Origin of the sequence: Xanthobacter dioxanivorans, assembly GCF_016807805.1 — a bacterium.
In the GTDB taxonomy this organism is placed as follows: Bacteria; Pseudomonadota; Alphaproteobacteria; order Rhizobiales; family Xanthobacteraceae; genus Xanthobacter; species Xanthobacter dioxanivorans.
Genome location: NZ_CP063362.1, coordinates 4993784 through 5051454, shown reverse-complemented (window position 1 = coordinate 5051454; position 57671 = coordinate 4993784). Strand labels below are relative to the sequence as shown.

At 64.4% G+C, this 57671-nt stretch carries 45 protein-coding genes, 1 tRNA gene and 1 pseudogene (1 of these 47 cut by a window edge); 29 read left to right on the top strand and 18 right to left on the bottom strand.

Annotation, left to right across the window (positions count from 1 at the left end; all coding sequences use genetic code 11):
• Positions 1-1038: the 3' portion of a mannose-1-phosphate guanylyltransferase/mannose-6-phosphate isomerase gene (locus EZH22_RS23470; RefSeq protein WP_203192811.1), read on the top strand. It extends 375 nt beyond the left edge of the window; only the last 1038 of its 1413 coding nucleotides appear in the window; its start codon lies beyond the left edge, outside the window; it ends in the stop codon at positions 1036-1038.
• Between the two features lie 305 nt (positions 1039-1343).
• Positions 1344-1646 carry a hypothetical protein gene (locus tag EZH22_RS23465; RefSeq protein ID WP_203192810.1) on the top strand — a complete coding sequence of 101 codons (303 nt, stop codon included), beginning with the start codon at positions 1344-1346 and terminating at the stop codon, positions 1644-1646.
• A gap of 269 nt (positions 1647-1915) precedes the next feature.
• On the opposite strand, the gene EZH22_RS23460 is transcribed toward EZH22_RS23465, so the two are convergent.
• Positions 1916-3718, bottom strand: coding sequence for an ABC transporter ATP-binding protein (locus tag EZH22_RS23460; RefSeq protein WP_203192809.1), 1803 nt, complete (start codon positions 3716-3718; stop codon positions 1916-1918).
• A gap of 354 nt (positions 3719-4072) precedes the next feature.
• Between EZH22_RS23460 and EZH22_RS23455 the strand changes: the two genes are divergently transcribed.
• Positions 4073-4951: a PRC-barrel domain-containing protein gene (locus EZH22_RS23455; RefSeq protein ID WP_203192808.1), complete on the top strand. Its 879-nt coding sequence runs from the start codon at positions 4073-4075 to the stop codon at positions 4949-4951.
• Positions 4952-4980: 29 nt separating this feature from the next.
• Complete coding sequence (locus tag EZH22_RS23450; RefSeq protein ID WP_203192807.1) at positions 4981-6279, top strand: MFS transporter; 1299 nt, start codon at positions 4981-4983, stop codon at positions 6277-6279.
• 63 nt (positions 6280-6342) lie between these two features.
• Here the strand turns inward: EZH22_RS23450 and EZH22_RS23445 are convergent, their stop codons facing one another.
• Entirely contained in the window at positions 6343-7044 is a 702-nt protein-coding gene (locus EZH22_RS23445; protein ID WP_231711112.1) for a GntR family transcriptional regulator, read from the bottom strand.
• Between the two features lie 97 nt (positions 7045-7141).
• Here EZH22_RS23445 and EZH22_RS23440 point away from each other — a divergent pair, with 97 nt between their 5' ends.
• The 6 genes from EZH22_RS23440 to EZH22_RS23415 all read left to right on the top strand — a co-directional run bounded on the left by EZH22_RS23440 (position 7142) and on the right by EZH22_RS23415 (position 14394).
• Positions 7142-8107 (top strand): Bug family tripartite tricarboxylate transporter substrate binding protein, encoded by a 966-nt coding sequence (locus EZH22_RS23440; RefSeq protein ID WP_203192805.1) that lies wholly within the window; start codon positions 7142-7144, stop codon positions 8105-8107.
• A gap of 167 nt (positions 8108-8274) precedes the next feature.
• Positions 8275-9417 (top strand): mandelate racemase/muconate lactonizing enzyme family protein, encoded by a 1143-nt coding sequence (locus EZH22_RS23435; protein WP_203192804.1) that lies wholly within the window; start codon positions 8275-8277, stop codon positions 9415-9417.
• Positions 9418-9420: 3 nt separating this feature from the next.
• Entirely contained in the window at positions 9421-10323 is a 903-nt protein-coding gene (locus EZH22_RS23430) for a fumarylacetoacetate hydrolase family protein (protein WP_203192803.1), read from the top strand.
• On the top strand, positions 10313-11281 hold the full coding sequence (locus EZH22_RS23425; protein ID WP_203192802.1) for a hydroxyacid dehydrogenase: 969 nt from the start codon (positions 10313-10315) through the stop codon (positions 11279-11281). The genes EZH22_RS23430 and EZH22_RS23425 overlap by 11 nt, the downstream gene beginning before the upstream one ends.
• A 40-nt stretch (positions 11282-11321) precedes the next feature.
• Positions 11322-12461, top strand: a complete 1140-nt coding sequence (locus EZH22_RS23420; protein ID WP_203192801.1) for a mandelate racemase/muconate lactonizing enzyme family protein — start codon at positions 11322-11324, stop codon at positions 12459-12461.
• A gap of 580 nt (positions 12462-13041) precedes the next feature.
• Entirely contained in the window at positions 13042-14394 is a 1353-nt protein-coding gene (locus tag EZH22_RS23415) for a site-specific integrase (RefSeq protein ID WP_203192800.1), read from the top strand.
• 1408 nt (positions 14395-15802) lie between these two features.
• Here EZH22_RS23415 and EZH22_RS23410 read toward each other — a convergent pair.
• The 8 genes from EZH22_RS23410 to EZH22_RS23375 all read right to left on the bottom strand — a co-directional run bounded on the left by EZH22_RS23410 (position 15803) and on the right by EZH22_RS23375 (position 22907).
• Positions 15803-17404 (bottom strand): hypothetical protein, encoded by a 1602-nt coding sequence (locus EZH22_RS23410; RefSeq protein WP_203192799.1) that lies wholly within the window; start codon positions 17402-17404, stop codon positions 15803-15805.
• A 126-nt stretch (positions 17405-17530) separates the two neighbouring features.
• The gene (locus tag EZH22_RS23405; RefSeq protein WP_203192798.1) at positions 17531-19585 is read right to left on the bottom strand and encodes a phage tail tape measure protein; all 2055 of its coding nucleotides are present in this window, start codon (positions 19583-19585) and stop codon (positions 17531-17533) included.
• Between the two features lie 121 nt (positions 19586-19706).
• Entirely contained in the window at positions 19707-20030 is a 324-nt protein-coding gene (locus EZH22_RS23400; protein WP_203192797.1) for a phage tail assembly protein, read from the bottom strand.
• A 48-nt stretch (positions 20031-20078) separates the two neighbouring features.
• Positions 20079-21203 carry a hypothetical protein gene (locus EZH22_RS23395; protein ID WP_203192796.1) on the bottom strand — a complete coding sequence of 375 codons (1125 nt, stop codon included), beginning with the start codon at positions 21201-21203 and terminating at the stop codon, positions 20079-20081.
• Complete coding sequence (locus tag EZH22_RS23390) at positions 21200-21457, bottom strand: helix-turn-helix domain-containing protein (protein ID WP_203192795.1); 258 nt, start codon at positions 21455-21457, stop codon at positions 21200-21202. The genes EZH22_RS23395 and EZH22_RS23390 overlap by 4 nt, the downstream gene beginning before the upstream one ends.
• Before the next feature lie 114 nt (positions 21458-21571).
• Positions 21572-22294, bottom strand: coding sequence for a hypothetical protein (locus tag EZH22_RS23385; protein ID WP_203192794.1), 723 nt, complete (start codon positions 22292-22294; stop codon positions 21572-21574).
• A complete protein-coding gene (locus tag EZH22_RS23380) occupies positions 22291-22623 on the bottom strand; it encodes a type II toxin-antitoxin system HicB family antitoxin (protein ID WP_203192793.1) in 333 nt (110 codons plus the stop codon). The genes EZH22_RS23385 and EZH22_RS23380 overlap by 4 nt, the downstream gene beginning before the upstream one ends.
• An 11-nt stretch (positions 22624-22634) precedes the next feature.
• Positions 22635-22907 carry a transcriptional regulator gene (locus EZH22_RS23375; protein WP_203192792.1) on the bottom strand — a complete coding sequence of 91 codons (273 nt, stop codon included), beginning with the start codon at positions 22905-22907 and terminating at the stop codon, positions 22635-22637.
• A gap of 104 nt (positions 22908-23011) precedes the next feature.
• On the opposite strand from EZH22_RS23375, the gene EZH22_RS23370 reads away from it, so the two are divergent.
• The 7 genes from EZH22_RS23370 to EZH22_RS23340 all read left to right on the top strand — a co-directional run bounded on the left by EZH22_RS23370 (position 23012) and on the right by EZH22_RS23340 (position 30972).
• Complete coding sequence (locus EZH22_RS23370) at positions 23012-23395, top strand: hypothetical protein (protein WP_203192791.1); 384 nt, start codon at positions 23012-23014, stop codon at positions 23393-23395.
• 17 nt (positions 23396-23412) lie between these two features.
• On the top strand, positions 23413-23946 hold the full coding sequence (locus EZH22_RS23365; protein WP_203192790.1) for a hypothetical protein: 534 nt from the start codon (positions 23413-23415) through the stop codon (positions 23944-23946).
• Between the two features lie 18 nt (positions 23947-23964).
• Positions 23965-24240, top strand: a complete 276-nt coding sequence (locus tag EZH22_RS23360) for a hypothetical protein (protein ID WP_203192789.1) — start codon at positions 23965-23967, stop codon at positions 24238-24240.
• Positions 24241-24320: 80 nt separating this feature from the next.
• Positions 24321-25256 (top strand): hypothetical protein, encoded by a 936-nt coding sequence (locus tag EZH22_RS23355; RefSeq protein WP_203192788.1) that lies wholly within the window; start codon positions 24321-24323, stop codon positions 25254-25256.
• Entirely contained in the window at positions 25253-25654 is a 402-nt protein-coding gene (locus tag EZH22_RS23350; protein ID WP_203192787.1) for a hypothetical protein, read from the top strand. The genes EZH22_RS23355 and EZH22_RS23350 overlap by 4 nt, the downstream gene beginning before the upstream one ends.
• 596 nt (positions 25655-26250) lie before the next feature.
• On the top strand, positions 26251-26847 hold the full coding sequence (locus tag EZH22_RS23345) for a recombinase family protein (RefSeq protein WP_203192786.1): 597 nt from the start codon (positions 26251-26253) through the stop codon (positions 26845-26847).
• A 168-nt stretch (positions 26848-27015) separates the two neighbouring features.
• Positions 27016-30972 (top strand): nSTAND3 domain-containing NTPase, encoded by a 3957-nt coding sequence (locus EZH22_RS23340; protein ID WP_203192785.1) that lies wholly within the window; start codon positions 27016-27018, stop codon positions 30970-30972.
• A gap of 324 nt (positions 30973-31296) precedes the next feature.
• Here the strand turns inward: EZH22_RS23340 and EZH22_RS23335 are convergent.
• The 3 genes from EZH22_RS23335 to EZH22_RS23325 form a co-directional block, all read right to left on the bottom strand.
• Positions 31297-31373: transfer RNA gene (locus EZH22_RS23335), tRNA-His, on the bottom strand.
• 176 nt (positions 31374-31549) lie between these two features.
• Positions 31550-31750: a hypothetical protein gene (locus tag EZH22_RS23330; protein ID WP_203192784.1), complete on the bottom strand. Its 201-nt coding sequence runs from the start codon at positions 31748-31750 to the stop codon at positions 31550-31552.
• 49 nt (positions 31751-31799) lie between these two features.
• Entirely contained in the window at positions 31800-32759 is a 960-nt protein-coding gene (locus EZH22_RS23325) for a PDR/VanB family oxidoreductase (protein WP_203192783.1), read from the bottom strand.
• Positions 32760-33326: 567 nt separating this feature from the next.
• On the opposite strand from EZH22_RS23325, the gene EZH22_RS23320 reads away from it, so the two are divergent.
• The 3 genes from EZH22_RS23320 to EZH22_RS23310 all read left to right on the top strand — a co-directional run bounded on the left by EZH22_RS23320 (position 33327) and on the right by EZH22_RS23310 (position 37972).
• Positions 33327-35573 carry a polysaccharide biosynthesis tyrosine autokinase gene (locus EZH22_RS23320; protein ID WP_203192782.1) on the top strand — a complete coding sequence of 749 codons (2247 nt, stop codon included), beginning with the start codon at positions 33327-33329 and terminating at the stop codon, positions 35571-35573.
• On the top strand, positions 35557-36429 hold the full coding sequence (locus EZH22_RS23315) for a hypothetical protein (protein WP_203192781.1): 873 nt from the start codon (positions 35557-35559) through the stop codon (positions 36427-36429). Before EZH22_RS23320 ends, EZH22_RS23315 begins: the two co-directional genes overlap by 17 nt.
• Positions 36430-36499: 70 nt before the next feature.
• Positions 36500-37972, top strand: coding sequence for an O-antigen ligase family protein (locus tag EZH22_RS23310; protein ID WP_203192780.1), 1473 nt, complete (start codon positions 36500-36502; stop codon positions 37970-37972).
• Positions 37973-38019: 47 nt separating this feature from the next.
• On the opposite strand, the gene EZH22_RS32965 is transcribed toward EZH22_RS23310, so the two are convergent.
• The gene (locus EZH22_RS32965; protein WP_203192779.1) at positions 38020-38199 is read right to left on the bottom strand and encodes a hypothetical protein; all 180 of its coding nucleotides are present in this window, start codon (positions 38197-38199) and stop codon (positions 38020-38022) included.
• A gap of 81 nt (positions 38200-38280) precedes the next feature.
• Positions 38281-39594, bottom strand: a complete 1314-nt coding sequence (locus tag EZH22_RS23300) for a UDP-glucose dehydrogenase family protein (RefSeq protein ID WP_203192778.1) — start codon at positions 39592-39594, stop codon at positions 38281-38283.
• 1275 nt (positions 39595-40869) lie between these two features.
• Here EZH22_RS23300 and gmd point away from each other — a divergent pair.
• Positions 40870-41952, top strand: coding sequence for a GDP-mannose 4,6-dehydratase (gene gmd, locus EZH22_RS23295; RefSeq protein ID WP_203192777.1), 1083 nt, complete (start codon positions 40870-40872; stop codon positions 41950-41952).
• A 1-nt stretch (position 41953) separates the two neighbouring features.
• Positions 41954-42593, top strand: a pseudogene (locus EZH22_RS23290) (GDP-L-fucose synthase family protein); the annotation flags it as partial.
• A gap of 71 nt (positions 42594-42664) precedes the next feature.
• Here EZH22_RS23290 and EZH22_RS23285 read toward each other — a convergent pair.
• Positions 42665-43764, bottom strand: a protein-coding gene (locus EZH22_RS23285) for an IS3 family transposase (RefSeq protein ID WP_203192769.1) whose coding sequence is annotated in 2 segments (ribosomal slippage) — positions 42665-43512 and positions 43512-43764 — 1101 coding nt in all. Because the reading frame shifts where the segments join, the coding sequence is not laid out codon by codon here.
• A 590-nt stretch (positions 43765-44354) separates the two neighbouring features.
• Here EZH22_RS23285 and EZH22_RS23280 point away from each other — a divergent pair.
• Both EZH22_RS23280 and EZH22_RS23275 read left to right on the top strand, forming a co-directional pair.
• The gene (locus tag EZH22_RS23280; protein ID WP_231711111.1) at positions 44355-45311 is read left to right on the top strand and encodes a glycosyltransferase family 4 protein; all 957 of its coding nucleotides are present in this window, start codon (positions 44355-44357) and stop codon (positions 45309-45311) included.
• A gap of 33 nt (positions 45312-45344) precedes the next feature.
• Positions 45345-45902, top strand: coding sequence for an acyltransferase (locus EZH22_RS23275; RefSeq protein ID WP_231711110.1), 558 nt, complete (start codon positions 45345-45347; stop codon positions 45900-45902).
• Between the two features lie 248 nt (positions 45903-46150).
• On the opposite strand, the gene EZH22_RS23270 is transcribed toward EZH22_RS23275, so the two are convergent.
• Both EZH22_RS23270 and EZH22_RS23265 read right to left on the bottom strand, forming a co-directional pair.
• A protein-coding gene (locus tag EZH22_RS23270; RefSeq protein ID WP_203192769.1) for an IS3 family transposase occupies positions 46151-47250 on the bottom strand; the annotation gives its coding sequence in 2 pieces (ribosomal slippage) (positions 46151-46998 and positions 46998-47250; 1101 coding nt in all).
• A 685-nt stretch (positions 47251-47935) separates the two neighbouring features.
• Positions 47936-49057, bottom strand: a complete 1122-nt coding sequence (locus tag EZH22_RS23265; RefSeq protein WP_203192775.1) for a glycosyltransferase family 4 protein — start codon at positions 49055-49057, stop codon at positions 47936-47938.
• A 673-nt stretch (positions 49058-49730) separates the two neighbouring features.
• Here EZH22_RS23265 and EZH22_RS23260 point away from each other — a divergent pair.
• The 5 genes from EZH22_RS23260 (at position 49731) to EZH22_RS23240 (ending at position 57091) form a co-directional block, all read left to right on the top strand.
• On the top strand, positions 49731-51143 hold the full coding sequence (locus EZH22_RS23260; RefSeq protein WP_203192774.1) for a mannose-1-phosphate guanylyltransferase/mannose-6-phosphate isomerase: 1413 nt from the start codon (positions 49731-49733) through the stop codon (positions 51141-51143).
• Between the two features lie 974 nt (positions 51144-52117).
• Positions 52118-52735, top strand: a complete 618-nt coding sequence (locus EZH22_RS23255) for an FkbM family methyltransferase (protein WP_203192773.1) — start codon at positions 52118-52120, stop codon at positions 52733-52735.
• 137 nt (positions 52736-52872) lie between these two features.
• Positions 52873-53972, top strand: a protein-coding gene (locus EZH22_RS23250; protein WP_203192769.1) for an IS3 family transposase whose coding sequence is annotated in 2 segments (ribosomal slippage) — positions 52873-53125 and positions 53125-53972 — 1101 coding nt in all. Because the reading frame shifts where the segments join, the coding sequence is not laid out codon by codon here.
• 427 nt (positions 53973-54399) lie between these two features.
• Positions 54400-55896: an O-antigen ligase family protein gene (locus EZH22_RS23245; protein WP_203192772.1), complete on the top strand. Its 1497-nt coding sequence runs from the start codon at positions 54400-54402 to the stop codon at positions 55894-55896.
• A 181-nt stretch (positions 55897-56077) separates the two neighbouring features.
• The gene (locus EZH22_RS23240; protein WP_203192771.1) at positions 56078-57091 is read left to right on the top strand and encodes an IS110 family RNA-guided transposase; all 1014 of its coding nucleotides are present in this window, start codon (positions 56078-56080) and stop codon (positions 57089-57091) included.
• Positions 57092-57671: the final 580 nt, after the last annotated feature.

Sequence of the window (57671 nt, the reverse complement as noted above, 5' to 3'; positions counted from 1 at the left end):
GCCGCGGTGACCATCGCCGCCAAGGCGGCGGCCCTCGGCCGCATCGTCACCTTCGGTATCGCCCCCGATTCCCCGCGCACCAGCTATGGCTACATCAATCCCGGCGCGGCGCTGGGCGGGGAGGGCGCGTTCGAGGTGGACTCCTTCGTCGAGAAGCCCGACGCGCCGACCGCGCAGCGCTATCTGGATGCCGGCTATCTCTGGAATTCCGGTAACTTCCTGTTCCCGGCGGAGCTCCTCATCTCGGAGGCGATGGCCTTCGAGCCGGAGCTGACCAGTAACGCGGTGGCCGCGCTGGAGCTTGCGGACGAGGATATCGGCTTCATCCGCCTCGATCCCAAGGCGTTCGAGGCGGCGCCGGCCAAGTCCATCGACTTCGCGGTGCTGGAGCACACGCGCAAGTCTGCCGTGGTGCGGGGCGACTTCTCCTGGTCCGATCTCGGGTCGTGGGATGCGGTGTACGAGGTCGGGGCGGCCGATGGCGACGGCAACGTGGTGCAGGGGCCGGTGGCGCTGCTCGACAGCTCGGGAAGCTATGTGCGTTCCGAGGGGCCGCTGGTGGCCTGCATCGGACTTGAGAATGTGTCGGTGGTCGCCACTTCCGATGCGGTTCTGGTGATGCCCACCGACCGCAGCCAGGACGTGAAGGACCTGGTCACCCAGCTCAAGAAATCCAACCGCCGCGAGGCCGACGTGCACCAGATCGTGCATCGGCCGTGGGGCACCTACGAGACGGTCTGCCTCGGCGACCGCTTCCAGGTGAAGAAGATCGTGGTGGAGCCGGGCGGCGTGCTCTCGCTGCAGAAGCACCATCATCGCGCCGAGCACTGGATCGTCGTGCGCGGCACGGCGGAGGTGACGCTCGCCGACCGCAAGTTCACCGTGCACGAGAACGAATCCACCTACATCCCCCTCGGCAACGTGCATCGCCTCGCCAATCCCGGCCGCATCCGTCTCGAACTCATCGAGGTGCAGACCGGCTCCTATCTGGGCGAGGACGACATCGTGCGCCTGGAGAACATCTACCAGCGTGCCTGACATGGCGGCGCCCCGCCGGACGCCATCCCGTCGGCGGTTTGGGCATGGTGCGGCCATCGAGCCTCGGGAAGCCTCAACCATGGGAACAAGACGTCCCGCGCCGCCTCCGCGGCGGCGGCGTTGCGCCTGTGCGGGCCTTGCTACGCACGCCGTCGGGGCACCGAGGCCGGGACCAGGCATCGCGGCCCGATCATACGAAGGTCTCTTCATCCCACCTGTATGCACTAGCCCACGAAATCGTTGGCTGATTTCGGTGGCGCCGCGCGTTTTCTATGTTCTCTCCACACCAGACATGGAGAACGAACATGAATACCCGCCTGAAGCTCCTGACCACTTTCGGCACGCTCGCCCTGGTCGGCATGGGGATCGTCGGCAACGCGTATGCCGACGAGACCGTGACCAAGGAGAACATGGAGCAGGAGCAGTTCTTCCAGAAATACGGCAACGAGACCTCGCCGGCCCTGTTCTTCAACGAGGCTGCGCCGGCGGTGCGCGTGCCGGCCGGACTGCGCAAGCTGCCCGCGTCCTCCAGCATCCCGACCTTTGTCGGTGCGCAGGACCCGCACTGGGGCGCGGCCCAGGATGCGACCGACGGGGCCGCCGATTGAGTTTCGCCTGTCCCGGGGACAGGTCGACCGACGCGGGCGACGGAGCGCATCTGCCGCCGCCCGCATGCCCGACCGGGCCCACATGGGCCGCGTGATGGCACTAGTCCCGCCGCGTCAACTGGGCCTTTGCCGCGGGGCGTACCGTCGGCCGATGCCGCGATCGGCTCCGTCGGGCGGCGCGTCCTCAGGACATCCCGATGGCGTGGACGCGATGCGTTAGCCCGGCTGCAACTCCGGCAGCGGTCGGGTAACACAGGCCCACGAGCGGTTCACACCTCCTGTTCCGACAGGCGGCTCATCTCGCGGTTGACCAGGTCGCGGTAGATGCCGGGTTCGCGCATCAGCCGGTGCGGCGGGCCGTCCTCCACCAGCTTGCCGCCGCGCAGCACCAGGATGCGGTCGAAGTTGCGCAAGGTGGACAGGCGGTGGGCGATGGTGATGACGGTACGCCCGGTCATCAGCCGTTCCAGCGCTTCCCGGATCGCCTCCTCGGCTTCGGTGTCGAGGGCGGAGGTCGCCTCGTCGAGGACGAGGATGGGCGCATTCTTGAGGAACGCGCGGGCGATGGCGATGCGCTGGCGCTGACCGCCGGAAAGCTTCACGCCCCGGTCACCCACCACGGTCTCGAGGCCCTGCGGCAGCTTCTCGATGAAGGGCAGGCAGCGGGCCCCGATGGCGGCCTCCCACACCTCGTCGTCGGTCGCGTGGGGCCGGCCGTAGCGGATGTTCTCCAGCAGCGTGCGGTTGAGCAGCGCGGTATCCTGCGGCACCACCGCGATGGTCTGGCGCAGGCTTTCCTCGGTGATGCGGGCGATGTCCTGGCCGTCGATCAGGATGCGACCGCCCTGCAGCCGGTAGAAGCGTTGCAGCAGCGCCACCAGCGTGGACTTGCCGCCGCCGGAGGGACCCACCAGCCCGACGCGCTGGCCGGGCTCGATCTCGGCCCCGAACCCGTCGAAGACCTGCCAGCCGTTCGGGTAGCGGAAGGAAATGTCCTCGAAGGTGACGCGGGCACCCGTGTGCACCAGGGCCGCCGCCTCGGGATGGTCGCGCAGCTCGTGCGGCGAGAGCAGGGTGGACAGCGCCTCGGACAGCCGGGCCATGTGCTGGGTCACGTCCACCAGCGCGACCGCGAGGTCGCGGGTGGCGCTCAGCACCGAAATGCCGAGGGTGCAGACGAGCACCACGTCGCCGGCGCTGGCCCGGCCGGTTTGCCACAGGCTGATGGCCCAGGCGAGGAGGGCGAGCGTCATCACCACCACCACCAGCGCATGCATCAGGCGCAGCTTCTCAAGGTAGAGGAGGCTGCGCCGGCGGGCCTTCATCTCCTCGGCGACGGTGGCGTCGAAGCGCCGGTGCTCGCGGCTGATGGCGCCGAATGCGCGCACCAAGGCCATGTTGCCCACCACGTCCACCATCTCGCCGTCCACGGCCGCCGCCCGATTGGCGAAGGCATGGTGCAGAGGCCGGCCGGTGGCGGCGATGCGGAACATGACGATCATCACCGCGCCGGCGATGCCCACCAGCACCAGGGCCATCTCGACGCTGACGATGGCAAGGAACACGATGGCGCCGGCGGTGGCGATGCAGGGCGGCATCACATTCCAGACGAACATGTTCTCGATCTGGAACACGGCGTTCGAGGTCGCCGTGACGCGGCTCGTCAGCACGCCGGGCAGGCGGTCGGAGAAATAGGCCGGAGCGTGGCCGGTGAGATGGCGGAAAAGGTCGGACCTGAGGTCGCCGGTGACGCTCACGAAGGCATGGGCCGCATTCCAGCTTGCCACGCGCCAGAGCAGGTTGTCGGCGGCGATGAAGGAAACCAGCACGGCGAAGGCGGCCCACGGGGCCGATCCGGCCGAGGACGACGCGGCGAGGGCATCGACCAGCAGTTTCACGCCATATTGCGTGCTGACGGAGAAGGCCACCGCTCCCAGCACCGCTGCCACGATGACCATGTGGCGCAGCCGGTGCCGGGCGACATAGCGGGCGAGGAAGGCGAGCGGCCGGTTGGCGTAATAGCTCAGGTCATCGGTCACCGCCGGCGCATGCTGCGGGTCGCCGCAGGGCATGGCGTCTCCGTCGGAGCGGCGGCGCCCTGAATATCCAGGCAGAGGCTGCGGTGCGGGGCATGGCCGCCCCTTCGGTTGCAGAGTGTACACATTCCCTCGTTCGGCTCGAGATGATGTGGATCTTGCAATCCAGGCGCACCAAGCGGGAACGCCGCTCGGGCCAGTTCGTTTCATCAGGACGGCAAATCGCTGCGCCGCGGAACGCCGCGGCGTCCGCTCCGGGCTGCGTATCCGCTTCGAAGCGGTGCGCACGAGCGCGCCCCTGGCGGTGGCGGGAAGCGAAGGACGCGTTTCGCCCATGGCCCGGATCAAGGTCGCCGGCGGCACGAAACCACGGCAAGCAGGAGGGCAGGCATGCTGATCCAGGCAAAGTCCACCGACCGGCACGTCCATGCCGCATGCATCCTGAAGGCGGGCGCTCGGCCCGTGCCTGTCCGGCTCTCCATCCGGCTTGCGCTGCGCGCCTGCGTCGCGGTCTGGCTCGGACGGCTGGCCGGCGGCTTTGCCGCCCTCGCCACGGTGACCGGCATCGCCATGTCGCAGCCGGCACCACTCCCTCCGGTTCAACCGCCGGCTCAGCCGCAGCCTGCGGCGCCCGCCCAGGACCCCTCGCCGCCGGCCGGCCCCGCCCAGAGAGGGACTGCCCAGGGAACGCCCAGCCAGGGAGCCGCAGGCCAGGGCGGGCCGGGGGCGCAGCCGGGAACACCCGCGACAGCCCGCCTGCCCGGAACCGAGACCCCTGCCGTCATCCTCGACGGCACCGTGGCCGATACGCTGCTGGGCAAGCCGGTAAAGGGCTTGAACGGCGAGGATATGGGGCGCCTCGTCGACGTCATGGTCGACCGCAGCGGGGTGATCCGCGCTGCCATCGTCGATTTCGGGGGCTTTCTCGGCGTCGGCACGCGCAAGATCGCGGTGGATTGGCGGGTGCTGCATTTTTCCAGGGGCGCCAGCGCGGATACGATCAGCGTCGACCTGTCGCGCGACCAACTCAGGACGGCGCCGGCCTATAAGCCCGGCGAGGCGGTGGTCATCGTCGGACGGGCGGATCCGGCCGCGCCGGCCCCATCTGCGGCTCCCGCCGCGGCAGCCGACGCCGCGGCTTCCTCTGTCCAATCCGCCCCCGTCCAGTCCGCCCCTTTCCAGGCCCCCGCTTCCTCGGCGTCCTCGCCCCCGGTGGCGCCCGTGCCGGCTGCGGTCGACACCTCTGCGCCGGCCGCGCAGAGGCCCTAGCCGCCATCAGATCGGGAAGGCGCATCGGCATGGCGGGCGTGACGGAAGAGCCTCGCAACCGCCCAGGTGAGGCCAGGGAGGCACCGGACGGCACGCCTTCCCGGCGGGGCCGGGCCTCAGCGCCGGAGCCGCCGCCCGTGGCCAGGCGCAGCCGGCGCGGACTGGACTGGCTCGTCTTTTTCGTCGCTGACGTGCAGACGGGGTTCGGTCCCTTCGTTGCCGTATTCCTCTCGACGCAGAAGTGGACGCAGGTGGACATCGGCCTCGTGCTCACCATCGGCGGCCTCGTCAGCCTCGGCGGGCAGATCCCGCTGGGAGCGCTGGTGGACCGGCTTCGTTCGCTACGCGCTGCCGTGGTCGTCTCACTCCTCTTCATCGCCGGAGCGGCGCTGGCCTTCGCCCTCTGGCCGGTGTTCCCAGTGGTGGTGGTGTCCCGCGTGGCGCATGCCGTCGCCAGCAGCGTGCTGGGCCTCGCCCTGGTGGCGCTCAGCGTGCGCATCGCCCGGGAGGGGCACATCGGCGAGCGGCTGGGGCGAAACGCCGCCTTCGCCTCGGCCGGCACCGGGATCGCCGCCGCGGTGATGGGGGCGGCCGGCTATTATCTCTCGAGCCACGCGGTGTTCTTTCTCACCGCCCTCATGGTCTTGCCGGCGCTGTTCGCGCTCTTGCGCATCCGCGCCCAGGATATCGCGGTGCCGTCCGAGGCCCCGGCGCCGCGCGCGCCGCGGGGTGACCTCGCCGGCGGCGCCCTCGCGATCGTCCGCAACCGGCCGCTGGTGATCTTCGCGGCCTGCGTGATGCTGTTCCACCTCGCCAACGCCGCCATGCTGCCGCTTGCTGCAAGCCTGCTCACCATGCGCTTCAGCGAGACGGCCACCGTGATGGTCGCGGCGGCGATGGTCGTGCCGCAATTCACCGTCACCGTGCTGTCGCCGTGGGTGGGCCGGCTTGCCCAAAGCTGGGGTCGCCGCCCGTTGCTGCTCGCCGGCTTCGGGGCGCTGGTTGTGCGCGGCCTCCTGTTCGCCACCGTCACCGCCCCCGAATTGCTGGTGGTGATCCAGATCCTCGACGGCCTGTCGGCGGCGGTGCTCGGCGTCCTCGTGCCGCTGGTGGTCTTCGACGTCGCCCACGAGGGCGGGCACTTCAACCTGGCGCAGGGCACGGTCGGCTGCGCCATGGGCATCGGCGCGTCCATCAGCACGGTGCTGGCCGGATTCGCGGCCGACCATTTTGGCAGCTACGCCGCCTTCGAGCTGCTCGCCGCCATCGCCGGCATCGGCTTTCTCACCGTCCTCCTCGTCATGCCGGAGACGCGGCCACGGCGCTAGCGCCGCCGCATGGCTCCGGACGCCTGCGGCAGCCCCTGTGCCGGTTGAGGTTCCGGCGTGGAATCAGGGGAGCTTGCGCCGACGGATGCGCCCGGCCGGGTCGGCGAGGCCGAGGAGATAGCGCCCGGCCTCCTCGATGTCGGCGACGATCTCCGCCTCGGCGGCTGCCCCGTCCTTGCGGCGCATGGCGTCCAGCGCCGCCCGATGATGGTCGGTGCCCTTCAGCGAGACCACGTATTCGGGCACGACGAAGGACAGGATCGGCCCGCACCTGAGCCAGAGATTCTCGATCATCTCATTGAGGATCGGGATGCCGGCGAGGGCATAGATGCCGAAATGAAAGCGGCGGTGGACGTCGAGATAGGCGTCGAGCTCCCGCCGGCCGATCATCCCCCGCATCTCGCCCAGGAGAGCATCCAGCGCGTCGATGTCGGCAGGCATCGCCTTCAGCGTGGCCTCCCGCGTGGCACGGCCTTCCAGCTCGCTGCGCACCACCATGATGTCGAGCAGCGCGCTCTTCCTGAGGTCCGGCACGAGGGCGGAATTGCGCGCCCCCTGTTCCAGAACTCCCTGCGCCACCAGCCGAGAGAGCGCATCGCGCACCGGCGTGATGGAGGTGCCGAAGGTCTCCGCGAGCTGGCGCAGCACCAGGGCGCTGCCCGGCTCGAACCGGCCGGCGAGCAGCGCCTCGCGCAACTGCGCATGGGCGCGGTCCCACAGCGGCTCGCGGGCGATCCGCGAGAGATTCTGATCGGCCACGTTCACATTCGCCTCCATTGCCCAAGGGGAGCACCTGAAAAGGGCGTTGACAAGGAGGTTATATGTCGCTTGTTATAACAAACAACAAAAGGGAGAAACGCCGATGAAGCACAGCCTTGCCCTCGCTTTGGGGGCGGTCCTTCTCGCCGCGGCGGGGAGCGCCGCCGCGCAGGACAAGTTCCCGAGCCGCGAGGTGCGGCTCATCGTTCCGTGGAACTCCGGCGGCTCCAACGACATCGCCGCACGCATGCTGGCGCCCATCCTCGCCGAGAACGGCGTGCGCATCATCGTCGACAACGTGCCCGGCGGCACCGGCACCATCGGCATGGGCCGCGTCGCGAGCGCGACGCCGGACGGCTACACCCTCGGAATGGGCACCTCGTCCACCCTCTCCATGATCGCGCAGAACAAGACGCCCCTGCGCAACGACCAGTTCACCGGCATCGCCCGCGTCTCCAGCGATCCGTTGATGCTGCTGGTGAAGACCGACGGCCCGAAGGACGTGGAGGCCTTCGTCGCGCAGATGAAGGCGAATCCCGGCAAGGTGACCATCGGCACGCCGGGCACCTACAACATCAACCACATCTTCGCGACCATGTCGGCCAAGGCCGCGGGCGTGGACTATGTGAACGTGCCCTACCCGGGCGGCGCCAAGGTCATCACCGACCTCGCCGGCGGCCAGATCGACGCGGCCGTGCTGAAACCCTCCGAGAGCATCGCCCAGATCAAGGCCGGCCAGGTGAGGCCGATCGCCGTGTTCGACAACCAGCGCCTGTCCGTCTTCCCCGACGTGCCGACCATGAAGGAGAAGGGCTACGACGTCTTCCCCTTCGGCCCGGTGGTGCAGATGGCCTACATCGTCGCCCCCGCCAAGATCCCGCCGGAGGTGCGCAAGACCCTGGTCGATGCGTTCCGCAAGGCGATCCAGGACCCCCGCTTCAAGACCTTCGCGGCCGAGAACGGCGTGCTGGTCGACGACCTCACCGGCGACGCCCTCGATCAGGAGGTGAACGCCGTGCAGAAGTCGCTGAACGCGGTGGCAAGCCAGGTGTTCAAGGGCGCCGACTAGCCGAAAGCGCACCCTCGGACTGCGGTCATCCCCCGGCGGGGCCGGGCGGGCCCCGGATGGAGGCACCGAGCAAGCGGCAAAGTAGATGCCCCGGACAAGCCGGGGCATGACGAAACGAAGGTGCGGCTTGCCGCGCCTCCTCCCGTTCCCAGCAGAAAGAGCGCGTCGTGAGCGTCATCAAGAGCGTCCGGGCCCATGTCATGTCGGCCCCCGTGGAGAAGCCTTTCACCTCCTCGCGGGGGTGGCTCTACAAGACCCGCGGCACCTGCCTGGTCGAGATCGAGACCGCCGACGGCATCGTCGGCTGGGGCGAGTGCTACGGCCCCTCGGCCGTGGCCAAGGCCTTCATCGAGACCCAGTTCGGCCCGCGCATCCTCGGCCGCGACCCGTTCGACGTGGAGGTCATCTGGGAGGACCTCTACAACCGCATCAAGGACTACGGGAACAAGGGCATGTCGATCGCCGCCATCAGCGGCATCGACATCGCTTTGTGGGACATCATCGGCAAGAGCTGCGGCAAGCCGGTGCACAAGCTGCTCGGCGGCGCCTTCCGCACCGAGGTCGATTGCTACGCGACCGGCCTCTACTTCATCGATTTCGAGCGGCTGGTGGAGGAGGCGGTCGAGGAGGCGGTCGGCTACGTGGATGAGGGCTTCAAGGCCGTCAAGATGAAGATCGGCCTCGGCAACATCACCAAGGACTATGAGCGGGTGAAGGCGGTGCGCGAGGCCATCGGGCCGGACATCCGCCTCATGGTGGACGCCAACCACGCCTTCTCCGTGCCGGTCGCCATCCGCCTTGGCCGCAAGCTCGAGGAACTGGACGTGGAATGGTTCGAGGAGCCCATCTCGCCCGAGGACATCGACGGCTACGTGGAGGTGGCGCGCGCCCTCGACATGGCGGTGGCCGGCGGCGAGAACGAGTTCACCCGCTGGGGCTTCCGCGACGCCATCGTGCGCAAGGCCATGGACATCGTGCAGCCGGACGTGTGCGCCGCCGGCGGCCTGTCCGAATGCAAGAAGATCGCGGCCCTCGCCTCCACCCATGGCGTCGAGTGCGTGCCTCACGCCTGGGGCTCGGCGGTGGGCATCGCCGCCACGCTGCACTTCCTCGGCTCCCTGGCCGACCAGCCGCCGAGCCTGTTCCCGTTCGAGCCGCTGCTGGAGTTCGAGCAGTGCGAGAACCCCTTCCGCGACCATCTCGCCAAGGAGCCCATCGTGCAGGAGCGCGGCCGGGTGAAGATCCCCACCGGCCCCGGCCTCGGCATCGAGATCGACCGCTCCGTCATCGACCGCTACCGGGTGGCCTGAGCCATGCGCTTCGTCAGCTTCCGCCATGCCGGCGAAGACCGCGCCGGCGTGCTCCAGGGTGACGGCGCGGGCGCCGGGGACGCGGTCTTCGACCTCGCCCATCCGGTCATGGCCGGCGCGCTCGCCGGCACCGCGCCGGACATGCACGCGCTGATCCGCGGCGGCCTCGACGTGGCCGCCGCGCGCATCGCCACCCATGGCCTCGCCGATGCCGCCCGCCTTCCCCTGTCGGAGGTCGAGCTGCTGGCACCCTATGTGCCGGCACGCATCTATGCCCTCGCATTCAATTATCGCGACGCGCTGGCGGAGCGGGGCATGGCCCCGCCGGCCGAGCCGGTGCTGTTCATGAAGCAGGCCTCCACCGTGGTCGGTCCGGGCGCGCCCATCCTCCTGCCGCCGGACATCGGCGGCTGCACCTACGAGGTGGAGATCGCCGCGGTGATCGGCCGGCGGGCGGACAAGGTCGGGCGCGCGGAAGCCCTGTCCTTTGTCGCCGCCTATGCGGTCTTCAATGACATCAGCGCCAGCGAGATGATCAAGCGCGACGGCGGCTTCGCCCGTGGCAAGAACCTGCCGACCTTCGGGCCGCTCGGCCCGTTCCTCGCCACCGCCGACGAGATCACCGACCCGCACGCCCTCGCCCTCTCCCTTGAGGTCGACGGCGCGCGGCTGCAGGAGGGCATCTCCTCCAACCTCGTCTTTGACGTGGCCGACCTCGTCTCCCACCTTTCACACACGCAGCCGCTCGAGCCCGGCGACATGATCGCCACCGGCACGCCGGCCGGCGTTGCCGGCATGCGCAAGCCGCCGGCCTGGCTCAGGCCCGGAACCGTGGTGCGGGCACGCATCGAGGGGCTCGGGACCCTGGTCAATCCCATCGCGGAGGGCGCCCCCTATGGCCAGTGACAGGCCCATCGTCTTCGCCACCAATGCCCTTCACCCCGATGGCGCGGCGCTGCTTGCGCCGCATGCGCGGGTCATCGTCGGCGTGGACACGTCCGACGATACCCTGCGCCGCCACACCCGCGTGGCGGATGCGGTGATCGTCCGCGCCAAGCTGCCGGACGACGTGTTCGAGGGCGCCGACCACCTCAAGGGGGTGGTCCGCCACGGGGTGGGGCTCGATTTCATCCCCGTCGCAGCGGCCACCACGCGCGGCATCCCGGTGGCGAACCTTCCGGGCAGCAACACCCAGACGGTCGCCGAATACGTCTTCTCGGCCCTGTTCCACCTGCGCCGGCCCATCGCGCGGATCGACGCAAGGCTGCGGGCCGACGGCTGGAACCCGGCCCGGACGCTGGGCGACGGAACCCGCGAGATCGCCGGCTCCACCCTCGGCATCGTCGGCCTCGGCGCCATTGGACGGCGCGTCGCGGCCATCGGGCAGGCGGGCTTCGGCATGCGGGTACTCGGCGCCTCCCGCTCCGGCGCGGCGCCGGACGGCATTGAGGCGACGAGCCTCGGCGCGCTGTTCGAAGAGAGCGACGCCATCGTGATCGCCTGCCCGCTGACGGCGGACACACGCGGGCTCGTGAGCGTCGACCTCATCGGCCGGATGAAGCCGGACGCGGTGCTGATCAACCCGGCGCGCGGCCCCATCGTGGACACCGCGACGCTGATCGATGCCCTCGCCGCCGGCCGCATCGCCGGGGCGGCAACGGATGTCTACGACGTGCATCCGGTGCCGGCCGACAGCGCGCTGTTCGCGCTGCCCAACCTGCTCATGACGCCGCACGTGGCCGGCATCACCGCCACCTCCATGCGGGCCATGAGCATGGGTGCCGCGCAGGAGGTGCTGCGCATCCTCACGGGCGAGGAGCCGGAAAACCTCGTGAACCCCGACTATCGCAAATCCGCCGCCTGACCTTCCGGCGCCTGAAATCCGAGAGAGCCAAGAGACCACAATGCGCATCGCCTCCGTACGTGCCGTCCCCGTCTCCTTCCGCGTGCCCGAAGGCAAGAACGTCACCCTGGGCATCGGCCGGGCGGTGAAGCGTGATGCCGTGCTGGTGCGAGTCGAGACCGATGAGGGCGTGGTCGGCTGGGGCGAGGCGCACCACGGCCGCTGCCCGGGCGCGGTGGCAAAGCTCATCGACACCACCCTCTCCGAGCTCGTCCTGGGCATGGATGCCCTCGACGTGGTGGGCGTGTGGCAGAAGGTCTACCGCATGCAGCTTGCCAGCCATGGCATGGGCGCCGCCGCCGCCCTCGCCCTGAGCGGGCTCGACATCGCGCTGTGGGACATCCGCGGCAAGGTGATGAACGCTCCGGTCCACCGCCTGCTCGGCGGCGCGCCGAGAAAGATCAAGGCCTATGCCGGCGGCATCTCGCTCGGCTGGCAGGACCCGGCGGCGCTGGCTGAGGAGGCGCAATCCTATGTGGCGCGGGGCTACCGGGCGCTGAAGCTGCGCGTCGGCGACACGCCCACCCGCGACATCGCGCGGGTCGAGGCGGTGCGTGCCGCCGTGGGTGACGACATCGACATCCTGGTGGACGGCAATACCGGCTGCTCGCTGGATGACGTGCGCCGGGTGATGCCGGCCTATCAGGCGGCGAAGGTGGGCTGGTTCGAGGAGCCGTTCCCGCCGCATGATTATCGCAGCTATCTCGACGCCGCCAAGCTCGGCACCGTCGCCCTGGCGGCGGGGGAGAACCACTTCACCCGCTTCGAGTTCACCCGCCTGATCGAGGACGGGGCGGTCTCCTTCGTGCAGCCGGACCTGTCCAAGGCCGGGGGCATCACCGAATGCCACCGCATCGCCATCCTCGCCTCGGCCTGGAAGCTTTCGGTGAACCCGCACACCTCCGCCACCGGCATCAACATGGTGGCGACGCTGCATCTGATGTGCGCGGTGGGCAATCCCGGCTATTTCGAGGGGGACGTGGCCCACCACAACCCGTTCCGCGACGAGGTCTGCGGCCTGCCTTACCAACTGTCCTCCGACGGGACGGTGACATGCCGGGAGGGGCCGGGCCTCGGCATCGAGGTGGATGAGGCGTTCCTGGCCGCCCACCCGCTCATCGAAGGTCCCTGCTACGTCTGACGGTTCGTCCGATACCGACGTCACACCGAAGACGGCTGGAGCGCCGCCGCCTCGCCTTGAACGCAACGTGGCCGATGCTGCGCCTGCGGCGATCGGCGCGCGGGCGTGTCGATTCCGTGGCGCCGCTCATCAATGGCGCCGCTTCGTCCCCAAGCCTGGGCTTGCCGCTCCCATGTCCCGCTCGCGCCGCCTTTGGGGGGCGAGCCTGGAGGGGAGGGCTCTGGCCGTGGGGGCGGTCCCTTCTTGCCGTCGCGGTTCGTCGCAACAACCAGACGACCGACTCGCGCCTCATCAGCCTCTGGCGCAGCAGGACCTGGCGGAAATATCGCTGATTTTCGAATGACTTGTGGCGGTAATGGCTTGTGGTGGTACAGGTGGGTGGGCTCGAACCACCGACCTCCGGTTCCACAGTCTGAATATATGGGATATCTGGCGATATAGGCTGATGCACGGGATTGCCGCAAGCCCTGTGTTCTCATAGGGTTTTGATGCACGGTCGTTTCTGTGGATGCCTGCGGTTTGCGTCTTCGGTGGCGACAGGGTGGCGACAAAATCTCTCTGTCAAACCACGAGGCCATGCATGGCTGACGCCTTGCGCCTGACGAAGCGAAGCATTGATGCCCTGCCGGCGGTGGCAGCGGCGCGCACGTTCTACGACGCCGACCTGAAGGGCTTCGGCCTGCGCGTGATGCCCTCCGGCCTCAAGACGTTCGTTGTCGAATATCGGCCCGGCAGTGGCGGGCGTGGCGTGGCCAAGCGGCGGTTCAAGATCGGCCCCTATGGCGAGTTGACCCCCGATCAGGCGCGCAACATGGCCCGCGACGTGCTCGCCGAGGTGCGGCGCGGTGGCGATCCGGCCGGCGAGCGGGCGGGCGCCAGGGCGGCGCCCACGGTGGCGGAGATCGCGGAACGGTACCTCGCCGAGGAGGCATATCCGAAGAAGAAGCCCCGCACCGCCGCCGGCTATGCCGAGCTATTCCGAAACCACATCCTGCCCGCCATCGGCCCCCGCAAGGCCGCACAGATCTCCGAGGCGGACGTGGCTCGGCTTCACCGCCGCATCGGGGCGAAGGCCCCCATTGCCGCCAATCGGGCTATCGCCGCGCTCTCCTCGGCCTTCGCCTGGGCGGCCCGCGTCAAGATGGTGCCGAAGGGCCATAACCCCGGCGTCGGCATTGAGAAGTTCCGGGAGGAACGGCGCGAGACATTTCTCAGCAGCGAGCAGCTCGAGCGCCTCGGCGCCGCGATCCGGGAGGCTGAAACCGATGGCGTGCCGTGGGAGCCACGTCCGGACGCGAAGGCGAAGCACGCACCCAAGGAAGAGAACCGCCGCGCGCGCATCGCCCCCCACGCCGCAGCAGCCCTGCGATTGCTCATCTTCACCGGCGCCCGCCTTCGGGAAATCCTCCACCTGAAATGGACCCATGTCGACATCGAGCGCGGACTGCTTCTCCTCCCCGATTCCAAAACGGGGAAAAAGGCCGTTGTCCTCAACGCGCCGGCCCTCGCCATCCTCGCAAGCCTGCCGCGGATCGGCGATTTCGTCATTGCCGGCGAGGATCCGAAAAAGCCCCGCGCCGATTTGCAACGGCCGTGGGCGCTGGTGTCCCGGCGGGCCGGCTTTGTCGAGACAGTGGAAAAGCGCGGCCCCGATGGCGGGCCGCTGGTGGATCGGGCGGGCCGGTCGGTGGTGGTGGAGCGGGCAACTGTCCGGCTCCATGACCTCCGCCATACCCACGCATCAATCGGCGCCGGCGCGGGGCTTGGCCTCCACATGATCGGAAAGCTCCTGGGGCACGCTCAGGCGGCCACCACGGCGCGCTATGCCCATCTTGCCGACGATCCCGTGCGCGCTGCCTCCGAAACCATCGGCGCCCGCCTCGCTGCCGCCATGGGGGAGGCCCCAAGCCCGCCGAGCCTCCAGCCGAAGTGATCCCTATTGGCCGGCGCCCACCCAAGCGCCGCCCGCCTGCAAGCTGATTTCCCCCACCCCTTTCACGCTCTCGCGCGGCCCCGGCGGGAGACGACAGCCGAGCCATGAAGGCGGGCGGTGGTGCAACCTGATGGCGAGCCGCGTTCCGCGAGCGCTAAAGAGCCGGCGCGGCGGCTAAAGAGTGGCGCGTGATCCACGCCCGCGGGGCGGCGGTGGAGGCCATCGGGTGGTCCGCCGAGATGCACCAGGAGGCCGCCCATCACCGGCGCGAGCCATCGAGCGCGCCCCGCCAGGACGCCACCGCGAATTCCGGCGGCGGAAATTCAAAATAAATGCCAGGAAAATCGAAAAATCCCCCGCTTCGAGCGGCGACTTTCTACACTCTGGCACCGCTGGAGCCGCCATTTTCGACGCCTTCGACGCCCCTATGACACCCTGATTTTCACGCCACGATACATTTAAGTATATGATAATTCAGGATAATTGACGCCTTGTCGCCTTTCGACGCCTGTCCCTATTCCGCACTATTGCGTAAAATAAATTCCCCCGGCGCCCGCCTGCCGCCGCTCCCTCTATTTTTCCTTTAAAGTTCTAAAAGGAATGGGGCCTCCAACGTGACGAGGTGTCAAAAAGCGTCTGTTATCAATGGCTTATGAGGATTTAGAACGTGACAAGGCGGTGTCGTAAGGTGCTGCAACGTGTCGAGAAAATTCGCAAAAATGGTGCTGGCGTATGGGATTTGGCCTCGTCGGCACCCCGAATTTGAATTTCTGGCATTTTTTCGGAATTAATTTGCGCGGAAATTCGGCCGTAAATCGCAGGCCGAGCGCAGGCCTGGGCAGGAACGACACAGGTGTTGCCGCCGCGCCTGGGCACCCCCCCTATTTAGGGACCGTGTACCACCCGACCCTGCGCACGGGGCCGCCGCCCCCGACTCGCCGCCAGAGAATGGCTCAAGTCCGAGCCTAAACTTTAGGGCCGCGGATTATTTCTCATGAATAAACATGGGCTTAGCCAAATTGCGCGGCGCGCATCCGCCGTCCGCCGGGCCTCGGCCGCGCAACCGGGGCGGGAGACGTGTGCACGAGTGCGTGCGGCACGCTGAAAACCGGCACGGAACGCGTTTGAGCGTGTACCGCTTGCGCCCGCGCCCACTACCCAAAAGCCGGGAGGCAGCGGCCCCGTGCGGGAGGCTGGGCCGCACACGGTCCCTAAATAGGGGGGGTACCCGTGGCGCCGCCGCAACAGTGTGCCCCGCCGCCAGCGCGGGCGCGGCTCCAATCGCCTCCGGAGGTCACCAGCGCCCACCGCGAGGCCGGGGCGAATGGCCCGGGCCGGCCCTTAATTCACCCTTCGGCGGCCCGTGGGGCGGATAGGCACGGGGGCGCGGGCGGAAAGGTGGGGCAGGCTACTTTGTCGGTGGCGGCTTGATGGCGATGGTCCGCTCGGCACCGCGGCGCCGGATCACTGCGAAGCCCTTCCAACGCAGGAGCCCCGCCACGCGTTCGATGCGGGTTCCCATCGCAGTCGGGTTGCCGGGCCAGGAGCGCAAGCGCCGCACCTCCTCGCTGACGCGGGCGTTAAGAGCAGTCAGGAGGCGCCCGGCGGTCCCTTCCCAGCCTGCCACCGGATGGTCATCGAGGATGAAGGCATGGATGGCCTTGGCCACCTCGTCCGCATCGAACGCGGTGGCGGAGGATTCATGGCGCCCCGCCTCGAGCGCGGCGGCGAGCGTGCCCTCATCCCAGCCGAGGCCGGGCTCGCAGGCGGTAACCCACCGAGCGAAATCCGCAAGTCGCGGCAGGCGCTCCAGCCGCACCGTGCCCTCGCGCCTGAGGCCGGAGGACACCGCGTCGCAGAGCGCGCCGATGATGCGCGGGCGCGCCGCCGCAAAGGCCGCGTCAAGATCCACGTCGGTCCGCCGCTCGGTCTCGGGGATGGCCGCGAGTTTGATTGCAAGAGAGCGCGTGGCGAGGTCGGATTGCTGGCCCCAATGGTCGCCGATGCCGGTTAAGATGATGGGGCGCGCGCCGGTGAGATAGACCTCTTCCGCGTTCGTGTTCAGGGCGCGCGTCGCCTCGGCGGAGCCCGACGCCATGCGGCAGAGGGAGTCCGACAGATCAGCTTCCATGCGGCTGATGTTGTCGATGCAGGTGATAAATTGGTTCGATGCGCCGGCGAACAGGTCGCGCAAGTCGCGGGGCGGCGAGCGCATCGGCGCAATGTGAGGATCCGTGAGGGCGCGCATCTTCTCCGCCAGGCGGGACTTCCCCGAGCCAGCTTCACCGGAGAGCACCGCGATCGGGAAGGCTGAAAGGCCACCGAAGGCCGCCAGGAGCCAAGATACGACAAGGGTGAAGTCGTCCGGCCCGTCCGCATTAACAAACTCACGAAGCTCCTCGATTCCCCGGTCGGAAAACTCCGGTTCGGGGAGGGCCTGCATCCCGCGCGAGCGGAGGAACTTGACCGGATGCGCCGCTGAGGGGATGGCCACCCATCCATCCTTGGTGATTTCGATGGCCTGCCAAGCCCGATCGCACAAATCGACGTAGATGCGCCCGCCTGCGCGGGCGACGCGGCGGAACACCTCATGCTCGGCGCCCTTCTTCGCGTGAATGCAGCACAGCCGCTGCACGTCGCGCAGCGCGTTGGTGGTGGGAGCCGAGCCGGCCACGTCGTAGATGCGCTCTGCCAGGAACAGTTCAAAGGCCCTCCCGAGCACGCTGAGGTGCTCGTGGTGCTCGTCGATTTCTACGGTGGCATAGGGCTCATTGTCGGTGGAATGCCAAAACTCCACGCCGTCGAGCACACCCCCCACCGTCTCGGCACTGGTGCTGCGGACGCGCGGCGGGCGCTTCTCCTCGCCCTCGCCGGCCTCGCCCTCGGCCGCTTCGCCGCGCCGCTTGCGCGGGCGGCCACGGCGGCGGTGGGCCGGCGGGGCGGCATCGGCACCCGCCGGCCCGCCTTCGGCCGCTGGCGGGCCATCCGGCGCGAGCGGCGGGGCCTCCACATGCGGGAGGGCATCACCGGCGGGAGCGGTCCCCCAGCGACGATTTCGACGATGCGCGCCGCGGTCTCTGGGGAGACCACGGGCGGGTCGGCAGGCTTGTTTTGGTCCGTCACCTGGTGTTGCCCCCTACCATTGGCCCGAAGCGCCGGAGGACGGCGGCTCGGCCTCCGGCATGGAGCGGCCTGTAGGCGCTCCATTCTGGATTTTCATCGCCCCCTTTGCCTCCTTCACGGTCGCCTGCAGCCAATCCGAGGGTTCCACCTTCACCGTCACATTCACATCCGCCCGGCCGGACACCTCGGCCTTGACATTGTTACCGTCGAGAGGACGCAGGCCCGGGCCGAGCGGCGCGCCCCCGCCGGCAAGAGGCCCGTCGAAGGTTGGCCGGGCGCTGTTCCAGTAGTTCAACGCGTCGGTGAGGTGCTTCATCCACTCGGTTTCGGCGAGGGCCTCCGCTCCCTTGTATCCGAGATAGCCGACCCCCGCCGCGGCGAGGCCGACGCCGGCGGCCCCAAGGACGCCGAGTCCGCCGGCTGCAGCACCGGCGCCGGCACCTGCGGCACCGGCCGCCGCCACTCCACCCACCGCCGCGCCCGCACCGGCGCCGGCGCTGGCGGCGTTGGCGAGGCCCATGACGATTGCCCCCGCCTTCGCCGCCGCCTCGAAGGCGATAAGCGCCGCCACTGTGCCCCCCACCGCCGTGCCGAGCTTCAGGACCGTGGGATCGAGCTCCGAGAGATGCTGCACCGTGGTCGCAAACGTGCGCATCGCACCCGTAAGTTCCGGGTCCCATGCGCGGCCAAGGGCCGTGGTGAAGTTGAGCGTCGCCGCCTCCGCCTGCTTCATCGCGCCCGCGAAGCCAGCGGAGCGTTCCTCAGCGATCTTGAGGTGGAAGTTATCGCCGGCGCCGAGGAGCTTCTGGACGTATTCGTTGAACAATGGAAGTCCACCCTTCGCCAGGACAGAGAAGCGGGCGCCCTGGCGCTCGGTGAACAGCGCGTTCGACTGGGCCAGCGTCGGGTTCTTCTCGATGATGGTCCGCAGGAGCCCTTCCACGTCCACGCTTTCAACGGCGAGCCGGTAGAAGGTGCTCGCCACTTTCGCGATGGCCTGGGCATCCTTGGCTGCGAGCTGGCCCTTTTTGTTCTTCGCGAAGCCCGCGCCGACGATCTCCACCGCCTTGTCGGTGAAGGCGCCCTGATCACCGACCACGTCGGGATCCTCCATCGCCGCCCTGAGCGCGGCCATCTGCGCTTCGGAGAGCGATCGTCCGAGCTGGCGTTTCACCGCTGCCCCGAGGTTGTCGGCGGACAGGGCTCCCGGCATCTTGGTGTAGCTGGCATAATCGATGCCGAGGGCATCAAGCGCGGCCATACCCTTCTTGGTCGGCGCCACCAACTTGCCGGCGAAGGCCCGCATCGCGACACCCGCCTCGTCGCCGCGGATGTTGGACTTGCGCAGGATGGCCGCGACCGCTCCCATGGTGGCGTCGGAAAATCCGGCCACCGAGCCTGGGGCGCCCGCATATTTGAAGAATTGACGCACATCCTCTTCGTCGAGGCCGCCGATCTTCGCCAGCTTGGTCGCGTACGACGCGGCTTTGTTCGCCGCCTCCACAGCCGCGCCGGTGTCGTGCAGATCCTTGCCGGTCGAGAAAAGAATGCCCTCGAGCGTCTTCGCGGCGGTTGGCAGGTCGGTGCCGAGCGCGAGGGCGAAGCTTGCCGCCGCCTTGGTGATGGGGATTATCGCGTCCTGCTGCAACCCGCGCTGGGCGAGGTCTAGCTGGGCATGCAGGATTTCGATGTCGTTGAATCCCTTGATCTCGCCGGAGGTGGCCTGCTTCAGCAGCGGGGCTTGCTGGGCCTCGGTGATGCCGAGAATGGCGCGCTGGTACCGGGCGAGATCGTCGAAGGTCTTATATAGTTCCGCCACGTTCTCGACGACCCGCGCGCCGCGGTGCGCGGCATAGGTCGCGGCGACGGCGCCCGAAACGCGGTGGACAACCTTGTCGAGCTTGCCGAGAGGCGCCGTCACCGCGTTGACGTTTTTGCCGGCGATGCCGGAGGCGGCCTTGGTGGCCGCCCCCATCTTCGCAGCCGCGCGGCCTACCTGGGCAAACACGGCGCTCGCCTGGTCCTTGGCGCTGATGATCGCGCGCGCCTCAAGTGTACGTCCCGCCATCGTCACCGCCTCCAGGCCTTGGCGGCCTTGACGCGCAAGCTCGCGCGCTGGGCCCAGTATAGAATCTCGCTCAGTGTCATGCGCCCGCAAGCCTCCGCGTCGACGATGTGAAGATCGAATATCAGGACGTCGCAGATTTCGCGGAGTTCTTGAGTCGGGCGCCCGTAAAAAAACCAAGCACTGCGTCCTTCACCGCCATGGCATCCGCGAGACACAGCCGCATCAGTTCGGGCTCGCCTGCATTTTCGACGCAAGCGGCCACGTACTTCTTCAGCACTCCGTCGATTTCGATGGAATAGATTGTGCCGTCCGGATTGCGGGCGTGGCTGAAGGGCTCTCCGAACTCAAAGAATTCGTGGCCCTTCGGCTCACGGACGGTGAGGGTGCGGATCTCGCCGCCGTGGCCGAGGACCGGCTCGTCAAGGGTGATGGTGGTGGAAGCCATTGGATTTCCTTTCGAAGGGATGGGAGAGGAAAAGAACGTCCGCCGCACTCAGGCGGCGGGCGGGGTGTCGTTGCGGCCCGCGGCGAAGATGTGGGCGATGTGGTCCGCATCCGCGGCGAGGCGATCGGCGAAGCGCTCGCCACCGGCGAAGAGGTCCGGCCGTAGCCCGGCGGCGCGCATCTCGGCGGCCCGGACGGGATCGTTCGCCGCCCGCGCCATGTCGCGCATGGTCGCCGCCACGCCGCGCAGGGTGGCCGCCGTGGTTGCCGGTGGCGAAGCCGCCACGGAGACAGCCCGCAGGTGGCTGCCGCGCTGGCGCCGCTCGCGGGCGAGGTTTGCCACCTCGGCCGGACGTGCGGCATGGGCCGGCGGCGGCCCCCACTCTCCCGCGAGCCCGCGAACCGCGAGCCCGCCCGCCAACTCGGCGGCGCGTGCCACATCGTCCGGCTCGGCGCCACCGGCGCGGATGATGCCGGCGCATGCGGGGTTGCGGGCCAGTTCCTCCAGGCCGTCCGCGATACAGTGGAGCGCGTCGAGCACCAGCGCCGGGACCACGACGAGCGGCCCGTCGGCGCTGGCATCGGCGGCGGGCCGGGCGGACGGCGCAGGCTGCGGCTCCGGCACACCACCGGGAAGGTCGAATGCCAGAGGGGGGGCATCGGTGACGAACGGCAGATCGTCGCTGACGTCCGTGGGATATCCGCGCGCGGCGTAGCGTTCGGCTAGGATGGCAAGGCCGGCGAGCGCGTACAGGCGTTCCACCGCCTCGAGCGGCGGACAAGGATCGGCCGGCCGGCGCCAGACGCGCCCGGCCACCGCCTCGCCCCAAGCCACCGCCCGTTGACGCGCGTTGGCATCTTCCCAAGTGCCGGAGAGGCCTTCGACGCGGACTTCCCCCGGCGCGAAGGAGGTGTCCGCCGTGTGAGCGGCACCGGCGGGCCAGCAAGCGGCCTCCGGCGCACCGGCGAGCGAGAACGTGCCGTCGCCGCGGCGGGTGAGAGGCGCCAGGGCGGCGAGAAACTCGACGCCGAGGACGAACAGGACCTTGGACAGCAGGTCCATGACCCAGGCCGCAGTGGGCGTGTGGCCGCTGCGGCTGGAGCGCACGAGATCGAGGAAGCGCGCGCGCTCCGATTCCGTCATGAGAAACGGGCTGAGATCGTGCGGCATCATGCGGCCTCCCCGCGCACCGCCGCGACGGTGGCTTCGCTGGTGCTGCGGCGGGTGCGCGCCGCCGCCCAGGCCATCACCGCCGCAGGGTCATAGCGGACGGCTCGGCCGAGCTGCACATAGGGCGGCCCGTCGCCGCGCACGCGCATCTTCGCGAGGGAGATGGCGGCGAGGCCGAGCAGCTTGGCAGCTTCGGCGGTGTCGATGAGCGGGGTAAAGGCTGGGGCGCCGGTGGCGCGATTGTCGTTATCGGGCATAGCTGGATGGCTCCTTTCCCTGCCGGGCAACGTCCGGCATCAGCAGCCATCACCGCAGAGTTCCAACCGCCAGCAGAGGGGGGAACTGAGGGTAACTAGGGGAAACGGTTCCCCCTATTCGTCGGGGCGCTTCCTTACAGCCTCCATAAAGATGGGGAATCGCCTGCCGAATTCCGGCAGAATGGTCTTCCTGTCCGGTTCCTCTTGGCCCGATGCTTTCGCCGCGGCCTGGACTCTCCGAACCAGTTCAGCTTGAGAATCAGGCGTTCCGAGACCGACCATGAAGCGATCAATGATTTCCGACCACCGATAGGTGCGCGGCGCGCCACCCCTGTTCTTTGCCTCCACATTTTCGTTTGCAAAGGCAGGGACCGCTACCTCATTAATTTGAGGGGCATTGTCCCTGCTGTAGAGCCGGACGGAATAGAACGTTGTATCTGTCCCATTGATGGGAACTGTATTATTGTTCCGAATTGTGAAGTTTGCATAATACCAAATGTCCGATGGAATAATTTCAACAGCGGCGAGAGGGCTTCCTTTGCGGCCGGTGGCCACTATATCGCCCCTCTTTAGCATTTCTAATATCGTATCAAATTCTGCATTTATGACGCGATAAATGCCATAAGTATCTATATCTCGACCAATATCTGAGATATTCGAGATCGGAATTGGGATGTACGTCAATTCACTAAAATACAGTTCTGTCTGCCTATAAACATCTATTTTGTACTTGGTCAAGCACCCGGTGAATGCGAGGCAGTTGAACTCGTTAAGCATCTCTCCGTTCAATTGCGCAAGGTCGGCCGCAAACGTGTCGGCCGTTTCATCTACGGTCATCTCCAATCTCCGTCTTTGTTTAGCCACCGCGCCGCCAGGGGTGCGAGGAAGCGGGTGCCGCAGGCGGGCGGCAGGGGATGCGGTGGGCGGTTGAACCGCGCCGTGACGAGCACCTCGCCCGCGGCTGGGCCGGTGGGCCTCGGCAGGCGCAGAGGCGGGATGCCGGCGCACCAGGTGGCCAGGGCATCCGCCGCCATGCGCAGCGCCTCGGCTCGCCCGCGGCCGGAGGTGAGGCAGCCAGGCAGATCTCTGAACGAAACGCACCACCATGGGCCTTCGCGCTCGATCCGGGCGAAATAGCGCGGCTGTGCCCCCTTGGTTGGTGACATGGGCGCCTCCTTCATGCCTCGGCAGCTTCGCCGCCCACCGCATCAAGCCGCACGCCGGGGCCACCGCCGACCGACGCCTCACCCGCCGCCAGGAATGTCACCCCTGCCGCCTCGAAGGCCCGCCGGATGGCATCCAGCGTTCCCATGCGCGTTGCCAGCAGCGGGCCAACCATCCCTTCAAGTCGTTTTATCGAAGGAACCGAGACGCCAGAACGGTCAGCAAGATCGCTACGCTCCCAGCGCAACGCCGCGCGGGCGGCCCGAATCTGCTCAGCAGTAAGCATAGATATTACCCTTAATGGATAAAAAAATATCCCATATGGGTTGACGTTGGTCGATCCATATTGGACGATATGGATAACAAAATGTACCTTATGGGGCAACGGCAATGGCCAAGATCGCGAAATCGGAAGTGATGCGGCGGGCGTGGCGGGTCTACCGCCTTTCGCTGGCGGTCCGTTTCGACCGCGCCGCCTTCGCCGACTGCCTCCGCCAGGCCTGGGCGGACCTTCGCCAGCCCGACGCGCCGGTGACGCCGTGGGAGGTGCTGCAGCGCTACACCGTCATCCCGCGCACGCTGCCCCGCGGCGAGGTGATCACGCGGCTGGAATCGGCCCTGCGCGTCGCCCAGGGCCGGGCCGCTCAGTACGCCCGCGCCACGGCTCCCCGGAGCTGGAGCGCCGCCAAGCACCGCTCGGCCGACCTGATACGGGTCGCCAACATCGAGGCCATCGTGCGCGCCGAGAAGGCCGCCGCCGGCCTCGCAGCGTGAGCGGAGAGGGCGCCGCCATGGCCAACCCCATCAACCGCCGCCGCCTGATGCGCCGCGCCTGGCACCTCTTCCGAACCCAGCTCGACGGCCCGGGCTGCATCCTGAGGAACAACCCCCGGGAAGCCTTTCGCGCCGCGTTGCGCATGGCATGGCAGGAAGCCAAGGCCGCCGCTGCGGTGGCCGCCATGCCAGCGCCGGAGCGCGCCGCCCGCATCGCGGGGCTGAAGGAAGCCATCGCCAATCTCGAATTTGTCGACTCGCCCCGCGCCGCCGAGCGGTTGGCGGCAGAGTTCGGCGCCACGCTCCGCGCCCTTGAGGCCGGCGGTGGTCGACCCGCCTATCTCGCCAAGCGCCAGGGCGCCGGCTTCGCCCTGAAGCGCGACGGCGCTGTGTTCGCCCGCCTCACCACCACCACCGGCGGCGCAATCCGGCTCGATGCCCCCGCGCCGCTCGCCGCCCGCGTCCGCTTCATCCCCGGCGAGCCCCTCGCTGCCGCGCTCGCGAAGATCCGCGCGGCTGACGAGGCCATCCGGGCCGGCGCCACCGCCTGACACCCGAAGGAGAACACCATGGGGCCCATCGCCGCCGACCTGCCGGAAGTCGCTCCGGCCATGACCGCCGCCCGCGCGCGCGCCGCCGCCGCCACCGCCCGCCTTGCCAGCGGCGGCGGGATCGAAACCGAACTCGAATGGCTCGGCCATCACCTGGACGGGATAGAGCTCGCGCTGCTCGCGGCCGAGCATGCCGACCACCATCCGGACCCGCGCGCGTGGGTGGCGCTGATCCAGTCCGCGCGGGATCGCGTCACCGGCTTGACGGCAGCCGCGCACGACGCGGGCCTCTGACGCCGCCGGGGCCGAACCAAGCGGCCCATTGAGGCGCCTGCCGCGCCCTCACCACCGCAGCCCATAAGAAGGAACCGACCATGACGACGCCCAACCGGGCGGCGGACGCCACCGCCTTGCCCATCACCACGCGCCGCGGCCTCCTGATGGCCACCGGCGCCCTTGGCACCATCGCCGCGCTGGCGGTGCCGGTGGCCGTGCTGCCGAAGGCCGAAGCCGCCGAGGCCGACGCGGCCCTCTGCGCCCGGTGGCCCCAGGCGCAGCAGCTCCTCGCCATGCTCGCCGCCGAGCGGGAGCGGAGCGCGGGCACCTGCGCGGCGTTCTCCGGCGCCATGGTCACTGCGGCGGGCGCGGGAGAGGCAGCCTATCAGGCCATGCACTCCGATCCGCACGCCACCGCCTTCGACGCCGCCCAGGCGCGCGAGCAGGAGATCCTCGCCGGGCTCGATGCCATCGCCGAGGCCACGCGCACCACCGAGGCGAAGGGCTTCGGCGGGCTGCTGATGAAAGCCCGGATGCTGGCCTATGCGGCGCAGAAGCCGGAAGCCCTCGCGTCGGGACCGGTGGGCGACGATTGGGAGGTTGACCACCTTCGCGGCTTGATCGCCAACCTTGCAGCCCTTGCCGGCGAGCCATCCGGTGCGGTGGGCATGCCGTCGCCGGCTGCGGAGCCAGGTGGTGCCGACCTCTCGCCCACCTTTGCCGCCCTCCACCGCGAGCGCGCGGCCCTCCGACGCGCCGCGGATGAAAGCTGCGCTGCCGTCATGGCGGACACCACCGATGACGATGCGCTTGTGGAGGCCGCCGACGCCGCGCTCGATGCGCTGTGGGCGGCTGATGAGCGGCTGATGGCGGCGCCTGCCGTGCGGCCGGCCGACCTCGGCATCAAGGGCGCTTACCTCGCCGAGCAGCTCGCGGAGTTTACCAACATCGAACGGCGGCACGCAGTGGTGCTGGTGGCAGATCTCCGCCGCCTGTTCCCGCTGCCAGGCACAGCGAGCGGGGGACACCCATGACCGAGCGGAGGCCCATCGCGACGCTCGCTGCTGCGATTTCCGAACTGTGTACGATCCGGCAACAGCTGTCCGCCGAACGGAAACGGGCGGAAACGCGGTTTGATGCGCTCGCCCCGCCCACCGTGGCCGAAGCGATGGCCAATCCCGAGGCGCTGGCTGCTCACCACCTTGCCCGCATCGCCACCGGCCTTACCACCGCCGAGGCAGCGGAGGATGCAGTAGAGGAGGCCATAGGGAGCCTGACGGCTGCAGTGCTCGCGACACCGGCCACCACGCTTGGCGACCTCGCCATCAAGGCGACTGCGCTTGAGCGTCTCGCCGAGGGCGACAGCGTCATAGAGACATCGGACATCGCGGGGCTGCTCGCCGATATCCGCCGCCTCGCCGATGCGCCGTGATCGCGGCGACCTCGGCGACGGAACAAAGCCCCCTCGGCATCGCCGCGGGGGCTTTTTCATTGGGGCGGTGGGAGGCCGGTCAGGAGAGAGGTGCCAAAAGGGCCTCAACATCCTCCAGCCTGTCGGAGTATTCCCGAGATGCGCAGCCGGAAACGACGGTGCCGCCGCTCAAGACCATGTAGCCAGGGCCGTAGTAGGTTCGGAGCCAGGAGCGGGCGGGCGTCTTGCGGAGGCTTAGGCCGAGCTTCGCGAGTGCGCGTCGCGCGCGGTTCTCTCTCGACTTTTCGGTAATCATGACAGCGGTTCCCTACGAGGGGATTATCCACCGCTGCGGCGCGCTCGATGCCCGGCCTGTGGACGTGGGCAGGGACGAGGGGGCACGAGAGCCCCGGCGGCAAGATCATGCCGTAGCGTCGGGGACACGGCAAGAGGGCCGACACCACGCCACACCGTCCGGAGTGTCCACTAGGGCAAGCCCCATTGGACGTGTCCGGCCCCATGCTCAAGATGCGTCCAATAGAGTGCATTTGACATTTTGGACGCAATGCGCTTCAATGCCCAGACCCTAATGGACAGATTGGGCAGGAGACGGGGGCATGTCGGGCGCACTCATCGGATACGGCCGCACTTCCACGACTGAGCAAGAGGCCGGCCTTGAGGCCCAGCGCCGCGACCTCACCGCCGCGGGGTGCGCGAAGATCTACCTTGAGCGTGCATCCGCCGTGAGCGAGCGGCGTGTGCTCCGCCAGGTGCTCGACTACGTGCGCGATGGCGACACCCTCGTCATCACCAAGATTGACCGCCTCGCGCGGTCCACCGTCAACCTCTGGGAAATCGTGCGCGACCTCGACGCCAAGGGCGTTGGTCTCCGGGTGCTCAACTTAGGCGGCGAGGTGGTGGACACCCGCAGCGCCACCGGCCGGTTGATCCTCACCATCTTCGCCGGGTTCGCACAGTTCGAGCGCGAAATGATGCTGGAACGCCAGCGCGAGGGCATCGCCAAGGCGAAGGCCGATGGGAAGTACAAGGGGCGCAAGCCAACCGCGCGGGCGAAGACGGCGGATGCCCTGAATCTGCACCAGGAAGGAAAGACGCCGACCGAGATAGCAAAAGCTCTCGGCATCGGCCGGGCATCGGTCTATCGGATCATTGAAGCTGCCGCGGGATCCAATGCGCAAAATGCGGTTCTATGAATAGCGGGCAACGGTTCCCGTGCGGATTTATCATGCCCGATATGTCGCGGAAGTCTGCAAGCTCCGCTTCGAGCGCCCAAGCTTGAGCACAAGCGTGTTTTGGGTATTTTAGTCCCTCAACCTTGGGGTCCCGGAGCATTGGCGCTGACTGTATGGAGCTAAGCGCACGTGACTGCAGCGTCGACGGATGACGAAGATGGTTCGGGCGGGGCTGGCAGCGCCTCCCTCGCCGGGTACGAGTATCAAATCGACGCATCGGTGTGGCTGGCGCTCGACCTAGTCCTCGTTTCGCACCTAACGTCGGCGTTGCAGGTTGAGCCGGCTAGCCAGGAGGATCTCGAGGGCGAGCTGGCAGAGGACGAGCCGGCACGTGCGGTCAGCCGTGCTTCGCTCGGCGGGTACACGCTAGTCGTTCAGGTCAAGCGCCGCGGCGGCGACGCTTGGACACCCACCACACTAAAGTCGCTCCTACAGCACGGCAGCGACACCCGACCGTCCGCAGCAAAGCGACTTGCAGATTCAAACGTGCGCTACCTCTTGATCACAAGTGCCGGGCTTAACGGCGACGCGCGCAAGCTCAAGGTTCGCAAAGCCGGAAATTGGCCGAAGTCCGCGGTTCTGCCCGACGTGATCGCAGACGCGCTCCCCGCAGACGCGGCGGGCCGTGTGGCGATAATCGCCAACGAGGACGACGAGCGGCTTCGCACAGACATTGAGCGTATGCTGGCAGAGGGCTGCCGAGTCCCGAACATCAACCTGGCTGCGTGCCGGAGCAAGTTGCACGAAGGGACTCGCGCACGGATCATGGGGGCCGGCCAGGGCTGGTGGCGCCGCGAGGAACTGGATCACATCATCCGGGAGCACGGCGGTTATCTCGCGAGCGCACCCGAGCTTGAGAACTATGTACCTCCCACGAACTGGAACGATCTTCGAGCGGCGATGCGCGAACGCAACGCGGCGTTGATCATTGGACAGTCGGGGACGGGGAAGACCCTGGCCACCAAGAAGCTCTATGACGAGCTTCGTCAGGAAATGCCTGGCCTGACACGGGTGCCGATCCGGCGCGGCCCGCATGAGCTTCGCGACGACCAGACACTGTCGCCCGTGCTCTACGATATCGAGGACCCTTGGGGCCGCTTCGATTTCGACCCCAACAGCAGGCCCTGGAACGACCAGTTGGCACGCTTCTTTGCCGACGCCACACCAGCACGTATGATTATCGCGACCTCCCGGCTCGACGTCGCCCGGGAGTCCAAGGCGCTGGACAGCGTCTCGGCATGGCTCGTCAAGCTGGAAGCGGAGCATTACGGCTCGAAGGAGCGCAGACAGCTTTACCGGTCGCGCATAGATGGATTGCCACGGGAGTTGCAGCCGCTCGCTCGTGGGGCCGAGCGGAAGGTGCTGGACGAGCTCGCGACGCCGCTGGAAATCCAGAAATTTTTCGACGCGCTTCGGACTCTCGACAGAGCAAGTTTGAAGAATCCTCCCCGCTTCGTCACTGAAGCCATCGGCAAGGCGCACCAGCTCTCGATCGAGAGCACGGTCGTCGATCAAATCGACGAGCGGAACGACGTTCGCGCCGCCACTGTGATCTGGGCACTGCTCAAGGCTTCGGACAAGCTGTCCCGGTCGATCCTCAGGGATATCGAAGACGGCTTAGCCGATATTAACGCAGCGATGGAGCGGGGCGTATCGCCGTTGGTCGACTTTTTTGTCGCCGCCCGAAACCTCCGACAAGGTGATGCCGGCCTCGTCACTTACTACCACCCGAGGGTCGAGGCGGGCATTGAAAAAGTGATGATGACGCACCGCCAAGAAGTGCGCCACACGCTGGGCCTCCTTTTGGACGTGCTCGTCGCCGAGGACGGATCCGGCGGAGAGTGGGGCGCTGGCACTGCGGCGCGTGTCCTCGCCGCGAGTCGTGACCGATTCCGGGTCCAGGCGAGCAGCACAGCCGCCGCTAAGATCGATGCGTGGCTCGAAGCCCGGCTGACCGAAGCTGGTAAGGCACTAGAAGACTACCTCGGCCTCGCCGCAGAGGCGGGTTCTAGCGCCTGCAATGGGGCCGAGGTGGCGCGCTTCCTCTTGCATCGTCCGGACCGGACGTGGCCGGGGTTTATCACATGGGGCGCGCCAGAAAGGCCGGAGGCCTGGTACGATGCGAGGCGAAGCGATCCAAACACGAAGCCACTGGTCGAAGCATTCATACGGCACATCTTGCCGACGGATCGGACCAATTACCCTGCCCGCCTGCATACTCACCTCGAGCGCCTCGCGCCCGACCTATCGGGCGCGTTCCTCGACGCGGCGGCGCAGGCGGTGCACTTCGGGGTCATTCAGACCGACGATGCGATCGCCGAAGGTGCGCTTCAGGATCTGCCCGGGTTCGAGCAGATCGTCGATGCAGCCGTCGCCGAGTTGACGCCGAGCGAAAAGGACCGGCGGCGGAACGCGGAGCTTGCGCTCGATTTCGCGAATGAGGTCTATAGCGAAGAATACGCGCAGCACATAGCCGAAGACGACCAGGGCTATACCGCGGACGTCTTCTTAAAATCGTATGTCGAACGGGTGCGCACCGTTAGGGGATGGCGCAGCCTTGTCGAGCACCGCCATGCCGGCAGATTGCTATACTACTGGCTTCGCCTGCTTGCGGACGAAGTCAAAGAGCAAGTCCTCGACCTGCAAGAGCTGCATGCCGCTTTTAAATTCGGCTATGATAGCGACCATGAGGCACTACTCTGGCGCGTTTTGTCTTCCGCATGGGATCAAGCTTTTCTCCCTGCATTGCGCAACCGCGTCGTCGTGGGTCACGCGGACCCCAATGTCGCGCAGGCGGCGCTAGAGGTTCTGATCGAGCGGGGCCCCGACACATTCCGAAACGTCGTGGAAGAACTCTTGGCGCGTGGGGATGTGAACCGACTGGTCGAGATTTGCATCGATCTTGCGGCCTTTCGCAGGCTTGACGTCAACGGCGCTGAGGTAGCGACCGAGGTGCTCCCCATGCCTTTCCGGGGCATTAGCAATCAAGCGCTGATTCTTGAGACAAAAGGCACGCCGGTGCTCGTCGATGAGGCCCAAGTCGCGTTGTCCGGCATCTTGACCCCGAGCGAGGTGGTGCGTCGGCTCCGCGTTGAGATGGGCGCCATTGCTCCACTTCCTGTCGAGGAAGACGTGTGCTGGCTACTTGAGCATAGCGGAGATGTGTCCACCGCGGTGATCGCTGTTGAGGCAGCGATCCGCTTAGGCATGGACGCAGAGGTCGAAGCCGCCCTCAATCATAAGTTCGCGCATGTCAGTAGCCGCGCACTCACGGCGCTCGGTACGCGGATCAACGCACCTCTGCCAGCGCATCTCCTTGAGAAGGCTTCGGATCGCGGCAGCCCAGTGCGCAAGGCGCTGGTCGCGTTGCTCAAGCAGAAAACGCATATCGCTCATCTCCAGGCCTTGATAACGCTGGCGAAGGACACTTGGTCGAAGTACGCGCAGCACTACGGCGACGATGGGGACTTCCCGATCGCGCAGGGCGCGGTCGAGGCCATCGCCCAATTGGCGCCCTTGCCGCCTGATGAAGCTCGCGAAATGTTCGCGATTGGGCTCGACACCGACGATCCGAGCGTTCGCGCCCAAATTTTTCACCTATTGGCTGCAAGCGGCGATTTGGATCTGCAGGAGCGACTATTCGACCTGTCCATCCGCCCCGGCCGTCGAACGAGCGTGCGCAGCGCTGCGGCGCGAGGCCTCCTTCAAGGCGCTGAGGCCGTTGCTACGGTGATCGTTGACAAGATCACTACACGGTTGCTGGCCAGCCGGTACGAGCCGGTGGCAGCCTCACTCGCCTTGCTGCTCGCCTTCCGTGGGGATCCAGACCAAGTGCGTGCTGTCGCAGAGGAGCTTGCGACCAACGCGAAGCGGCGGGTGCTCATCCTTTTACTGGTCTGGGTCATGAGTGGCCGTGATCTGCAAGTCGCCCAGGAGATGGCGGCGATGCTACCGGCCGGGCACAAAGCGTTGACCTGGGCCCTCGGTGGAGAAATCGAAGAGCCTGACGATGCGTTGCTTGAGGACCTGGGAGACCCCGCAACCTGCAACAGCGTGCTCGCCTACATGCGGATCAAGGAGGTATAGAAGTGCTCCGAACGAGGGAAGCTAATACGAGTGTTTTCGTTGCGGTGACGAATCGGTGGCGGCACAGCCATTCAACGGAGTCCCTAAAGTCTCCCAAGTCTTTAGAAAAAAGATAAATTCAAATGGTTGAAGTGGTTAGGTCGCCGGGGGGTTGAACCTGCGACCCTTTGCTCCCAAGGCCTACGTCAGTGGGGCGCGAGTCGTCCGCCGGCGCAATCACGCCCGTGGAAACCGGTGGCGACAGGGTGGCGACAAGCAGGCAAAACGCTCGTCCTGCCGTATTGGTTGCCGATCAAAATAGGCATTAATTTCAAGTATTTGCGATGGTACAGGTGGGTGGGCTCGAACCACCGACCTCCGGTTCCACAGACCGGCGCTCTAACCAACTGAGCTACACCTGCACGGCACCGGCACCGCTTGGGCGCCGAAAGAGAGGGCGGAACCTACGCGGGGCAATCGGCAATTTCAAGGGGCTGATGTGCCCTCTCTCGCCTTTCCGCGCAGTCCTTTCCACACCCATGGCGCCACCGCGGGCACCGCGCCGCCACGGTGCCCGCGAGAGGACGGGCCTCGCCCGTCAGCTCGGGCGCACCGCGGCGTCGTGCTCGGTGGTCAGGCTCTCCACCCGGGTCATGATGGCGACCCAGGCCCGATGCTCGTCCATCTTGCCGCCGATCTCGAAGCTCTCGGCCATGCGCGCCGCGAAGGCCACGCCTTCGGGGCCGTATTGCTCGGCGATGATGAAGGCGGTGCGCCAGACGTCTTCCTCGGACACCATCGTCAGCCTCCCTCCGGGCCGCGGCCCGGCTTTCGCATGCGTCGCCTTGTCACAAATCCAACACGAGCTGGTCGCCTTTGGCACGCGACACGCAGGCGAGGAACCAGCCTTCTTCCTTCTCCGCCGGCTTGAGGCGCTTGTCGCGATGGTCCACCTCGCCGGCGAGAACCTTGACCTTGCAGGTGCCGCAGGCACCCTGCTCGCAGGAGGTGGGGACTTTCACCCCGGCCTCTTCGAGGGCGGCGGTAACGGAACGGTCGCCGGGGATCTTGATGACCTGTCCGGTGCTGGCGATCTTCACCTCGAACACCTTGTCCAGCAACGGCGGCGGCGCCTTGGCGGTGAAGCGCTCCACATGGATGCGATTGACCCCGAAGCCCTTCTGCTGTGCGTTGGCGATGATCGGCTCGAGCCACCAGTCCACCCCGCACATAAACAGGTGCGTATCGTCCGGGCGGTCGGCGAGCAGGGCGGCCGGGTTGAGGCGCGGCTCGACGGCCTCGAAATAGAAGGATGTGTCGCCGGCATAAGGCGACGCCTCGATGGTGGCGCGGAACGAACCGGGCGAGCCGCCGGCAAACAGATAGTGGAATTCGAAGGGAATGCCCTTCGCCTGGAGGTGGTCGGCGATGGAGAGCACGGGGGTCGCGCCGATGCCGCGGGCGAACAGGATGGCGCGCTTCACGTCCCGCGGCACCGCGAAGCGGTTGCGCGGCACGCCCACCTGCAGAAGGTCGCCTTCGTTCACCGCCTGGAACAGGGCCTTGGATCCGCCCCGGCTGTTGGCATCCTTCCACACGCCGATAACGTAGCGATGGCGCTCGCTTGCACTGTTGCAAAGGGAATATTGGCGCACATAGCCGCCGGGGATGGCCACGTCGACGTGGGCGCCCGGCGTGAAGGGCGGCAGTTCGCCGCCGTCCGCAGGAACGAGCTCAAAGGAGACAATGTTCTCCGCTTCCACGAACTTGCGAGTGACCTTCACCGGGTGCAGGGCTTCGTCGGACATCGCATCCTCTCCATCGTCCTGGAACGCGTTCGATGGAGCCACAAGCAAGGTCGGGACCAACCTGCGGCACGAGGCCGGCACAACACAGCTGAGGCGGGGCCGCAGATGCGGTGGACGAAGGGCAACCGCCTACCTGTAAAACGTGTATTTCAGAAAATTATGCTCGGTAAGATGGCAGTTTGGGGGGCGTCTTGTTGCGGCGCGGCAGGTCGCGTGGTATGTCTCCCGGGCATTAAACGGTGAGTTGGTTAGGTGGTAGCCCTTTGCGTTTTGCGGTGCGGCATATTTCTCGCGGGACTGCATCCTGCTAAAATGAAGTGGAGAAGATATCAATTGAACGATGATTTTTGCTCTTCTTTTAGTTGCATTGAGGGAGTTTCTTATTTTGCAGCCTGCGCCTGGTGAGTGTTGATTCTGGGTCGCGCGTCACAATGTTGTTTTGCTGATTGGTTTCTTCTGGAGGTGAAGGAGGCGTCGGGGCGGGCTCCGGCCGTTCGATGCTTCAGGGTGCGAGGCGGGTGCGTATAGTCTGAGTGTACTCCGGCGAAGGAATGGGATGCGTCTGGCATGCTTCGTATTGATAAGTCGACTGCCGACACCTCTCTGAGGCTTCCTGGTGAAGCTGACATAAATATTTCGTTCCTGCTTCAAGTCCTGCGTCGGCAGAGGTGGGTTATTGCCGGCGTGACGGCCGTGTTTGCGGGTCTTGCAACGCTCTACTGCCTTCTCGCGACACCGCAATACACCGCCAGCGCCGAGCTCCTGATCGACACGCAGCAGAATCGCGGCCTCGATATCCTTCCCCAGCTTGGTGGCGTGCTCGATTCGGGCATGGTCGACAGTCAGGTGCAGATCCTGATGTCGGAACGCATCGCCAAGGCGGTGATCAAGGAGCTGAAGCTCGTCGAGCAGGCCAAGGAAGAGATGAGCAAGCGCGAGGGGTCGTTCCTGTCGCGCACGCTCGGCGTGGTGCTGCCGTTCCTCTTCAAGTCGGACGTGGCGAGCGACTATGAACTCGAACGCCGCCAGATCTCCACCTTCCTGCGGGAATTGAAGGTCAAGCGCGTCGGCCCATCCTACGTGATCTCCATTGATTTCCGCTCGCCGAATGCCACGCATGCGGCCGATGTCGCCAATCAGGTGGCCGAAGCCTACATCGTCGACCAGCTCGAATCGAAATATCAGGCGACCCGCCGCGCCAGCGTCTGGCTGCAGGACCGAATCAACGAACTGCGTGACCAGGCCCTGTCGGCGGATCGCGCCGTGCAGGATTTCAAGGCCAAGAACAACATCATTGACACCGCGCGCGGCCTGGTCTCCGACCAGCAGCTGTCGGAGCTCAACACCCAGCTTGTCACCGCCAGGACCTCGGTCGCCGAAGCGCAGGCGCGCTACGACCGGGTCGCCAGCATCGTCAAGCAGGGCGGCATAAACGGAACGAGCGACGAGGTCGTTTCCGACGTGCTGAACAACGAGGTCATCAGCAAGCTGCGGTCCCAGTATCTCGACGCGGTGAAGCGCGAGGCGGAATGGTCGAAGCGCTACGGGCCGGATCACATCGCGGTGATCAACCTCGGCTCGGAGATCAAGGGCCTGCAGCGCGCGCTGTTCAACGAGCTGTCGCGCATCGCGGAGACCTACAAGTCGGACCTGGAGATTTCCAAGGCGCGCGAGAACAGCCTGTCCAAGAGCCTGGAAGGCCTGGTCACCCAGGCCAAGGTGACGGGCCAGGCCCAGGTGGAGCTGCGCGAGCTCGAGAGCAACGCACAGTCCTACCGGGCGCTGTACGACAACTTCCTGCAGCGCTTCATGCAGGCGACGCAGCAGCAGTCGTTCCCCATCACCGAGGCGCGCGTCATCACCGACGCCTCGGCGCCGCTTGCCCCGTCCCAGCCGCGCACGCCGCTGATCGTCAGCGCCGGCACGATCATCGGCCTGCTCGCCGGCTTCGGCGTCGGCGTATGGCGCGAGCGCATGAACCGGTCGTTCCGCCTGCCCGCCGACGTGGAGCGCTATCTCGGCCTTGACTGCCTGGGCGTGCTGCCGCTGGTGCCGGGAATCGCGCAGCTGCCGGGCGGCCAGAGCGCCTTCGACAGTTCCGTGGGCATCTTCCGGCAGGTCATCACCGATCCATTCTCGCGGTTCGCAGAGACGCTGCGTTCGGTCAAGGTCAGCGCCGACGTGTCGATCTTCGGCCAGTCGGTGCGGGTCATCGGCATTGTCTCGACGCTGCCCAAGGAAGGAAAGTCCACCGTCTCGGCCAACCTTGCGCAGCTGGTCGCGCACAGCGGCCAGCGCTGCATCCTGATCGACGGCGACCTGCGCAATCCCTCGCTGACCTGGCGCATCGCGCCCAATGCCAAGAAGGGCCTGCTGGAGCTCGTCCTCGGCCAGGCGACCTTCGACGAGGTGGCGATCATCGATCCCCTGACCAACGTGAAGTTCATTCCCGCGGTGGTGCCGAGCGAAATCGCCCACACGAACGAGATTCTCGCCTCCGACAAGATGGCGGCGCTGATCGACCAGCTGCGGCAGACGACGGATTATCTGGTCATCGACTTCCCGCCCATGGCACCGGTGGTGGACGTGATGGCCTCCACCCATCTCGTGGACGGCTACGTCTACGTGCTCGACTGGGGCAGCTCGCACCGCGATCTGGTGATCAATACGTTGCAGAACGCGCCGAAGGTCTACGAAAAGGTCCTCGGCTGCCTGCTCAACAAGGTTGACATCAAGGCGATGAAGAACCTCGAGGACTACGGAACCAAGTATTATTACCATAAATACTATGCGAGCTATGGCCGAGATCGCTAAGGGCGGCACGCCTGCAGATGGTCGAGGGGCGCGCGATCCGGCCGTCGCGGCTGACGAGGGCCTGAAAGAGCCTGTGGACGTCGCGGGCGAAGGCCGGAAGTTTCGCTTGATGGGACGCCTGATCGCCCTGGCGATCATCGCAAGCACGGTGCTGTGGCTCGTGGTCGTCGTCCCGCAATCCGATGTTGAGGCCTCCTTCGACCTGAGCACCGTCGCGGAACACATGCTGGCTGGGGAAGGCTACCCGCCGGAACTGCTTGCGGAGATCGATGCCAGCGTGGCCCCGGTCGTGGAGGCCAATATCTGCGACTTCCGGGGTCTGCGGAACCTCGCCATCGTGCGGGTGGCCCGGGTGGAGACGGCGATCCGGACCTCCGACGACCCCGAGGCGGCCGAGCGTCGCCTCAACGAGGCGGCTGACGCGGCGACGCGAAGCCTCGTCTGCAATCCGGCATCCACCGTCAGCTGGACCATCCTCGCCTGGACCGAATACATCCGGAACGACGACACGCCGCGGCTGAGGGCGCTGCTCGACATGTCGTTCCGGACCGGACCCTACGAGGCGTGGGCGCTGCTGCGGCGGGTGGAGCTTCTGCTCCATCTCTTTCCTTCCCTGGATGCCTCCGCGGTGGCGCAGCTCCGCAGCCAGCTCGACTGGCTCCTTGCCCAGGGCGGCGCCGAGGTCCTGGCCGAGCACTATGTGAATTCTGGACCGGCGCAGCAGACGTTCCTGCGTGAGCTGCTGACCACGGCGGCCGAACGCGACCAGAAGCGCGTGGCAGAGATCATCAGAAGCCGGGGAGGCGATATCGTGCTGCCGTTTGTGGAGCCTCTCGGATCGCGTCCATGGAAGTAGCAATGCCGGAAGTGGGAACTAAGCGCCGCAGGCTCGTGCCGCGGCTCCCCGTGGCGCTCGGGGGGCCGCCATGGACGCGGTGAGCACCGGCGCGTCCGATGCCGCACCCGCGGTGACGCCCGCGCCGGCCCGGAGCACGCGGAAGCGCAGTCTCCTCGATCGCGTCGCCTTCGGCCTTTTCCTGGTCATGGTGTTTTTCGCTCCCGTGCCGGACGGGTCGGTCGCGTTCTTCTGGGTCGAGATCTGGGCGGCGGTCGCGGCCCTGGTCTTGCTGCTCGCCAGCTACCGTTATGTGGGGCGCGGCCATGTCCTGCTTCTCGCCGGCCTGGTGCTGGTGCTTGCGGTGTACGGGCTGGTGGCCCTGCTTCAGAGCATCTCCCCCGGTCCCTCGCCCCTGGCGATCTGGGCCAAGGCGTCGGAACTGCTGAACATTCCGCTGGCGCCTCTGTCAGGATCCATCGTGATGTCGCCGCTCCAGTTCCTGGGACGCCCGCTTCTGGCCGCCTTGGTGCTCGTGGCCGGTATCGTGCTTGGCTGCGACAGCCAGCGGGCGAACGTGCTTCTGCGCATGGTGGTGTACGCGGCCTGCATCTTCGGGCTCATCGGATATGCCGGGAAGCTGCTGTCCGTGGAGGGCATGACGCCGTTCAACCAGGGCGGGGCGCTGACGGCGTTCTTCATCAACAAGAACACCACCGCCACCTATCTCGGCTCGGCCTTTCTCGCCGCCCTGGCCATGCTGATGGCGCCGTTCATCCGCAGGATCAGGGAAGGCTACCCGCTCCTCGGCGAGGGGGCGGGCAAGGCCCTGTCCGGGGCGTTCGGGATCGCCATCGCCGCCGTCCTGCTCCTGCTTCTCCTGCCGCTGACGCAGTCCCGCGCCGGCCTGCTGCTGACCGTGCTGATCGCGGCCGCTGCGATCGGGTGGAGAATCCGGCTGCAAGGGCGGGCGCTGGGGGCAGCGGCGATCGGCGGCGTGGTGCTCCTGGCCGTCGTGCTGGCGTCATCGGGCGATGTGTGGCGCCTGCGGCAGGCCCGGCTGAACGTGGAGACCGACGGGCGCTGGCAGGCCTACGCCCTGATGTGGGACGCGATCGCGCAGCGGCCGGCGCTGGGCTATGGGCTGGGCAGCTTCGAGGAGAGCTTCCCGCAATTCCGCGACGCCAACCTGGAGACGTCCGGGCGCTTCAACATCGGGCACAGTACGCCGATCGAGCTTGCGTTCGAAGGTGGCCTTCCGCTCGCCCTCGTGGTCGTCGGCTTCGTGCTGCTGCTCTGTGGGGTGCTGGTGCGCGGCGCGATCCGGCGCCCGAGCGACCCGTATATTCTCGCCGCGCTGCTGGTGGGCCTGCTCGGCGTGCTGCATTCCAGTGTCGATTTTTCGCTGCAGATAACTGGCTATCTCATAGTCTGCCTGGCCGTCGTCGGCTTCGGGCTCGGCCGCGCCTTCCTGCCGAGGGAGGATTTCTCGCGCCGGCGTCTGCGCCGGGTCCGTCGGCATCCAGGCGCAGAGGGAGCGGAGGAGACCGGAGCCGTTCACTGAGGTGCGGCTGTGGGCGCAAGTCTTCGATCTCGGCCTAGCTGTGGAAGCTATGCCACGCCTTCCGGGATCTGCTCCGCGCCGCCGGCGTCCGTGATATCCGTATCCGATCCCTCGCCCCGCGCGCCAATGGCAACGCTGAGCGTTTCATCCTGACCTTCCTGCGCGAAAGGCATCCAGGCGACGATGCATGCAGCATTTCTGCCGTGCTTTCGCTTGGCGAGAGCCATGTCCGGATCAACTCCGCCCGAGGGCTTTGGCCCAAGGCTGGAGGAGGCGCCGGGTGTGCCCAGGCCCCATTTCAGTGCTGTTCACACGAGGCCGTCACGCCCGACGCTTGAATATGAGAAGCCGATGGCGGCCATTTCGTCGGGCCGGTAGATGTTGCGGAGGTCGACCACGACGGGCCTTGCCATGAGGGCGTGGATGCGCCGGAGGTCGAGGGCGCGGAAGGCGTCCCACTCGGTGACGATGACCAGGGCGTCGGCGCCGTCAGCGGCCTGGTAGGGGCTGTCCACGTAGTCGACGTTGTCGAGCACCAGCCGGGCCTGCTCCACCCCCTCCGGATCGTGGGCCCGGATGCGGGCGCCGGCATCCTGCAGGGCGGTGATGATGGCGATGGAGGGGGCATCGCGCATGTCGTCGGTGTTGGGCTTGAAGGTGAGGCCGAGCACGCCCACCGTGCGTCCGCGCACCGATCCGCCGAGCGCGGCGATGACCTTGCGGGCCATGGCGCGCTTGCGCTGGTCGTTCACCGCCACCACCGTCTCGACGATGCGGATGGGGGCGCCGTGGTCCTGGGCGGTCTTGATGAGGGCCAGAGTATCCTTGGGGAAGCAGGATCCGCCGTAGCCGGGCCCGGCATGCAGGAACTTGGAGCCGATGCGGTTGTCGAGGCCGATGCCGCGGGCGACGTCCTGCACGTTCCCGCCCACCTGCTCGCAGAGGTCCGCGATCTCGTTGATGAAGGTGATCTTGGTGGCGAGGAAGGCGTTGGCCGCATACTTGGTGAGCTCGGCGGTGCGCCGGGTGGTGAACAGGAGCGGGGCCTGGTTGAGGTAGAGCGGCCGGTAGAGCTCGGTCATGACCTGGCGGGCACGCTCGTCCTCGGAGCCGATCAGGATGCGGTCGGGCCGCTTGAAGTCGGTGATCGCGGCGCCCTCGCGCAGGAATTCCGGGTTCGAGACGACGGCGAACTCGGCGTCGGGCCGGGTCTCGCGGATGATGCGCTCGACCTCGTCGCCGGTTCCCACCGGGACGGTGGACTTGGTGACGACCACGGTATAGCGGCCGATGGCGCCGGCGATGTCGCGGGCGGCCTGGTAGACGTAGGAGAGGTCGGCATGCCCGTCGCCGCGCCGGGAAGGGGTGCCGACGGCGATGAAGACGGCATCGGCCTCGGCGACCGCCTCGGCGAGGGAGGTGGTGAAGAAGAGGCGCTCGGCCTTGACGTTGTTGGCGACGATCTCGGCGAGACCGGGCTCGAAGATGGGGATCTGCCCGGCCTTCAGCGCCTCGATCTTGGCCGCAACGGTATCCACGCACGTGACAATGTGCCCGAAGTCCGCAAAGCAAGCCCCCGACACGAGACCAACATAACCCGCACCGATCATCGCAACGCGCATGGCTACTCCGTTCCAGGCTGCTCGTCGGCAACTTCAGCCATGGCGCTGCCGTTGCCCGAATAATTCACCAGTCTGATATCGTCAACGCAGCGTGTGCTGCGCGGGAAACATCTCCTTCGCGGCGCTAACGCGGCGCTCGGCGCTGCCTGAGCCGCTATCGATCCGACTCATCTCGATCGTCGACCGGCGCAGGAGGTCGTGGCGCGCCCACCATTTGTCCAGTGACTTATGCCCTCTGGGCAGACTGAAGGCTGACAACGGCTAATGCCGGGGCGGGTGCCGGGGCAGAGATATGACGTCAGGCCCCTCAAAGCACATCAAAATACCTCCCGGGAGGCAAATAGAGACGTTGCTCATTTGAATCCTGCAAAGCAGATTGAAAGCCACCGGCAATCCTACGACAGGCGCGTAGAAATGACACGCCGCACAAATTGCGTCCAGCGATGAGGGGTCTGTTTATACCTCACCCGAGAACCTGCCGTTAGTCGCTTTATGGGAAGTCCTTGCTTTTCCTGAGATATCTCAAACCGCATTTTTTTTGCGTTGCAATAGAAGCGATCATCGCTTAATTGACCTACGAAACGTTTTCATCGGCGAACGATGGCCCGTCATCCAAGCGCGCACCCTTCTGGAGCCGACGGCGTAGGCATTTGTCTGACGGGCTGGATGTGTACGCGTCCGTCGGTCGACGGGGGTGGGCCGCCCGCCTGCCATGCCGCGGGGATGAAGCAAGCTGCGGTTCTGTCCCGCGCCACCCCGGTGAGGCTGGTTCCGCTGTCGGGTGTCGTGATTACCGAGTCTAGCCCTGCCGCATCACGAACGTCCGCGATTTTCAACCTTGGATTGGAGTTGAGGATTCGCTTCTCGCCGACGGTGCGTCGTGCGCGCCGGGGAGCTGGAATTGCGGTGCGTCGCTGCGAGAACGGTCCAGTCGAGAAGCCATCGGTACCTATGAACGCCGGTGCTCGACTGCATTTGGGCTGCGGTAATGCGGCTCTTGCGCGGGTGGAGCGACGTTCATGCGTGGCGCAAAAGTCGGGGGCATGATGGGTTGGTCCATTGCCTCTTCCTTCTTGATCGGACCTCACCTTCGCCTTGGGAATAGGTGGTTGCCCCTGTCCGGCGCGCACTGGCCCGGCCGCGGCGCGCCACGCAAGCACTCCGGGCGAACTGTTCAGGTGCAGAGCGTGGGGGGCTGTTTGTCCCTCTCTATTCTGTACTCAGATTCTCTCCTTTGACCTCATCAAAGCTCGATTTCTCACGAAAGAGGCATTCATGACGCCGAAAGCCCCATCCAACGGTAAGATTGCTCTGATCACGGGTGTCACAGGTCAGGATGGAGCTTATCTCGCTGACCTGCTCATCGAGAAGGGCTACACCGTCCACGGCATTAAGCGGCGTTCATCGTCCTTTAACACAGGGCGAATCGAGCATATCTATCAACATCCCCACGAGACGGACCCCCGCTTCATTCTCCACTATGGCGACATGACGGATTCGACCAACCTGATCCGCATTGTCCAGAGCTGCCAACCGGACGAGATCTACAACCTCGCGGCGCAGAGCCACGTGCAGGTCTCCTTCGAGACTCCCGAGTACACCGCCAATGCCGACGCCATCGGCGCCCTTCGCCTGCTGGAGGCGATCCGCATCCTAGGCCTGGAGAAGAAGACCCGCTTCTACCAAGCGTCCACCTCGGAGCTGTACGGCCTTGTGCAGGAGGTGCCGCAGTCGGAGAAAACCCCGTTCTATCCGCGCAGCCCCTATGCCGCAGCCAAGCTCTACGCCTACTGGATCGTGGTGAACTACCGCGAGGCCTACGGGATCCACGCATCCAACGGCATTCTCTTCAACCATGAAAGTCCGCTGCGCGGCGAAACCTTCGTCACGCGCAAGATCACCCGTGCGGCGGCGGCCATCAAGCTCGGCCGTCAGGGCAAGCTCTTCCTCGGCAATCTCGATGCCAAGCGCGACTGGGGGCATGCACGGGAATATGTGCGCGGCATGTGGCTGATGCTGCAGCAGGAGGTTGCCGACGACTACGTGCTGGCCACGGGCGAGACCACTCCGGTGCGCACCTTCGTGGAATGGGCGTTCGAGGATGTCGGCATTGCCCTCGAATGGAAGGGCGAGGGCGTCGAGGAAAAAGGCTACGACAAGGCCACCGGCAACGTGCTGGTGGAGGTGGATCCCCGCTACTTCCGTCCTACCGAGGTGGAACTGCTCATCGGCAACCCGGCGAAGGCGCACGCCAAGCTCGGCTGGAAGCACGAGACATCGGTGCGCGAGCTGGCGCGGGAGATGGTGCTGGAAGACCTCAGGGTCATGCAGACGTCCGCCATCATGAAGGAAGCCTGAGATGGCCTACGCTCTGAGCGGCAAGCGCGTCTGGGTGGCCGGGCACCGGGGCATGGTGGGCTCAGCCATTGTCGAGCGGCTGGCGGCCGAGGGCAGCGCGCCGTCTCCGCCTGGATCGAGAAGACCAAGCCGCAAGCGGTCTTCCTCGCCGCAGCGAAGGTGGGTGACATCCTCGCCAACGACACCTATCCGGCCGACTTCCTCTACGACAACCTCATGATCGAGGTCAACATCATTGAGGGCTCGTTCCGCGCGGGGTCGAGAAGCTTTTGTTTCTCGGCTCCTCCTGCATCTATCCGAAGTTCGCCGAGCAGCCCATCGTCGAGGAGACGCTGCTCACCGGACCGCTGGAGCCCACGAACGAGTGGTACGCGATTGCCGAGATCACCGGCATCAAGCTGGCGCAGGCCTATCGGCGCCAGCACGGCTGCGACTTCATCTCGGCCATGCCCACCAATCTCTACGGCCCGCGCGATAATTTCGATCTCAACTCCAGCCATGTCATGCCGGCTCTGATCCGCAAGGCGCACGAGGCGAAGCTGCGGGGCGACAAGGAAATCGTGATGTGGGGTACGGGCACGCCGCGGCGGGAGTTCCTGCACGTGGCGGACTGCGCCGACGCCTGCGTCCATCTCATGAAGGGTCTATTCCGGCGACTGACGTGCTCCCCGTTTCTAGGCCAACCGGACCTGGAAAATTCCGGGGTTAGGGCTCATTCCTGCGGGGATGCCGGAGAGCCATTCATGAGCGCGATCGGCGGCTTGTTGCCGATCACGCTGTGCGGGCGAACCTCGTTATAGTCTCTACGCCAAGCCTCCATTTTCGCCCGCGCGTCGTCAAGGCTCATGAACCAGTGCGTGTTCAGGCATTCCGCCCGGAGCTTGCCGTTGAACGACTCGATAAAGCCGTTGTCCGTGGGCTTGCCGGGCCGCGAGAAGTCGAGCACCACGCCCTTCTGATAGGCCCATAGGTCGAGATCCCGACTGACGAACTCCGATCCCTGATCCACCCGGATGCTCTGCGGATAGCCGGTGCTCCGGCAAATCCGCTCCAGCGTCAGCACGACATCCTCGCCCCGATAGCTGAACCGCGGATCCACCGCCGGCGAGAACCGCGTGAAGGTGTCGACGATGGTCAGAACCCGGATCTTGCGGCCCGTGGCGAGCTGGTCGTGGACAAAATCCATGGCCCAGGTCTCGTTGCTCCGCGTCGCCGCACGCCGGTCGTCACGCAGCTTTGCCTTCACGCGGCGCTTCGGCACCTTGTTCCGCAACTGAAGGCCCAAGCCCTTGTAAAGGCGATAGATCCGCTTCGCATTGACCGCCCACCCCTCCCGCCGCAACAGGATGTGCACGCGGCGATAGCCATACCGCACGCGTGTCTCGCAGATCTCCTTGATCCGCTGGTTCAGCTCGGCCTGCGTGCCCCGCTTCGACTTGTAGGCATAGAGCGCACGATCGACCGCCAGGGTGGCACAGGCGCGCCTGGCCGACACCTTCCAGTCTTCGCGCAGCCTGTCCACAAGCTCGCGCTTGCGCGCAGGCCTCAGAGCTTTTTTGACAGCACGTCCTGCAACATCGCCTTGTCCAGCGACAGGTCCGCCACGATCCGCTTCAGCTTGGCGTTCTCGTCTTCCAACTGGCGCAGACGCCGCATCTCCGAAGGCATCAGCCCCGCATATTTCTTGCGCCAGTTGTAGAACGTCGCGTCCGATACCCCGGCCTTCCGGCACACCTCCGCCACCGGTGTTCCGTCTTCCGCCTGCTTCAGAACGAACGCGATCTGTGCCTCCGTGAACTTCGATGCCTTCATGGAACTCTCCTCGTCCCCGAGCCGGGGATCATAAGTGGAAAATTCCAGCTCAAACTGGCCTAAAAAATGGGGAGCACGTCACAATGGCTAGCATGACCACAAGGTGCGGCAGTCAGTCGCGTTCATGGTGGGTTGGCCGCGCTTGCCGGCGCTTATGGAGACGTGCTCTTGTAATATAAGTTAGCTGTGTTCCGGTCGCGGTCATTAAGTGATGACGCCTAGTGGGACGTCTGATGAGCCATCTTGAAGCTGCTGGGGCGTAACCGGACTTCACGACGTCTCCGGTTAGGCTACGTTGGATGCTCTGCTGACAGTCTCTAGGATCAAGACTCTGGCCTACGGTGCTAATTTGATTGAAACATGGCGCTTTGCCGTTGCCATACCAACAAACACCCGCCAAGAAAGAGGAATGGCTCACTTGAGCGGGGAAAAATATCAGAGAGTAACTCGCGGGAGGGGTCAAGTCAGTTCTAATGCCAGAGGTGCGTAGCATGCGGGTCACATGGCTAGCTTTGGAGTGGCCCAGGCCCGGGGTTCATTCGGGAGGCGTTGGCCGCTATGCAGCCCGAATGGCCCAGCGAATGGCGGGCATGGTCGACCTCACTGTCGTGACGTTTGAGGGGGTTGAGGAGTATCCCGGTATTCGGTTGGTGACTATCCCGGCGCCCGTTAGCCGGTTCGAGCGCTATTATGGATCGGCTTGGCGCGCCAAGGGGGCAGTTGCGGCGACGGTGCCCGATCTCGTCCATGCGCATGGAGATGACTTCCTACTCTCGCATGGTACGCCGATCGTCCGCACTTTCTATGGTCTTTCACTCAGCGAGGCGCTTTCGTCGCGAGGGTTGCGGCGGTTCAACCATTTCATCCTCGCAGGGCTCGAACAATGGGCAGCTCGGCGCGCGACGACCCGCCTGGGTATCGCCGTAGAAGCCGTGGAGCACTTTGGATGCGAAAGTCTCTTCCCCCCTTTTTTTGGGACGACATCCGCCGGCGTGAGGCGGCCGTCTGAGACTCCAACAATCGTGTTCATCGGCAGTTTTCAAGGTCGTAAGCAGGGATGGCTCGCTCAACGCGCCGTCGCTGGACTTCGCGCAACACATGCATGGCACAAAGCACGGCTGATCGTCGTTGGTCCGAAGGAAGATGCTCAGAATTGGGAGCCGTGGGTCGACCACTGCAGTGGTCTCTCCGATCAGGATGTTTCAGGACTCCTCGCTGCCGCATGGCTGTTAGTATCCCCGTCACGATACGAGGGGTTTGGCATCCCGATCGTAGAGGCATTGGCGCACGGCGTCGCAGTGGTCGCGATTGAGAATCCTGGCAGTTCGTACATTTTGGGGCAGGCTGAGCCAAGGGTTCCGCTGATGTTGACAAACGAAGAGGGCTTCTCGGACGCCGTTTCGACGCGAATTGAGAACGGGCCGCTCCTCCATCCCGAGGAGTTTTTCGCCGCTCAGGACGTCGTTTCGCGCCTGACCCGAGCTGGTTCGCCGGAGCGTCTCTTCGAAATCTACCGGGAAACCCTGTCCAAAAGAGGACGACGTTAGATGGGCCGAATCAAACCTCGTCCCCCGGGATATGTGTTTGAACGCAAGCAGATAAAATTACCGCCGCACCATCTGAATTCACTCCAAGTCATATTGTTCGGTCTCCGTCGTCGCCTCATGGACGGCCCGATCGGTCGCTTCATCCGACACGCCGCGGAGCGGCACCCTTACATCGTCGGTGAACATGGCCCTTATTGTAGCATTCATCCGACCGCTGCAATAAACAATGCGATCTTAAATGCAACAAGTGGTGTGATTACGGTCGGTGAGCACGCGTTCTTTGGTCACGGCGTCAATCTTCTCGCAGGCACACATGACCCGATGAAAATAGGATTTGATCGACAACGAATGATTCCTGGAAGCGGGTACGATATCACGATCGAACGAGGAGCCTGGATTGCAACGAATGCGACGATCATCGGACCATGCCGCATTGGCGAAAACGCCGTAGTCGCAGCAGGCGCAGTTGTCGTCGCCGATGTGCCACCGAACACTCTAGTGGGTGGAGTTCCTGCTCGTGTCATCAAGACACTCGATTTACCGCATGCGGTAGACGCCGAACGGCCGTATTCGATATCGGATGAAACCTAAAAATGCATTCCGTGTGGCGTGTGTGGGAGCGATAAGAAGTGAGCGACGAGGCCGGGCCCACCTGCGCTTTGAACTGGTGAGGTGTGTTTCGTGTCAGTAAGGTGGCGCGCCGACATGATGTCTGTCGGAGCCTGGTGTTCTCGTGACGTTGCCCCCAACTTCTATCCAGCTGTGAGTTCGTTCCGTCGGTTGGATGACGTGCTCCCCGTTTCTAGGCCAACCGGACCTGGAAAATTCCGGGTTAGGGCTCATTCCTGCGGGGATGCCGGAGAGCCATTCATGAGCGCGATCGGCGGCTTGTTGCCGATCACGCTGTGCGGGCGAACCTCGTTATAGTCTCTACGCCAAGCCTCCATTTTCGCCCGCGCGTCGTCAAGGCTCATGAACCAGTGCGTGTTCAGGCATTCCGCCCGGAGCTTGCCGTTGAACGACTCGATAAAGCCGTTGTCCGTGGGCTTGCCGGGCCGCGAGAAGTCGAGCACCACGCCCTTCTGATAGGCCCATAGGTCGAGATCCCGACTGACGAACTCCGATCCCTGATCCACCCGGATGCTCTGCGGATAGCCGGTGCTCCGGCAAATCCGCTCCAGCGTCAGCACGACATCCTCGCCCCGATAGCTGAACCGCGGATCCACCGCCGGCGAGAACCGCGTGAAGGTGTCGACGATGGTCAGAACCCGGATCTTGCGGCCCGTGGCGAGCTGGTCGTGGACAAAATCCATGGCCCAGGTCTCGTTGCTCCGCGTCGCCGCACGCCGGTCGTCACGCAGCTTTGCCTTCACGCGGCGCTTCGGCACCTTGTTCCGCAACTGAAGGCCCAAGCCCTTGTAAAGGCGATAGATCCGCTTCGCATTGACCGCCCACCCCTCCCGCCGCAACAGGATGTGCACGCGGCGATAGCCATACCGCACGCGTGTCTCGCAGATCTCCTTGATCCGCTGGTTCAGCTCGGCCTGCGTGCCCCGCTTCGACTTGTAGGCATAGAGCGCACGATCGACCGCCAGGGTGGCACAGGCGCGCCTGGCCGACACCTTCCAGTCTTCGCGCAGCCTGTCCACAAGCTCGCGCTTGCGCGCAGGCCTCAGAGCTTTTTTGACAGCACGTCCTGCAACATCGCCTTGTCCAGCGACAGGTCCGCCACGATCCGCTTCAGCTTGGCGTTCTCGTCTTCCAACTGGCGCAGACGCCGCATCTCCGAAGGCATCAGCCCCGCATATTTCTTGCGCCAGTTGTAGAACGTCGCGTCCGATACCCCGGCCTTCCGGCACACCTCCGCCACCGGTGTTCCGTCTTCCGCCTGCTTCAGAACGAACGCGATCTGTGCCTCCGTGAACTTCGATGCCTTCATGGAACTCTCCTCGTCCCCGAGCCGGGGATCATAAGTGGAAAATTCCAGCTCAAACTGGCCTAAAAAATGGGGAGCACGTCAGGCCAGGCCGCTCCTTCCAAGCGTATTGCTTTACCGATAGCCGAGCGCCGGCTGCGGTAATGGCGCCCCTCTTCCGCATACTCGATTGCAATGAGGTGGCAGACTATCTTCTGGTCCAGCCCACCGAGCTCCTGACGCAAGACGGCAGTGGCCTGTCCCCGCTCGCCGAATGGATGGACCACGGCTGGCGCAACCTCGGCGACAATCCCCGTGGCCATAAAACCGCAAGATCCTTCCGGAGATCATAACGGCCTCAGCCGACTGAGTATCGTCGCTTTTAGCGAACCTGGTCGAGCCGCCACCGAGAGATTTGTGGGCGCGTGTTCACTCACCCCCGTTGGCCTTGAGCGCAGAGTGGGCCAGCAGAAAGCCCGTTGCCGCTCTTGGCGGCGCGTCCGCCCCGGTCTATTTCCCCGGACCGGAATTGGCGCGGCGCAAGGTCGAGGTGGGGGACGTCAAGGTCGGCTTTGCTACGTGGTGAAGCCGAGATTTTACCGTCCCTGTCATGGGACGGCCGGTCGTCGGCGCACTGGTACCGAAAACGATGGTACTGGAGCCATCCGCTTCACAACGTCGAAGCTACAGCATACCGCATTGTAACAAGCTACCGATCACCTGTTCCGTTATCTATACACTCACGCAATATGGTCTCCCAATACATTACGTGTTTATGCCACGAAAATTGCTCAGAAAGGTGCAAAGATACGCTGCGAAGGGCCTTCCGAACACTCGAATCGGAAAAAATCTCGACAGCCGTTTTTGCCAGTTCCATCGGCTGTCCTGCTGGCACCATCGCTATCGATCCTCTCGGGAATAAGGTATCGTCTGTGTTAACGCCGTAAGTGGTGAGGATAGCCGTTCCGGCGGCCAAAGCGTTCAATGCTGATGTTCGCCTACCCGATACTCCGTCGTCGTACGGCAGAACAAAGAGATCGGACGTCGCAACTAGGTTCCACGCATCGTGGGCGCTCACATATCCCCAAGATTCTATCCGTGGGTGGTTCGGACGGAGGCCCCCGATCGTGACGAACCTGAAGTCTATTTTACGAGCGGCGAGTGCGTCCGCGATTTGGCCGAGCAACCGAGCGCCTTTCTCAGGATCGTCGGTCCCCATAGCGGAAAGCAACGCGGTATTTTCACCGATGCCGCGCGAGGCTCGCCAATTGGCGTCGATGACCTCGCGATCTAGCGTCGGAGCAACGGAGATGACATCAAGACGTTTCCGCCACCATGGCAGAAAATGGAGCAATCGACGGCGCCGTGATTCGATGGTAAGGACGAACCGTTTGCTAAAAAATATCATCAGTACAACAGCAATTCTTTGCGCGAAATGCCATGGCGCCCTTAAATAGGAGTGATTCCAATTCGCATAGAGCTCGTGCGCGTACACCACGAAAGGTATTTTTGTTATGACACTGGCCATAATGACCAATGAAACTACGGGTATCCCTGGGCCACGACGATTAAAGGAATATGGTCCGTATTGGAGGAGGATAGCATCTGGCCTTTCCAAGCTAATTTCATTAACAAGAGACTTCAATGACCAAAGCGACCATGGTCCGTTGAGGACAGAAACCTTTACCGCGTCATATATTGGCGCCCCATCTCGTGTAATCACAGTCACTTTGTGCCCACGCTCTTTCAACTCTAAGCACAATCGAGCGACATAATCTGAAGTGCCGCCCTGTCGGGGCGGGTAGTGCGGAGTCAATATGAGAATTTTCATGAGGACAAACGTCTATTTTTTTGCAGAATCAACGTGTTCCCCTTCTTGGCGCCGATCAGAAGGAGATTCTTTTCCTTTCATGGCATGCGTCTGACGGGATGGCAACGCTCATGGTGCATGCCCCGACAACGGAATGCCTTGATCCGGCACGGCGCGACCATTTTCACGATCTTGTCTTAGCGGCCTGTGAGACGAGGCCCAGCTCGGGTCCCGCGCTGCATCGGCAACTAGCGTATCCTGATCGGATTCAAATGGTCGTCACAAATGCCTATAGTCGGAGGTGGCAATAAGCGTTCCAAAGCTGCGATCTGAACTGCCCATCCTGTGCTGAGCTCCATTTACCAATGCTCATCCGTTCACTGCACCACGGCCTTCACGCTGCAGCTTCAATTGCTGCCTCCGCAACCGAATAAGCAAGAACTGCGCCATGTCCGATTCTCCACTTGAAAGCCAACTCCCATCGGATTGCAGGCATTCAGATAACTCGAGGTTCTCTTGCGTTGCACAACCACTTCGCCGGGCCTTAGATCGAGGCAAAACCTAAGCATTGGCAGGGCCTTTTGCCTCTACAAAGCGGCTTGGCTCGGGCGCACTAGACGACATGTGTGCAGTGTGTCAATTCTAGCCGGTGTGGTCGGACCCCGCTGGAGCGGTGCATTTCGAGAGGAATGAGATGAAGATCGTCCCCGTCGTGCTCGCCGGTGGTACCGGAACCCGCCTCTGGCCGCTGTCGCGCAACGCCCTTCCGAAGCAGTTCATCGCGCTCACATCGAATCTCTCGCTATTCCAGGAGACCCTGCTGCGCACGCCGCCGGGGCCTGATTTCCTTCCGCCGGTGGTGATCACCAACGGCGACTACCGCTTCTATGTCCAGCGCCAGGCGCAGGAGGTGGGAATCGAGCCCGCCATCATCCTCGAGCCGGCGCGGCGCGACAGCGCCCCGGCGCTGGTGGTGGCCTCGGCCTATGTGGCGCGGCGCTACGGGCCGGAGACGCTGATCCTGGCGCTCGCCTCCGACCATGTGGTGCGGGAGCCGGAGAAGTTCCGCGCCGCGGTGACCATCGCCGCCAAGGCGGCGGCCCTCGGCCGCATCGTCACCTTCGGTATCGCCCCCGATTCCCCGCGCACCAGCTATGGCTACATCAATCCCGGCGCGGCGCTGGGCGGGGAGGGCGCGTTCGAGGTGGACTCCTTCGTCGAGAAGCCCGACGCGCCGACCGCGCAGCGCTATCTGGATGCCGGCTATCTCTGGAATTCCGGTAACTTCCTGTTCCCTGCGGAGCTCCTCATCTCCGAGGCGATGGCCTTCGAGCCCGATCTGGCGGCAAGCGCCGTCGCGGCGCTTGAGCTTGCGGACGAGGATCTCGGCTTCATCCGTCTCGATCCCAAGGCGTTCGAGGCGTCGCCGGCCAAGTCCATCGACTTCGCGGTGCTGGAGCACACGCGCAAGTCTGCCGTGGTGCGGGGCGACTTCTCCTGGTCCGATCTCGGGTCGTGGGATGCGGTGTACGAGGTCGGGGCGGCCGATGGCGACGGCAACGTGGTGCAGGGGCCGGTGGCGCTGCTCGACAGCTCGGGAAGCTATGTGCGTTCCGAGGGGCCGCTGGTGGCCTGCATCGGACTTGAGAATGTGTCGGTGGTCGCCACTTCCGATGCGGTTCTGGTGATGCCCACCGACCGCAGCCAGGACGTGAAGGACCTGGTCACCCAGCTCAAGAAATCCAACCGCCGCGAGGCCGACGTGCACCAGATCGTGCATCGGCCGTGGGGCACCTACGAGACGGTCTGCCTCGGCGACCGCTTCCAGGTGAAGAAGATCGTGGTGGAGCCGGGCGGCGTGCTCTCGCTGCAGAAGCACCATCATCGCGCCGAGCACTGGATCGTCGTGCGCGGCACGGCGGAGGTGACGCTCGCCGACCGCAAGTTCACGGTGCACGAGAACGAGTCCACCTACATCCCCCTCGGCAACGTGCACCGCCTCGCAAATCCCGGACGCATCCGCCTGGAGCTCATCGAGGTGCAGACCGGCTCCTACCTGGGCGAGGACGACATCGTGCGCATCGAGGACATCTACCAGCGGGCGTGAGCGCACCCGTCACAGGTGCGAAGGCCGGCCACCGGCGCAGCCTTTTCGGGCGCAGCAGGTCCCGGCGGGCGGAACAGGTGCAGGCAGAGGATCCCCTCGTCGGTCAGGGCCGAGGCGTCGCCGGTTGAGAATGGATCGAAGAGCGTCGGCCCATCGGACCCGCGCTGGAAGGCGGCGAGAAGGTCGCCGGGGCTGGAGGCGAGAGATGATTGCGCCCAATCAACCACACTCGCGGCCGCGCGCCGGTGCCGTGCCGCGCTTCGGACGGCCTGCTACTTTCGGTGCAGATCAGGCAGCCGGTTCAACACGCCCCGCTTCACCGATGCTGTGCTGGAGGGCGGCATGCGGAGCCCAAAAGATCACCGCAGAAGATAGGTGGCTCATGTCCTCATCGAACTCCTCTCGCGCTCGTTAACATCCGAATGCACCGGACTCAGTGCCTTCGAGACTGGCTCCGAGCCCGCGCCGGATTCCGCAAGGAGATCATTTGCTACACTTAATACGAGGCCCGACTCCACCTTAAGAAGCAGAACACCGATCGATGATCGCACAGATTGCAACGGATCAACGCGGCGGCGTAAGGCACACCAAACCCAAACTTAAAAAGCTCACCAACTATCCACCAAAGCGAAACACCTTAACCTGAGGTAGAGCATCTGAACCCGATCACGCTGGATGGATATAGTCACGCTCAGACCATCCTTTTCATTGAGTTTGGCTTGGATATAACTCCACGATCGACCTTCCAATAAAACTAGTTCAAATAGTTACCGTGTACTCGGAAAAAATCACAGACAGATTGGAGTATTTGAATCATGAGCCTATCTAGCTACGTGCAATGGCGGCTACGTCGCTTGAGGTTATCAATTGGGGCTTCTCGCAAAATTGATGATGATAGGTTAGGATTTTTGGCTCGCGAGGCGTGGCCGTCGAAGAAGACTGCTACATATCGCTACTGTGGTAAGAGCGTTACAATGACGCACCACACCGAAGATGTGGCGGCGTTCGAGGAACTCTTTGTCAGCGGAGTGTACGATCTTCCTTCAGCGTGGGGGGACATGATGCCCGCAAAAAAAATCGTTGATCTCGGCGGCAACGTCGGCATGTTTGGCCTTTATGCTGCGATCCATTGGCCTGCCGCAAAGTTGGTCGCGTTTGAGCCGGATCCCGCCAATGCTGCCAAGTATCGCAGGATGATCGCTGACAATTCAATAGCATGCGAATTTGTTGAGAAATGTGCGGGCGCCGCGGATGGCACTGTTACGTTTGCCGTGGGAAAGCAGGCTCATTCACACATCACAGACGATGGGAGTGGAATCAAGCTACCGGTAGTGGATGTCTTCCCCTATCTGGCTAACGTTGACATTCTAAAAGTAGATATTGAGGGCGGTGAGTGGCCAATCTTGTTGGACAAGCGTTTTGAGTCAAATACTTCGAAGCTCCTGTATCTCGAATACCATCGCCATATGTGCCCGGTGGCGGACTTCCGTGGTCTGGCTGTAAAAACGCTCGAATCGGCGGGCTACGAGATTCATCATATTTTCTACAACGAGCGCCTTGGCGCAGGTGTACTGCATGCACGTCGGGGATAGTCGACAGAATGAAGCGGTCGTCGCAACAGGAATATTCCGTCCTATGCTAGCCATTGTGACGTGCTCCCCATTTTTTAGGCCAGTTTGAGCTGGAATTTTCCACTTATGATCCCCGGCTCGGGGACGAGGAGAGTTCCATGAAGGCATCGAAGTTCACGGAGGCACAGATCGCGTTCGTTCTGAAGCAGGCGGAAGACGGAACACCGGTGGCGGAGGTGTGCCGGAAGGCCGGGGTATCGGACGCGACGTTCTACAACTGGCGCAAGAAATATGCGGGGCTGATGCCTTCGGAGATGCGGCGTCTGCGCCAGTTGGAAGACGAGAACGCCAAGCTGAAGCGGATCGTGGCGGACCTGTCGCTGGACAAGGCGATGTTGCAGGACGTGCTGTCAAAAAAGCTCTGAGGCCTGCGCGCAAGCGCGAGCTTGTGGACAGGCTGCGCGAAGACTGGAAGGTGTCGGCCAGGCGCGCCTGTGCCACCCTGGCGGTCGATCGTGCGCTCTATGCCTACAAGTCGAAGCGGGGCACGCAGGCCGAGCTGAACCAGCGGATCAAGGAGATCTGCGAGACACGCGTGCGGTATGGCTATCGCCGCGTGCACATCCTGTTGCGGCGGGAGGGGTGGGCGGTCAATGCGAAGCGGATCTATCGCCTTTACAAGGGCTTGGGCCTTCAGTTGCGGAACAAGGTGCCGAAGCGCCGCGTGAAGGCAAAGCTGCGTGACGACCGGCGTGCGGCGACGCGGAGCAACGAGACCTGGGCCATGGATTTTGTCCACGACCAGCTCGCCACGGGCCGCAAGATCCGGGTTCTGACCATCGTCGACACCTTCACGCGGTTCTCGCCGGCGGTGGATCCGCGGTTCAGCTATCGGGGCGAGGATGTCGTGCTGACGCTGGAGCGGATTTGCCGGAGCACCGGCTATCCGCAGAGCATCCGGGTGGATCAGGGATCGGAGTTCGTCAGTCGGGATCTCGACCTATGGGCCTATCAGAAGGGCGTGGTGCTCGACTTCTCGCGGCCCGGCAAGCCCACGGACAACGGCTTTATCGAGTCGTTCAACGGCAAGCTCCGGGCGGAATGCCTGAACACGCACTGGTTCATGAGCCTTGACGACGCGCGGGCGAAAATGGAGGCTTGGCGTAGAGACTATAACGAGGTTCGCCCGCACAGCGTGATCGGCAACAAGCCGCCGATCGCGCTCATGAATGGCTCTCCGGCATCCCCGCAGGAATGAGCCCTAACCCCGGAATTTTCCAGGTCCGGTTGGCCTAGAAACGGGGAGCACGTCAGAATCTCGAGGGTCCCGCGCTACAATCCTGCTTGCTTAGGCGGTGGCGGTCAGGTGGCGGGACCATTTTTGTACGGCGGCCGCGAAGTGCCCTGGCTGATCTTTCCCCGAAAAATTCGGCGAATATTTCACAGCAACCTTACGTATAATAACAGAGAAAATTCGCCCCAATCCCGCGTCTTCAGCGCGCTTTTGCGACCGGCGTGGACAACCCTCTGGCAGTGTGAGATGTGTAATATAATGCAAGTCCCATAACCGTTATCGTAGAGACAACTCGCTACCATCGTGATCGCAAGGGTAGCCCGTAGCTCGGTTCGAAGTCAAAGGAAATACAAGAAATGCACCGCCGTTTGGATGCAATGAGGGTACTTTAATGGCTCATAAACCTTTAACGCGCTCCAGTAGGCAATTCTCTGGCAACCAGTTCACTAAATTCAACCGGCATTCCACGTGGTCCAAGGCGCCGCTCGATTTGGAATCGCAAGCTACGGGCGCACCGCAGCGTCAGGGCGAAATGCGATTGATTATTGTTCAAGTGGGATTTGCAGCAGCCGTAATAGCCACGAGCTTTGGTGGCATGGCGCGCCTAACAGATTTAGCTTTCACGCCGTTGGCAGTTTTAATCGGATTGTATTTGTTCTTTTCTTCGTCCCCGCAATATATGGCATTCTGCATGTGGCTGTGGATGCTCACACCGTTTGTACGACGGGTAGTTGATTTCGGAATTGGCTTTCAACCTCAAAGCTTCGTTATGCTTGCTCCATTTGCAGTAAGCCTGATTTGCATCATAACGGTATTCAGGACTATGCAACGTATTCCCGTGCCATATTGGTTAATCTTAATAGCTGTAATTCTGGGATTTTTATTCGGACTGGTTCAAACGGAATTGAACGCGGTGATACTTGGAGCTTTAGATTGGATTGCTCCGCTATTTCTAGCCGTGCATATTTTAGCTTACCCGGATCTCGTGAAGAGTCATGCAGATCGTATATTTGGAGCAATGACGTACGGCACGCTACTAATGGGCGCTTATGGAGCACTGCAATTCTTCTATCTCCCATCATGGGACGCATTCTGGGGTGTAAACGCCGCCATGGCCAGCCTTGGTCCCGTAGAGGCAGGCAGCATTCGTGTTTTCTCGACCATGAATTCGCCGGGAGTTTTGGCACTGTATTTAATGTCTGGATTAACTATTTCATTAATGTATAAGTCGAAGGTAAAATTTATGTCAACAATATTTGGACTATTATCTTTTATGCTGACAATGGTCAGATCTGCTTGGGGTGGATTTTTTATTTCCGCTTCTTTTGTGTTCGTTAGGGCGCCATTGAAAGACAAATTGAAATATATAGTAGTTTTTAGTTTCGCAATTGTCGCTTCAATATTTATATTCTCGTCGGGCGAGCTATATGATAAGTTTGACTCTAGATTCAATACAATTTTCAATCTCGAAAATGATACGAGCTATAGGGCTCGGTCAAATTTCTATTCGGATATGAGTGACGTCGTGGCCGGCATGGTGGCGGGGGAGGGGCTGGGCCGTACCGGTCGAGCTTCTAAATTAGGTGGGCAGACAGATTTTACTTCGTTTGATAGTGGTGTGTTGGAGATTATGTTCACTTTTGGCTTCTTCGGGGTTCTCGTCTTTATTGCCAGCGCGATGATTTTAATTAGAACTGTTAGAGCATCAGCATACGGATCCTACGCTAGTGGCGCCGCCGCAATCGCTATTGCCACGATTTCTCAATTAATATTTTTGAATGTATTGAGCGGCCCTTCCGGCGTGATTTTTCACGTCTTTTCTGCGCTAGCGATGGCTCATGCTGCTTCTTCTACGTCCCATTCAACTGAAACCATAGTTCCAGGGTGAGGGTGATTCTCGACTTTGAGGCGCGAGAGGTTGTGAGTTGTAAGAGCGTTTTCCTCACGTTTTGATTCGGATTGGATTCCCAAATCGGCGGCGAACTGAATTGATGGGGTGGATGCCCCCCTCCAGCGGGCACGTATTGTGTCCGGGCAGCGCCGTGGTGGCGCTTTCAGGGGAGGAGCACATGCCAGATGTTCATGTCCTTGCGATCGACCTGGCCAAGCGGAGTTTCCAGGTTTGCGGCACGGATCGGGGCGGGGCGGTTCTGTTCAACCGAACGGTGTCCCGCACGAAGCTGATCCAGCTGTTGAGCGCGCAGCCGCCCTGCATCGTGGCGATGGAAGCCTGCGCAACGAGCCACTATTGGGGCCGGTTTGCTCAAGGCCTTGGACACGACGTGCGGCTGGTTCCACCGATCTACGTGAAGCCCTTTGTGAAGCGGCAGAAGAACGATGCCGCTGACGCGGCCGCGATCGCCGAAGCTGCGCTGCGCCCGAACATGCATTGCGTCGCGGTCAAGAGTGCCGAGCATCAGGCTCGTGCAGTAGCCTTCCGGACCCACCAGTGTTTTGTCCGCCAGCGTACCCAGCTGATCAATGCCCTGCGTGGCCATCTGGCTGAGTTCGGGCTGATCGTCGCCCAGGGACCCGCTCACCTGAAGCAGATCATCGAACTGCTCGACGAAGCAGGGCCGGAGGTGCCGGACGCCGTCAGGGAGATCGTCCGGCTCTACCTCGATCAGATCGACGTTCTCACGCGCAAAATCGAAGAGCTGCATCGCCGGCTCAGGGATGCAACCCAGGAAAATGCCGAGATGCGCCGTCTCTGCACGGTCCCCGGTGTCGGTCCTGTGACAGCTGGCGCTGTCCTCGCCTTCGCCCCCGATCTGCGCGCCTTCTCGAGCGGCAGGAACTTTGCGGCTTGGCTGGGGCTCGTGCCGAAGCAACGATCGACCGGTGGCAAGACACGGCTCGGCGGGGTCAGCAAGATGGGACAGACCGACATCCGCAAGCTGCTGATCGTTGGCGCCATGAGCCGGATTCGATGGATCATCCGCAAGGGCGTGTTACCGGACAGTTGGCTCGGACAGCTTGTAGGGCGCAAACCTCGCATGGTCGCCGCCGTCGCCTTGGCGAACAAGATGGCCAGGATCATCTGGGCGATCATGACAAGGGAGGAAAATTACAGGATGGCGTGAGCCGTTGCCTTCCTCAGGAGGGGACAGCTATCGCCTCGGGGTCCTCGGATCCCGGCAAGGAGATCGACTGACGACCTATGCGGCAAGGACTTCAATGTTCAGGACGGGGAAAACCAGTCCCGGGGCTCGAGCGCAAAGCTCTCTGAACCGATGTGGACCCTGTTCTTCGAACTGCATACCGGCCCCGTGGCGCAGGTCACGACCAGAGGCCTGACACACGACCGATAGAAGCACCGAGCCGCTGAAGCCCGTCAGAAGAATCCCCTTGCAAAACCGGGGGCATCCACACACCCCGCCCCGATCCGTGCCGCAAACCTGGAAACTCCGCTTGGCCAGGTCGATCGCAAGGACATGAACATCTGGCATGTGCTCCTCCCCTGAAAGCGCCACCACGGCGCTGCCCGGACACAATACGTGCCCGCTGGAGGGGGCATCCACCCCATCAGTTCAAGGCCCGCCACGTAAAGGGGACATATCTGCCGCCATTCCTCGTGCCCCAGCACGGAGACAAATGGCCTCAGAAAATCCTTCAGTGGCTCACAATAGCTCGCCATGGCTTGCGCATGAATCCGGGCGCAAA

Coding starts and splice junctions, on each gene's coding strand:
- EZH22_RS23415 (WP_203192800.1), top strand. CDS start 13,042: ATGGCTGACGCCTTGCGCCTGACGAAGCGAAGCATTGATGCCCTGCCG.
- EZH22_RS32965 (WP_203192779.1), bottom strand. CDS start 38,199: ATGGCTCTCGCCAAGCGAAAGCACGGCAGAAATGCTGCATGCATCGTC.
- EZH22_RS23405 (WP_203192798.1), bottom strand. CDS start 19,585: ATGGCGGGACGTACACTTGAGGCGCGCGCGATCATCAGCGCCAAGGAC.
- EZH22_RS23390 (WP_203192795.1), bottom strand. CDS start 21,457: ATGCCCGATAACGACAATCGCGCCACCGGCGCCCCAGCCTTTACCCCG.
- EZH22_RS23355 (WP_203192788.1), top strand. CDS start 24,321: ATGACGACGCCCAACCGGGCGGCGGACGCCACCGCCTTGCCCATCACC.
- EZH22_RS23430 (WP_203192803.1), top strand. CDS start 9,421: ATGCGCTTCGTCAGCTTCCGCCATGCCGGCGAAGACCGCGCCGGCGTG.
- EZH22_RS23350 (WP_203192787.1), top strand. CDS start 25,253: ATGACCGAGCGGAGGCCCATCGCGACGCTCGCTGCTGCGATTTCCGAA.
- EZH22_RS23245 (WP_203192772.1), top strand. CDS start 54,400: ATGGCTCATAAACCTTTAACGCGCTCCAGTAGGCAATTCTCTGGCAAC.
- EZH22_RS23420 (WP_203192801.1), top strand. CDS start 11,322: ATGCGCATCGCCTCCGTACGTGCCGTCCCCGTCTCCTTCCGCGTGCCC.
- EZH22_RS23265 (WP_203192775.1), bottom strand. CDS start 49,057: ATGAAAATTCTCATATTGACTCCGCACTACCCGCCCCGACAGGGCGGC.
- EZH22_RS23375 (WP_203192792.1), bottom strand. CDS start 22,907: ATGCTTACTGCTGAGCAGATTCGGGCCGCCCGCGCGGCGTTGCGCTGG.
- EZH22_RS23425 (WP_203192802.1), top strand. CDS start 10,313: ATGGCCAGTGACAGGCCCATCGTCTTCGCCACCAATGCCCTTCACCCC.
- EZH22_RS23460 (WP_203192809.1), bottom strand. CDS start 3,718: ATGCCCTGCGGCGACCCGCAGCATGCGCCGGCGGTGACCGATGACCTG.
- EZH22_RS23280 (WP_231711111.1), top strand. CDS start 44,355: ATGGTCGACCTCACTGTCGTGACGTTTGAGGGGGTTGAGGAGTATCCC.
- EZH22_RS23395 (WP_203192796.1), bottom strand. CDS start 21,203: ATGATGCCGCACGATCTCAGCCCGTTTCTCATGACGGAATCGGAGCGC.
- EZH22_RS23370 (WP_203192791.1), top strand. CDS start 23,012: ATGGCCAAGATCGCGAAATCGGAAGTGATGCGGCGGGCGTGGCGGGTC.
- EZH22_RS23300 (WP_203192778.1), bottom strand. CDS start 39,594: ATGCGCGTTGCGATGATCGGTGCGGGTTATGTTGGTCTCGTGTCGGGG.
- EZH22_RS23330 (WP_203192784.1), bottom strand. CDS start 31,750: ATGGTGTCCGAGGAAGACGTCTGGCGCACCGCCTTCATCATCGCCGAG.
- EZH22_RS23255 (WP_203192773.1), top strand. CDS start 52,118: ATGACGCACCACACCGAAGATGTGGCGGCGTTCGAGGAACTCTTTGTC.
- EZH22_RS23465 (WP_203192810.1), top strand. CDS start 1,344: ATGAATACCCGCCTGAAGCTCCTGACCACTTTCGGCACGCTCGCCCTG.
- EZH22_RS23345 (WP_203192786.1), top strand. CDS start 26,251: ATGTCGGGCGCACTCATCGGATACGGCCGCACTTCCACGACTGAGCAA.
- gmd (WP_203192777.1), top strand. CDS start 40,870: ATGACGCCGAAAGCCCCATCCAACGGTAAGATTGCTCTGATCACGGGT.
- EZH22_RS23400 (WP_203192797.1), bottom strand. CDS start 20,030: ATGGCTTCCACCACCATCACCCTTGACGAGCCGGTCCTCGGCCACGGC.
- EZH22_RS23360 (WP_203192789.1), top strand. CDS start 23,965: ATGGGGCCCATCGCCGCCGACCTGCCGGAAGTCGCTCCGGCCATGACC.
- EZH22_RS23240 (WP_203192771.1), top strand. CDS start 56,078: ATGCCAGATGTTCATGTCCTTGCGATCGACCTGGCCAAGCGGAGTTTC.
- EZH22_RS23260 (WP_203192774.1), top strand. CDS start 49,731: ATGAAGATCGTCCCCGTCGTGCTCGCCGGTGGTACCGGAACCCGCCTC.
- EZH22_RS23320 (WP_203192782.1), top strand. CDS start 33,327: ATGCTTCGTATTGATAAGTCGACTGCCGACACCTCTCTGAGGCTTCCT.
- EZH22_RS23455 (WP_203192808.1), top strand. CDS start 4,073: ATGCTGATCCAGGCAAAGTCCACCGACCGGCACGTCCATGCCGCATGC.
- EZH22_RS23440 (WP_203192805.1), top strand. CDS start 7,142: ATGAAGCACAGCCTTGCCCTCGCTTTGGGGGCGGTCCTTCTCGCCGCG.
- EZH22_RS23310 (WP_203192780.1), top strand. CDS start 36,500: ATGGACGCGGTGAGCACCGGCGCGTCCGATGCCGCACCCGCGGTGACG.
- EZH22_RS23325 (WP_203192783.1), bottom strand. CDS start 32,759: ATGTCCGACGAAGCCCTGCACCCGGTGAAGGTCACTCGCAAGTTCGTG.
- EZH22_RS23315 (WP_203192781.1), top strand. CDS start 35,557: ATGGCCGAGATCGCTAAGGGCGGCACGCCTGCAGATGGTCGAGGGGCG.
- EZH22_RS23450 (WP_203192807.1), top strand. CDS start 4,981: ATGGCGGGCGTGACGGAAGAGCCTCGCAACCGCCCAGGTGAGGCCAGG.
- EZH22_RS23365 (WP_203192790.1), top strand. CDS start 23,413: ATGGCCAACCCCATCAACCGCCGCCGCCTGATGCGCCGCGCCTGGCAC.
- EZH22_RS23380 (WP_203192793.1), bottom strand. CDS start 22,623: ATGTCACCAACCAAGGGGGCACAGCCGCGCTATTTCGCCCGGATCGAG.
- EZH22_RS23385 (WP_203192794.1), bottom strand. CDS start 22,294: ATGACCGTAGATGAAACGGCCGACACGTTTGCGGCCGACCTTGCGCAA.